Source organism: Bacillus sp. KH172YL63 (assembly GCF_011398925.1).
Lineage (GTDB): Bacteria > Bacillota > Bacilli > Bacillales > Bacillaceae_B > Rossellomorea.
In genome coordinates, this window is sequence record NZ_AP022842.1 from 3,174,772 (window position 1) to 3,232,442 (window position 57,671).

General features: G+C 46.1%; 56 protein-coding genes (1 of these 56 running past the window's edge). 13 read left to right on the forward strand and 43 right to left on the reverse strand.

Annotated features, from left to right (window positions below):
• From polA to KH172YL63_RS16295, 12 genes are all read right to left on the reverse strand, one after another.
• A protein-coding gene (gene polA / locus KH172YL63_RS16240) for a DNA polymerase I (protein ID WP_173107082.1) crosses the window boundary here: on the reverse strand, nt 1-580 show its 5' end (the start). The gene continues 2,051 nt to the left of window position 1, outside the view; only the first 580 of its 2,631 coding nucleotides appear in the window; its start codon is at nt 578-580; its stop codon lies beyond the left edge, outside the window.
• A 601-nt stretch (nt 581-1,181) separates the two neighbouring features.
• Nucleotides 1,182-2,117, reverse strand: coding sequence for a protease modulator HflC (gene hflC, locus KH172YL63_RS16245; protein WP_173107083.1), 936 nt, complete (start codon nt 2,115-2,117; stop codon nt 1,182-1,184).
• The gene (gene hflK, locus KH172YL63_RS16250; protein ID WP_173107084.1) at nt 2,110-3,069 is read right to left on the reverse strand and encodes an FtsH protease activity modulator HflK; all 960 of its coding nucleotides are present in this window, start codon (nt 3,067-3,069) and stop codon (nt 2,110-2,112) included. Before hflK ends, hflC begins: the two co-directional genes overlap by 8 nt.
• A gap of 270 nt (nt 3,070-3,339) precedes the next feature.
• A complete protein-coding gene (gene pnpS, locus KH172YL63_RS16255) occupies nt 3,340-5,139 on the reverse strand; it encodes a two-component system histidine kinase PnpS (protein ID WP_173107085.1) in 1,800 nt (599 codons plus the stop codon).
• Nucleotides 5,136-5,855 (reverse strand): response regulator transcription factor, encoded by a 720-nt coding sequence (locus KH172YL63_RS16260; protein WP_173107086.1) that lies wholly within the window; start codon nt 5,853-5,855, stop codon nt 5,136-5,138. The genes pnpS and KH172YL63_RS16260 overlap by 4 nt, the downstream gene beginning before the upstream one ends.
• Nucleotides 5,856-6,104: 249 nt before the next feature.
• Nucleotides 6,105-6,581 carry a MaoC family dehydratase gene (locus KH172YL63_RS16265; protein WP_173107087.1) on the reverse strand — a complete coding sequence of 159 codons (477 nt, stop codon included), beginning with the start codon at nt 6,579-6,581 and terminating at the stop codon, nt 6,105-6,107.
• 146 nt (nt 6,582-6,727) lie between these two features.
• A complete protein-coding gene (locus KH172YL63_RS16270; protein ID WP_173107088.1) occupies nt 6,728-6,898 on the reverse strand; it encodes a hypothetical protein in 171 nt (56 codons plus the stop codon).
• Between the two features lie 108 nt (nt 6,899-7,006).
• Nucleotides 7,007-7,276: a hypothetical protein gene (locus KH172YL63_RS16275; protein ID WP_173107089.1), complete on the reverse strand. Its 270-nt coding sequence runs from the start codon at nt 7,274-7,276 to the stop codon at nt 7,007-7,009.
• A gap of 110 nt (nt 7,277-7,386) precedes the next feature.
• Nucleotides 7,387-8,325 (reverse strand): malate dehydrogenase, encoded by a 939-nt coding sequence (mdh, locus tag KH172YL63_RS16280; RefSeq protein WP_173107090.1) that lies wholly within the window; start codon nt 8,323-8,325, stop codon nt 7,387-7,389.
• A 78-nt stretch (nt 8,326-8,403) separates the two neighbouring features.
• Nucleotides 8,404-9,678 carry an NADP-dependent isocitrate dehydrogenase gene (gene icd / locus KH172YL63_RS16285; RefSeq protein ID WP_173107091.1) on the reverse strand — a complete coding sequence of 425 codons (1,275 nt, stop codon included), beginning with the start codon at nt 9,676-9,678 and terminating at the stop codon, nt 8,404-8,406.
• 119 nt (nt 9,679-9,797) lie between these two features.
• Nucleotides 9,798-10,916 (reverse strand): citrate synthase, encoded by a 1,119-nt coding sequence (citZ, locus tag KH172YL63_RS16290; protein ID WP_173107092.1) that lies wholly within the window; start codon nt 10,914-10,916, stop codon nt 9,798-9,800.
• Nucleotides 10,917-11,137: 221 nt separating this feature from the next.
• Entirely contained in the window at nt 11,138-11,419 is a 282-nt protein-coding gene (locus KH172YL63_RS16295; RefSeq protein WP_173107093.1) for a hypothetical protein, read from the reverse strand.
• Nucleotides 11,420-11,469: 50 nt separating this feature from the next.
• On the opposite strand from KH172YL63_RS16295, the gene ytvI reads away from it, so the two are divergent.
• Nucleotides 11,470-12,576, forward strand: coding sequence for a sporulation integral membrane protein YtvI (ytvI, locus tag KH172YL63_RS16300; protein WP_173107094.1), 1,107 nt, complete (start codon nt 11,470-11,472; stop codon nt 12,574-12,576).
• Between the two features lie 50 nt (nt 12,577-12,626).
• Here ytvI and KH172YL63_RS16305 read toward each other — a convergent pair whose 3' ends face one another.
• The 8 genes from KH172YL63_RS16305 to dnaE form a co-directional block, all read right to left on the reverse strand.
• Nucleotides 12,627-13,013 (reverse strand): FxsA family protein, encoded by a 387-nt coding sequence (locus tag KH172YL63_RS16305; RefSeq protein ID WP_173107095.1) that lies wholly within the window; start codon nt 13,011-13,013, stop codon nt 12,627-12,629.
• A 976-nt stretch (nt 13,014-13,989) separates the two neighbouring features.
• Nucleotides 13,990-15,750, reverse strand: a complete 1,761-nt coding sequence (gene pyk / locus KH172YL63_RS16310; RefSeq protein ID WP_173107096.1) for a pyruvate kinase — start codon at nt 15,748-15,750, stop codon at nt 13,990-13,992.
• Between the two features lie 31 nt (nt 15,751-15,781).
• Complete coding sequence (pfkA, locus tag KH172YL63_RS16315) at nt 15,782-16,741, reverse strand: 6-phosphofructokinase (RefSeq protein ID WP_173107097.1); 960 nt, start codon at nt 16,739-16,741, stop codon at nt 15,782-15,784.
• 333 nt (nt 16,742-17,074) lie between these two features.
• Complete coding sequence (gene accA / locus KH172YL63_RS16320; protein WP_173107098.1) at nt 17,075-18,058, reverse strand: acetyl-CoA carboxylase carboxyl transferase subunit alpha; 984 nt, start codon at nt 18,056-18,058, stop codon at nt 17,075-17,077.
• Nucleotides 18,052-18,921 (reverse strand): acetyl-CoA carboxylase, carboxyltransferase subunit beta, encoded by an 870-nt coding sequence (gene accD / locus KH172YL63_RS16325; protein WP_173107099.1) that lies wholly within the window; start codon nt 18,919-18,921, stop codon nt 18,052-18,054. The genes accA and accD overlap by 7 nt, the downstream gene beginning before the upstream one ends.
• A 94-nt stretch (nt 18,922-19,015) precedes the next feature.
• Nucleotides 19,016-19,672 carry a FadR/GntR family transcriptional regulator gene (locus KH172YL63_RS21765; RefSeq protein WP_269475165.1) on the reverse strand — a complete coding sequence of 219 codons (657 nt, stop codon included), beginning with the start codon at nt 19,670-19,672 and terminating at the stop codon, nt 19,016-19,018.
• On the reverse strand, nt 19,672-20,910 hold the full coding sequence (locus KH172YL63_RS16335; RefSeq protein ID WP_173107101.1) for an NADP-dependent malic enzyme: 1,239 nt from the start codon (nt 20,908-20,910) through the stop codon (nt 19,672-19,674). Before KH172YL63_RS16335 ends, KH172YL63_RS21765 begins: the two co-directional genes overlap by 1 nt.
• 162 nt (nt 20,911-21,072) lie before the next feature.
• The gene (dnaE, locus tag KH172YL63_RS16340) at nt 21,073-24,429 is read right to left on the reverse strand and encodes a DNA polymerase III subunit alpha (protein WP_173107102.1); all 3,357 of its coding nucleotides are present in this window, start codon (nt 24,427-24,429) and stop codon (nt 21,073-21,075) included.
• Nucleotides 24,430-24,566: 137 nt separating this feature from the next.
• Between dnaE and KH172YL63_RS16345 the strand changes: the two genes are divergently transcribed.
• On the forward strand, nt 24,567-24,902 hold the full coding sequence (locus KH172YL63_RS16345; RefSeq protein WP_034756917.1) for a sporulation membrane protein YtrH: 336 nt from the start codon (nt 24,567-24,569) through the stop codon (nt 24,900-24,902).
• A complete protein-coding gene (ytrI, locus tag KH172YL63_RS16350; protein WP_173107103.1) occupies nt 24,899-25,405 on the forward strand; it encodes a sporulation membrane protein YtrI in 507 nt (168 codons plus the stop codon). The genes KH172YL63_RS16345 and ytrI overlap by 4 nt, the downstream gene beginning before the upstream one ends.
• A gap of 983 nt (nt 25,406-26,388) precedes the next feature.
• Here ytrI and KH172YL63_RS16355 read toward each other — a convergent pair.
• The 4 genes from KH172YL63_RS16355 to KH172YL63_RS16370 are packed head-to-tail and all read right to left on the reverse strand — an operon-like array spanning nt 26,389 to nt 28,854.
• Complete coding sequence (locus KH172YL63_RS16355; RefSeq protein WP_173107104.1) at nt 26,389-26,973, reverse strand: alpha/beta fold hydrolase; 585 nt, start codon at nt 26,971-26,973, stop codon at nt 26,389-26,391.
• Nucleotides 26,970-27,233, reverse strand: a complete 264-nt coding sequence (locus KH172YL63_RS21770) for an alpha/beta fold hydrolase (protein WP_173107105.1) — start codon at nt 27,231-27,233, stop codon at nt 26,970-26,972. Before KH172YL63_RS21770 ends, KH172YL63_RS16355 begins: the two co-directional genes overlap by 4 nt.
• Nucleotides 27,234-27,263: 30 nt before the next feature.
• Entirely contained in the window at nt 27,264-28,079 is an 816-nt protein-coding gene (locus tag KH172YL63_RS16365; RefSeq protein WP_173107106.1) for a lipid II flippase Amj family protein, read from the reverse strand.
• A 55-nt stretch (nt 28,080-28,134) separates the two neighbouring features.
• Nucleotides 28,135-28,854, reverse strand: a complete 720-nt coding sequence (locus tag KH172YL63_RS16370; RefSeq protein WP_173107107.1) for an HAD family hydrolase — start codon at nt 28,852-28,854, stop codon at nt 28,135-28,137.
• A gap of 497 nt (nt 28,855-29,351) precedes the next feature.
• On the opposite strand from KH172YL63_RS16370, the gene KH172YL63_RS16375 reads away from it, so the two are divergent.
• Complete coding sequence (locus KH172YL63_RS16375; RefSeq protein ID WP_173107108.1) at nt 29,352-30,566, forward strand: TolB-like translocation protein; 1,215 nt, start codon at nt 29,352-29,354, stop codon at nt 30,564-30,566.
• A 308-nt stretch (nt 30,567-30,874) separates the two neighbouring features.
• Here the strand turns inward: KH172YL63_RS16375 and KH172YL63_RS16380 are convergent, their stop codons facing one another.
• Together KH172YL63_RS16380 and KH172YL63_RS16385 are read right to left on the reverse strand one after the other, a co-directional pair.
• Complete coding sequence (locus tag KH172YL63_RS16380; RefSeq protein ID WP_173107109.1) at nt 30,875-31,825, reverse strand: hypothetical protein; 951 nt, start codon at nt 31,823-31,825, stop codon at nt 30,875-30,877.
• A complete protein-coding gene (locus tag KH172YL63_RS16385; RefSeq protein WP_232066045.1) occupies nt 31,815-32,357 on the reverse strand; it encodes a sigma-70 family RNA polymerase sigma factor in 543 nt (180 codons plus the stop codon). Before KH172YL63_RS16385 ends, KH172YL63_RS16380 begins: the two co-directional genes overlap by 11 nt.
• A gap of 187 nt (nt 32,358-32,544) precedes the next feature.
• Between KH172YL63_RS16385 and KH172YL63_RS16390 the strand changes: the two genes are divergently transcribed.
• Both KH172YL63_RS16390 and KH172YL63_RS16395 read left to right on the forward strand, forming a co-directional pair.
• Nucleotides 32,545-32,976 (forward strand): cytidine deaminase, encoded by a 432-nt coding sequence (locus KH172YL63_RS16390; RefSeq protein WP_173107110.1) that lies wholly within the window; start codon nt 32,545-32,547, stop codon nt 32,974-32,976.
• A gap of 5 nt (nt 32,977-32,981) precedes the next feature.
• Nucleotides 32,982-33,305, forward strand: a complete 324-nt coding sequence (locus tag KH172YL63_RS16395) for a hypothetical protein (RefSeq protein WP_173108239.1) — start codon at nt 32,982-32,984, stop codon at nt 33,303-33,305.
• Between the two features lie 32 nt (nt 33,306-33,337).
• Here KH172YL63_RS16395 and KH172YL63_RS16400 read toward each other — a convergent pair whose 3' ends face one another.
• Together KH172YL63_RS16400 and KH172YL63_RS16405 are read right to left on the reverse strand one after the other, a co-directional pair.
• A complete protein-coding gene (locus tag KH172YL63_RS16400; protein WP_173107111.1) occupies nt 33,338-33,997 on the reverse strand; it encodes an AraC family transcriptional regulator in 660 nt (219 codons plus the stop codon).
• A gap of 294 nt (nt 33,998-34,291) precedes the next feature.
• A complete protein-coding gene (locus KH172YL63_RS16405; RefSeq protein ID WP_173107112.1) occupies nt 34,292-34,588 on the reverse strand; it encodes a hypothetical protein in 297 nt (98 codons plus the stop codon).
• Nucleotides 34,589-34,846: 258 nt separating this feature from the next.
• Here KH172YL63_RS16405 and KH172YL63_RS16410 point away from each other — a divergent pair, with 258 nt between their 5' ends.
• Nucleotides 34,847-37,879, forward strand: coding sequence for an efflux RND transporter permease subunit (locus KH172YL63_RS16410; protein ID WP_173107113.1), 3,033 nt, complete (start codon nt 34,847-34,849; stop codon nt 37,877-37,879).
• Nucleotides 37,880-37,928: 49 nt separating this feature from the next.
• Here KH172YL63_RS16410 and KH172YL63_RS16415 read toward each other — a convergent pair whose 3' ends face one another.
• The 7 genes from KH172YL63_RS16415 to KH172YL63_RS16445 all read right to left on the reverse strand — a co-directional run bounded on the left by KH172YL63_RS16415 (nt 37,929) and on the right by KH172YL63_RS16445 (nt 41,602).
• Nucleotides 37,929-38,378: a hypothetical protein gene (locus KH172YL63_RS16415; RefSeq protein WP_173107114.1), complete on the reverse strand. Its 450-nt coding sequence runs from the start codon at nt 38,376-38,378 to the stop codon at nt 37,929-37,931.
• Between the two features lie 9 nt (nt 38,379-38,387).
• Nucleotides 38,388-38,783 carry a DUF4181 domain-containing protein gene (locus KH172YL63_RS16420; RefSeq protein ID WP_173107115.1) on the reverse strand — a complete coding sequence of 132 codons (396 nt, stop codon included), beginning with the start codon at nt 38,781-38,783 and terminating at the stop codon, nt 38,388-38,390.
• Nucleotides 38,784-38,866: 83 nt separating this feature from the next.
• The gene (locus tag KH172YL63_RS16425) at nt 38,867-39,262 is read right to left on the reverse strand and encodes a DUF4181 domain-containing protein (protein ID WP_173107116.1); all 396 of its coding nucleotides are present in this window, start codon (nt 39,260-39,262) and stop codon (nt 38,867-38,869) included.
• A gap of 60 nt (nt 39,263-39,322) precedes the next feature.
• The gene (locus KH172YL63_RS16430; RefSeq protein ID WP_173107117.1) at nt 39,323-40,165 is read right to left on the reverse strand and encodes an alpha/beta fold hydrolase; all 843 of its coding nucleotides are present in this window, start codon (nt 40,163-40,165) and stop codon (nt 39,323-39,325) included.
• Nucleotides 40,166-40,417: 252 nt separating this feature from the next.
• Complete coding sequence (locus KH172YL63_RS16435; protein WP_173107118.1) at nt 40,418-40,744, reverse strand: antibiotic biosynthesis monooxygenase family protein; 327 nt, start codon at nt 40,742-40,744, stop codon at nt 40,418-40,420.
• A gap of 34 nt (nt 40,745-40,778) precedes the next feature.
• A complete protein-coding gene (locus tag KH172YL63_RS16440) occupies nt 40,779-41,282 on the reverse strand; it encodes a hypothetical protein (RefSeq protein ID WP_173107119.1) in 504 nt (167 codons plus the stop codon).
• The gene (locus KH172YL63_RS16445; RefSeq protein WP_173107120.1) at nt 41,279-41,602 is read right to left on the reverse strand and encodes a hypothetical protein; all 324 of its coding nucleotides are present in this window, start codon (nt 41,600-41,602) and stop codon (nt 41,279-41,281) included. Before KH172YL63_RS16445 ends, KH172YL63_RS16440 begins: the two co-directional genes overlap by 4 nt.
• A 148-nt stretch (nt 41,603-41,750) precedes the next feature.
• Here KH172YL63_RS16445 and KH172YL63_RS16450 point away from each other — a divergent pair, with 148 nt between their 5' ends.
• Nucleotides 41,751-42,752: a DUF3231 family protein gene (locus KH172YL63_RS16450; protein WP_173107121.1), complete on the forward strand. Its 1,002-nt coding sequence runs from the start codon at nt 41,751-41,753 to the stop codon at nt 42,750-42,752.
• 44 nt (nt 42,753-42,796) lie between these two features.
• Here the strand turns inward: KH172YL63_RS16450 and KH172YL63_RS16455 are convergent, their stop codons facing one another.
• Both KH172YL63_RS16455 and KH172YL63_RS16460 read right to left on the reverse strand, forming a co-directional pair.
• Nucleotides 42,797-43,429 carry a hypothetical protein gene (locus tag KH172YL63_RS16455; RefSeq protein WP_173107122.1) on the reverse strand — a complete coding sequence of 211 codons (633 nt, stop codon included), beginning with the start codon at nt 43,427-43,429 and terminating at the stop codon, nt 42,797-42,799.
• 211 nt (nt 43,430-43,640) lie between these two features.
• Entirely contained in the window at nt 43,641-44,582 is a 942-nt protein-coding gene (locus KH172YL63_RS16460) for a DHH family phosphoesterase (RefSeq protein ID WP_173107123.1), read from the reverse strand.
• Nucleotides 44,583-44,675: 93 nt separating this feature from the next.
• Here KH172YL63_RS16460 and KH172YL63_RS16465 point away from each other — a divergent pair, with 93 nt between their 5' ends.
• On the forward strand, nt 44,676-44,984 hold the full coding sequence (locus tag KH172YL63_RS16465; RefSeq protein WP_173107124.1) for a YtpI family protein: 309 nt from the start codon (nt 44,676-44,678) through the stop codon (nt 44,982-44,984).
• A 268-nt stretch (nt 44,985-45,252) separates the two neighbouring features.
• Here the strand turns inward: KH172YL63_RS16465 and KH172YL63_RS16470 are convergent, their stop codons facing one another.
• Nucleotides 45,253-46,572: a DRTGG domain-containing protein gene (locus KH172YL63_RS16470; protein ID WP_173107125.1), complete on the reverse strand. Its 1,320-nt coding sequence runs from the start codon at nt 46,570-46,572 to the stop codon at nt 45,253-45,255.
• Nucleotides 46,573-47,025: 453 nt separating this feature from the next.
• On the opposite strand from KH172YL63_RS16470, the gene KH172YL63_RS16475 reads away from it, so the two are divergent.
• On the forward strand, nt 47,026-47,787 hold the full coding sequence (locus tag KH172YL63_RS16475) for an SDR family oxidoreductase (protein ID WP_173107126.1): 762 nt from the start codon (nt 47,026-47,028) through the stop codon (nt 47,785-47,787).
• Nucleotides 47,788-48,004: 217 nt separating this feature from the next.
• Here the strand turns inward: KH172YL63_RS16475 and KH172YL63_RS16480 are convergent, their stop codons facing one another.
• Nucleotides 48,005-48,247, reverse strand: coding sequence for a hypothetical protein (locus KH172YL63_RS16480; protein ID WP_173107127.1), 243 nt, complete (start codon nt 48,245-48,247; stop codon nt 48,005-48,007).
• A gap of 324 nt (nt 48,248-48,571) precedes the next feature.
• Here KH172YL63_RS16480 and KH172YL63_RS16485 point away from each other — a divergent pair, with 324 nt between their 5' ends.
• Nucleotides 48,572-49,246: a hypothetical protein gene (locus KH172YL63_RS16485; protein WP_173107128.1), complete on the forward strand. Its 675-nt coding sequence runs from the start codon at nt 48,572-48,574 to the stop codon at nt 49,244-49,246.
• A gap of 62 nt (nt 49,247-49,308) precedes the next feature.
• Nucleotides 49,309-49,992 (forward strand): DUF5694 domain-containing protein, encoded by a 684-nt coding sequence (locus KH172YL63_RS16490; protein WP_173107129.1) that lies wholly within the window; start codon nt 49,309-49,311, stop codon nt 49,990-49,992.
• Between the two features lie 149 nt (nt 49,993-50,141).
• Here KH172YL63_RS16490 and KH172YL63_RS16495 read toward each other — a convergent pair whose 3' ends face one another.
• Together KH172YL63_RS16495 and ald are read right to left on the reverse strand one after the other, a co-directional pair.
• The gene (locus tag KH172YL63_RS16495; protein ID WP_173107130.1) at nt 50,142-50,822 is read right to left on the reverse strand and encodes a metal-dependent hydrolase; all 681 of its coding nucleotides are present in this window, start codon (nt 50,820-50,822) and stop codon (nt 50,142-50,144) included.
• A 360-nt stretch (nt 50,823-51,182) separates the two neighbouring features.
• On the reverse strand, nt 51,183-52,301 hold the full coding sequence (ald, locus tag KH172YL63_RS16500; protein ID WP_173107131.1) for an alanine dehydrogenase: 1,119 nt from the start codon (nt 52,299-52,301) through the stop codon (nt 51,183-51,185).
• Between the two features lie 242 nt (nt 52,302-52,543).
• Here ald and KH172YL63_RS16505 point away from each other — a divergent pair, with 242 nt between their 5' ends.
• On the forward strand, nt 52,544-53,845 hold the full coding sequence (locus tag KH172YL63_RS16505; RefSeq protein WP_173107132.1) for a purine-cytosine permease family protein: 1,302 nt from the start codon (nt 52,544-52,546) through the stop codon (nt 53,843-53,845).
• A 169-nt stretch (nt 53,846-54,014) separates the two neighbouring features.
• Here the strand turns inward: KH172YL63_RS16505 and KH172YL63_RS16510 are convergent, their stop codons facing one another.
• Nucleotides 54,015-55,784, reverse strand: a complete 1,770-nt coding sequence (locus KH172YL63_RS16510) for an ATP-dependent nuclease (protein WP_173107133.1) — start codon at nt 55,782-55,784, stop codon at nt 54,015-54,017.
• Nucleotides 55,785-56,112: 328 nt separating this feature from the next.
• Nucleotides 56,113-56,925 (reverse strand): hypothetical protein, encoded by an 813-nt coding sequence (locus KH172YL63_RS16515; protein ID WP_173107134.1) that lies wholly within the window; start codon nt 56,923-56,925, stop codon nt 56,113-56,115.
• Between the last annotated feature and the right edge of the window lie 746 nt (nt 56,926-57,671).

A 57,671-nucleotide genomic window follows, 5' to 3' on the forward strand; every position in this document is an offset into this window, starting at 1 on the left:
GCACGCCCGGGATATTATCAGAACTGTCTCCCATCAAACCTTTCATATCAATGATCCGGTCAGGGGTGATTTCCCACTTCTCCTTAATATGCTCAGGCGTATACACCTCAATATCGGTGATCCCTTTTCGGGTAATGCACACAGTCGTATGCTCCGAGCTTAACTGAGTCAAATCCTTATCCCCGGAGTAGACCTTCACTTCGAACCCATCCGCTTCCGCTTGCAGGGAAAGGGTCCCGATAATGTCATCCGCTTCATAATTTTCTTTTTCATAACGCTTGATCCCGTATGCATCCAAAAGCTCCCGGATATATGGGAATTGCTCGGATAATTCAGGCGGCGTCTTTTGTCTCCCGCCTTTATATTCCTTAAATGTCTTATGTCTGAAAGTCGTCTTTCCCGCATCAAACGCTACGAGAATATGAGACGGCTTTTCATCTTCCATGATCTTTTGCAGCATCGTCGTGAAGCCGTACACTGCATTTGTATGTACACCCTTATCATTATTCAGCAACGGCAGGGCAAAAAAAGCACGGTACGCAATGCTGTTTCCGTCAATCAATACTAATTTCTTGGACATGCAAGTCCCTCCTATACAGGCTTGAGTTTCTACTCTTTATTCTATCATGTTGGGGGGTGGAAGGGAAAAGAGGTGGGCTTGGGGGTGGGTAAGAGCGGGGTGCGGGGGGCCGCGATTTTTCGACAAAGAGATTATATATGGAGGAAAGCGGATCATATATCAGGATCTCCGCTCATAAATTCAAAATCGAGCTCATATTATCTGAAAGCAGCTCAAAAGTCTTGAAAACCGGCTCATATATCGGGCTGGGGCATGATTTTCTTTCCCGCACAATCTATTTTCAGATGATGTTGTACGTCATTCTTCATTTCTTATAAAAAAATAGACTGGTTTTGAACAAAAGCCCTTTAAAATTTGTAATTTAAAGATCTTTTCGTATAGTTGTTTTCGTAGTGATTAACGTAATTCAAGTAAATTCCCCTTGATGCCTGCTATGGAATTTTTTCATTCTACAGTCTCAAATTACCGAAGTTGCTCACATGAACGTCTAATAATAACACCAATCTATACAAAAAGAGCCTTTCACAAACCCCCCAGCCATATTCCCCAAAATAAAAACCCCCGCAAAACAGGCAACACCCATTTCACGAGAGTCTTCATATTATTCCGTATAGCCCATCAGCAGTCTTGCGTATGGGGAGTCGGATGGTAAGATGATGACCGTTTCGTCATCGACGGTTTTCTTGTAGGTTTCGAGCGTTTTGTACAGGTCATAGAAGCTTGGGTCTTTGGAGAATGATTTGTTGAAGATCTGTGCTGCTTCTGATTCTCCTTCGGCCCGGATGACGTTGGCGTCGGCTCCCGCTTTGGCGAGCAGTTCTTTTACTTCACGGTCGGTTTCGGCGGTGATCCTCTGCTTTTCGGCGTCCCCTTTGGAGAGGTATTCCTGTGCTTTGGATTCACGTTCTGAGATCATCCGTGTGTAGACGGAGTTTTCATTCGCTTCCGGCAGGTCGGTCCGTTTCATGCGGACGTCGACGACGACGATTCCGTAGCCGTCACGCTCTAGAAGTTCGTTCACTTTTTCCGTGACCCGGTCGTTCAGGCTTCCCCGGGAAGATTTTTCGTCATTGATGATTTCGTCATACTCGAGCTGACCGAGCTCTGAGCGGACGACTGAGTAGATGAATTCTTCCATTTTCGTTTCGGCGTTGATGACAAGTCTTGCGTTTTTGATCATTTTCAGTGGATCCTCGATGCGCCATACTGCGTAGTTGTCGATGAGCATCCGTTTTTTGTCTTTCGTGTTGATTTCCGCTTCGGTTACGTCATAGGTCATCTGGTGCTTCGGCAGGGTTGTGACTGATTGGATGAACGGGATTTTATATTTCAGTCCCGGGTCTTTGTCGATCCGGACGACTTCACCAAATTGACGGACAACCTTGTATTCCCCTTCTTTCACAACGAAGAGGCTTGTGAACAGGATGACCAGGGCAGCAATGAGGATGATGAGGAAGATCCCCAGTTTCGTATATCGCTTCCATTCAACCGGTTCTTTCTTTTTGGAGTTGATGTCAAATACGTTTTGATCACTCATTGCTGTCACTTCCTTCCTGTTTCGCCGGCGGCGTTTGTTCCATTTGACGGATAGGGAAATATTTCAGCGTTTCCCCGGAGTCCTTCATAATGTATATTTCTGCATCCGGCAGCACGTTTTCCAGCGTTTCGAGGACAAGACGCTTACGTGTGATTTCCGGATTGGATTTGTATTCATTGTACAGCTTATCGAATACGGCGACGTCACCACGGGCCTGTTCTATACGGGCGATTTTATCCCCTTTTGCACGGGAGATGATTGCGTCCTTCTCCCCTTGTGCTTCATTAGAGCGCTGATTCCGATATTTCTTTGCTTCGTTGATCTTTGTGTTCATCGTTTCACGGGCATCGGTCACCGCTGTGAAAGCAGATCTAACTTCCGCATTCGGCAGTTCAACATCCTGCAGCTTCACGGCAAGGATCGAAATCCCGATGTCATAGTCGTCGATCAGGCTCGTCAGCAAATCCCTTACCTGGGCTTCGATTTCTGCTTTTCCGCTCGTCAATGCGTCATCGATCAATGAGCTTCCGATGATGCTTCGGAGTGAAGAAGATGTGGCATCGTACAAGATTTCCTTCGGGTCATCTGAGTTGAACAGATAACTTTCAGGATCGGTGATTTTCCACTGAACAACCAGATCGGCAAGGACGATGTATTCATCCCCGGTGATCATTTTTGTTTCTTTAGGGAAATCCTTGATCTTCCCGTCTTTTTCTTCATATCCAAACTGAAGACTGAAGGTTTCTTTAGATAGCACTTCCACTGACTGCATCGGCCACGGCATCTTGAAGTGAAGGCCTGGCTCCACGATCGGTTCACCGGCTTCCCCGAATGTCAAAACAAGGGCCTGTTCCGATTCGTCAACGGTGTACCATGAAGTTAGTAATACAAAGATTAATAGAATGGCCGCCAAAATCATTCCTGCCAACATATAAATGCGTTTTAAACTCATGAGTACCCTCCCTTTTCTACTCTATATCTTATTTTTTACCTACTAAGATATACGGGCTGAGTGGAAAAAGGTTTCAGAAATATTAAGGGAAGATGACAAAAAGGGGTTGTGGGGGCGCTTACAAACAAAAAAAGCGGAAAGACGAGAACGGGGTTAGTTCTCGCCTTTCCTTAACACCTTGGATGAAGGGGTTTCATCTAGTATCGTATCACCGGATTATTAACAGGGATTTAATCTATTGTAAAGAAAATGTAAACAATGGGAAATCCGCTAATTTTTTTCCACATCATCAAGGAGAGAATGAGCAGGCGGACGTTTGTGCAAGGTGACCGTGAAGGTGGTCCCTTCATTCAGCTCGCTTTCCACTTCGATGCTCCCTTCATGGGCCTCGATGATATGTTTGACAATGGCAAGTCCAAGGCCTGTTCCGCCTGAGTTTCTGCTTCTTGCCTTGTCGACCCGGTAAAAGCGTTCAAAGATGCGGGGGATTTCTTCCTGGCTGATGCCCATCCCGTTATCTTTGACGCTCACGTATACATTGTCACTGTCTTCCCCGACGGAAATCAGGACATTCCCGCCTTTAGGCGTGTAGACGATAGCATTGCTGACCAAATTGATGAACACCTGCTTTAAGCGGTACGAATCAACAACAGCGCTTCCCCTTGAAGCAAAGGATGCCTGAAGGGAGATGTCCTTTGATTTCGCTTTCTCTTGGAGGATCGGCATGACGTCTTCGATGAGGCCCGCCACATCTTCCTCATGGAGGGACAGCTCGAAGCCGTGCTTCTCGATCTTCGACAGTTCTAACAGGTCCTGGATCAACGACTGCAGCCTGTCACTTTCCATCAGGATGATATCGAGGAAGGATTTTAAGGCATCAGGGTCATTCATCGCCCCGTCCAGTAACGTTTCAGAGAATCCTTTGATGCTTGTGATCGGCGTTTTCAGCTCATGGGAGACGTTCGCCACGAAATCTTTCCGCATCTGCTCAAGCTTCTTCAGCTCGGTGATATCATGGAATACGACGACAATCCCTTTCCATTCGTCGTTATGGCCGATGATCGGCGCACCGTACACTTCATAATGCTTTCGGTCGATTTTATGAGGAAGGAGGATCTGCTTTCGCAGTCTTTCCTCTGTCATGAAAATTTCCTCCACAAGCTTATTCACTTCCTGATAGTGAATCACCTCATGATAGCGGACTTTCTTCAGCTGACTTTCCTTCAGATCGAAGAAATCCCTGAACGTCCGGTTCGTCAACACGACAAATCCCCGGTGGTCGATCAGGAGCAGAGCGCTCCCCATATTCTCGATCAGCGTCGTCAATCGGTCCTGCTGCAGGCCTTGGGTGTTCACCATTTCCTGCAGATTCCTGGCGAGGATGTTGATTGATGAACTCAGCATGCTCGTTTCATCAAGGCGGTCTTCATAAGTCCGTGCCCGGTAGTTCCCCTTGGCAAGTTCGATCGCCACATTCGTTGCCGATTCAATCGGTTTCGTGTACCTCACCGTGATCCGCGAGCCGAGGATGATGATGAGAACGAGGGCGAGCCCCAGTGAAACGGAGAGGACGAACCAGATTTGCTGCGTCCCCTTTTCAAGGGCCTCCACCTCTGCACTCATGACCAATAAGCCCATCTTTTCACCCTGCTGATTTTTCAGCGGGTACCAATAATAACGATATTCTTTTCCGGATGTGACAAGCTTCTTATGCTTTTGTTTTCCATCCCAGTTGGCATGGATTTCTTTGACGATCTTCTTCTGTTGCGGTCCGATGAGTGAATCAGGCGTTTCCGTGTCATGGATCACGCTGCCTCCCTTATCCAGGATCGTGATCCGGACGTCCAATATGTCACTCAAGCCTTGGATCATATCGGGATCAATCTGTTTCGGTGCGCCGTTTTCCTCTATCGAACCGGCGAGGAGCCTCGCTTCCTTTTCAATCCTCGAATTGAACGTATCCAGGTAAAAATTCTTGAAGATCTGCCCTAACAGTAAACCAAGTCCTATCAATACTGAGATGATTAATGTGATCAGTGCGAATAGGAGCTTTGTCCTGAACTTGGTCATCGGTTTTTAGGCTCCTCCAATTTATAGCCAAGCCCCCGGATCGTTTTGATATAGGTAGGCTTTTTCGTATTGATTTCAATCTTTTCCCGCAGATGGCTGATATGGACGTCAACGATCCGTGTATCGCCTGCGAAATCATAATTCCACACTGCACTGAGCAGCTGATCCCTCGTCAACACCCTGCCTTTGTTGTCAGTCAGGTAAAGGAGCAGTTCGAATTCCTTAGGCGTCAATTCCAGCAGTTCTCCTTTGAAATAAGCTTCATACTGTTCAGGATACACCTTCAACTCGCCCACTTCTTTGTAGTCGGTCGGTTCCTCCACGGCTGCTTCCACTGTTTCCTGGATCGCCTGGCTCCGTCTCAGGATCGCCTTAACCCTCGCCACCACTTCACGGGGACTGAACGGCTTCGTCATATAATCATCCGCTCCAAGCTCGAGTCCAAGCACTTTATCAAACTCATCATCCTTCGCCGTCAGCATCAGGATCGGGATATTGATCTTCCGTTGACGCAGCTCCTTGCACACTTCAATGCCGTCCATCGATGGCAGCATCAGATCAAGTATGATCAAATCCGGAGATTCATCCATCGCCTTGTCTCTTCCCTCTGCTCCGTCATGTGCCGTCGTAACCGAATAACCGGATTGCTCCAGGTTATACTTCAAGAGTGTTGCAATAGATTGTTCATCATCGACTACCAAGATTTTTTTGCTCATTTGTTGTGCCTCCAGAAAAAAAATTAACCCCATCATCCAAACATTTATGTAATTGTACCTTCATTATAATATAAATCTCCCCGCTTACCATCATTTAAGCAGATTTAACCGATTTCTATTAATAGGATGCACGTTTAGCGGCGTGACTATCAGAATGTGAGTAGAGAACCGGCCATTGCTACAAAATAAAAAATCCGAACGGCCCCGAATTTCATCACAGAAATTTTGGGGCCGTTCGGATCGATCATGTTAAAAGTTTTCCAACGCATGGCTGTTCATTTTCTCAAGGCGGTGTGGCGGACATACTTTAATCGTTCCGTTCACAACCTTTTCATTCTCTTCATTGGTGGCCGTCACTTGAATCGTCACCATATGGTTGAGCGCATCGACCTCTGTCACTTCAAAGAGGAACTGCACCGTCGCATAGTGGTAGACCGGTTTCGGAAATTCGATCTGCTGCTCGACCACGTGAGAACCAGGTCCCGGCAAATACTTCGAAACGGCGGAAGTGATGATCCCCGTCAGCATGATCGATGGCACGATCGGCTTTTTAAAAGGCGTTTGTGACGCATAATCGTGCTGGATATATAATGGATTGGCATCATTTGTGAGCCCAAGATACAGAAGCAGTTCGTTGTCTTCAATCTTCTCTGTCAGGGTCAACTTTTCGCCGACCGACATCTCTTCGATTTTTCTTCCCAGTTTTCTCTTTTTCCCCAGTAACATAAGAAGCACCTCCACATTGTAAACGATTACATTTTTAAATAGTAGAAATAATGTTTATTGTCTGTCTATTATTATTTTACCATTGTTAGGTTTTCCAGACAAAGAGTTTTTACGCGTGGGGGAGGAATTTTGTTTGAGTGTCTCTATCAAAAAAATGCCGCTTCACTCCAGTAATAATAGCTCAGCAACACGATGCTGACGACCATGAGGACCGTGTAGTGCTTCTTGTTTTGAATCCGTCTGGTGCCTCCGTAATAGAAATATAATGCGCCAGCGACGAAAATGATGTAGGCTGTCAGTTTCATAAGCATATTCATTGGTCACCTCATTCAGGATTTTTGTTCAACCTGCTATGTTGCAATGCGGAAATGTTTTATGTTGAAGGTAGTGTGGAGTTTGGCGGGTCTGCTTTTATATGTCAGCTCTCAGGCTTGATTTTTTCTGAGCGCCCCTATGATGTTCGTCCCTAACATGGCTAAACTGTTGAAAAATAATAGTACTGCTAAATATGCCGAGCCGAATCCTACACCCTGGTCATGAAGGTGGCTGGCATAAGCGATGCCGATCATCAGAAACAGGACCGGGCTTAGCACCATGATGCCGGATAGGATCCAATTCGAATTTCCTTTTTTCTTATTTCTATAAAACGCATACCAGCCACCTATGATGATGAGGAATGCAAATAGAATGAGCAAAGAAATCACCACCCATTTTTTACCTATTATCCTTTATTTCTTTTCGTTCATCAATCTTTTTATGTAAAAAAACCGGTCTCCCGAAGGAAACCGGTTTTGTTTTACGTTGATTACGCCAATGAAGCCATGACATTCTTCACAGCGTCAGCCGAATTGGACAGGGCTGCTTTTTCTTCTTCTGTGAGTTCGAGCTCGATGATTTGCTCGAGGCCGTTGCCGCCGAGGATCGTCGGGACGCCGAGGTAGATGCCTTCGAAGCCGTATTCTCCTTCAAGATAGGCGATGGCCGGGATGACGCGGCGTTGATCTTTCAGGATCGCTTCCACCATCTGGACAAGTGAAGCCGCCGGGGCATAGTAGGCGCTGCCGTTGCCGAGGAGGCCGACGATTTCTCCGCCGCCTTTGCGGGTGCGCTCTACGATGGCGTCGAGACGGTCTTTCGGGATCAGGGTTTCAAGCGGGATCCCTCCTGCATAGGAGTAGCGGATGAGCGGGACCATGTCGTCCCCGTGCCCGCCGAGGACGAAGCCTGTGATGTCCTTCACCGACAGGTTCAACTCCTGCGCGACGAATGTGCGGAAACGGGCTGTGTCCAAGACGCCTGATTGTCCGATGACCCGTTCTTTAGGGAAGCCGGATTCTTTAAAGACTGTGTACGTCATGGCGTCCACGGGATTCGTCAACACGATGATATAGCAGTCTGGTGAATGTTTCACGATTTGCTGGGTGACTGATTTCATGACTTTCTGATTGGTCTGCACGAGGTCGTCACGGCTCATTCCCGGTTTACGGGCGATGCCGGCCGTGATGACGACGATATCCGAATCCTTCGTATCCTCATAGTTGGAAGTTCCGATGATGTTTGCGTCAAATCCCTGCACCGGGCTTGCTTCAAGCATATCGAGTGCCTTTCCTTTTGTCGGATCTTCGTTTTGCGGGATATCAACCAATACAACATCTCCAAGTTCTTTCTGGGCGAGCATCAGTGCCGTCGTCGCCCCGGTGAAACCTCCACCGATTACAGATACTTTTCTACGTTTAATAGCCATCATTCTTCCCCCTATTCGTGTCAATAGACAAAGGAAGGAGTGCCCCTGAAAGAAGCACCCCGTCCTTATGTCAAATGATTATGCTTCCATGTTTTCGATTAAAGCAGAACCGAATTCAGAGCATTTCACTTCTGTAGCGCCATCCATCAGACGGGCAAAGTCATATGTCACGACTTTAGAAGCGATTGTTTTCTCCATGGATTTTGTGATCAGGTTGGCAGCTTCTGTCCAGCCAAGGTGCTCAAGCATAAGCACACCTGAAAGGATAACAGATGATGGATTTACTTTGTCCATACCTGCATATTTAGGAGCCGTTCCGTGAGTCGCCTCAAAGATTGCATGTCCTGATTCGTAGTTGATGTTCGCTCCTGGAGCGATACCGATTCCACCTACTTGTGCAGCAAGTGCATCAGAGATGTAGTCTCCGTTCAGGTTCATTGTAGCCACGACATCGAACTCAGCCGGACGCGTAAGGATCTGTTGTAAGAAGATATCAGCGATTGAATCTTTTACGATGATCTTGCCAGCAGCTTCAGCGTCAGATTGTGCTTTGTTCGCTTCTTCCAATCCGTCGGCATCTTTGATCTTGTCATATTGAGCCCAAGTGAATACTTTATCCCCGAACTCTTTCTCAGCAAGCTCGTAACCCCAGTTTTTGAAAGCTCCTTCAGTGAACTTCATGATGTTCCCTTTGTGAACAAGCGTTACTGACTTACGGCCTTCAGTGATTGCATAGTTGATCGCTGCGCGCACTAGACGGCTTGTACCTTCTTCAGATACAGGCTTGATTCCGATACCTGATGTTTCAGGGAAACGGATTTTGTTCACGCCCATTTCATTTTGAAGGAAGCTGATCAGTTTCTTCACTTCATCAGAACCTTTTGCATACTCGATACCTGCATAGATATCTTCAGTGTTTTCACGGAAGATGACCATGTCAGTGTCTTCAGGACGCTTAACCGGTGAAGGAACACCTTCGAAGTAGCGTACTGGACGCAGGCAAGTGAATAGGTCCAACTCCTGGCGAAGGGCAACGTTCAATGAACGGATTCCGCCGCCTACTGGTGTTGTAAGAGGTCCTTTGATCGCGATGAAGTATTCACGGATCGCTTCAAGTGTTTCGTTAGGAAGCCATTCGCCCGTTTTGTTGAATGCTTTTTCCCCTGCATATACTTCTTTCCAAGAGATCTTGCGCTCGCCTTTGTATGCTTTTTCAACAGAAGCATCTAGGACGCGTTGAGCTGCTGCCCAAATATCTGGACCTGTTCCGTCACCTTCAATGAAAGGGACGATCGGATTGTTTGGCACGTTAAGCTGGCCGTTCTGGTTTGTAATTTTTTCACCTTGTGTCATTATGTAACCTCCATTTTTTCATTATGAAAGGGAGTGACCATATGCGCTTATGCATTTAAAGTCAGTCCCTTTCTCTTATTCATTACACCAATATTTTAACTATTTGTAAATATTGATGATTAACCTCTTTGGTCAACAGGTACGTAAACTTGCTTGCCTGGTCCTACGTAATCGGCACGCGGACGGATCAGACGGTTGTTTGAATATTGTTCTAAAATGTGTGCCAACCAGCCGGATACACGGCTGACAGCGAAGATCGGCGTGAACAGATCATGATCGATGCCGAGGCTGTGGTAAACGGATGCAGAGTAGAAGTCAACATTTGGCGGAAGGCCTTTGTTGGCTGTAAATACTTCTTCAACCTTCACAGACATTTCGTAGTATTTACTTTCTCCTCTTAATTCAGTTAGCTTTTTGGACATTTCTTTCAGATGCTTGGCACGTGGATCCCCTTGACGGTATACGCGATGACCGAAGCCCATGATCTTCTCTTTCTTGTCCAGTTTATCCAGGATATAAGATTCTGCTTTATCGACAGATCCGATTTCAGTCAGCATCTTCATCACCTGCTCGTTAGCCCCTCCGTGAAGCGGCCCCTTCAATGCGCCGATTGCAGCAGTGACGCCTGAATATACATCAGACAGCGTCGCCACACATACACGTGCAGTGAACGTGGAAGCGTTTAACTCATGGTCCGCATGAAGGACAAGCGCTTTATTGAACGCCTCTACTTCGATCGGCTCAGGGTCGTTGCCAGTCAGCATGTATAAGAAGTTTGCCGCGAATCCAAGATCCTTGCGCGGTGCAACCGGTTCCTTGCCGCTGCGGATGCGTGAGAAGCTTGTCACGATCGTCGGGATCTTCGCCTGAAGACGGATCGCCTTCAAGTAGTTTTCTCTCTCATCCATCTCGTCAGCTTTATCATCATACAGTCCAAGTAACGACACGGCAGAACGCAGAGCCGCCATCGGGTGGACTTCCTTGATATTGTACATCTTGAAATGTTCGATTACTTCCTTAGGCAGTTCAGCGTTATCTGCCAACAGCTCTTTAAATTCTTGAAGTTCTGATGATGTAGGCAGTTTAAGATGCCATAATAAGTAGATAACCTCTTCGAAACTAGCATTGTTTGCCAGATCATCTATGTTGTAGCCAACATATGTAAGAGTATCGTCTATGATCGAACTGATAGATGATGTTGTTGCTACAACCCCTTCTAATCCGCGAGTTGCTGTCATAATAATCTCTCCTTTTGGTAAGTATTTCTCTTTTACCCATTTTCATATGAGCATAAAACCCTACGAAACATTCAGTCTGGTAGGCTTGTTTAAAAAGAACAGAAATAAAAGCGTTGAGCGCCTGCTCAATCCCTATACAAAAAATGATTCCCTGCCCTTCTGAAGCATCACTGCCACAGGACGAGAGCTTGGGATGCGCTTACATTTCCTATTATAAACAATTATCTGACTTTTGTGAATGAAAACGCACCAATTTCTATAAAAATTATTTTTCTAGAAAAATAAACCATGGGAAAATGGGCTTGTTGAGGAGGGAATTTTAAAGACCGCTTTCCCTGATTGGGCAAAAATGCTTTGGAAATAATATTGAATGGTATCACGAATGTGGGAAGAAGGGGGATGGCCCGTCCCCACGCCTTTTCCCCTGCCGGCCAATCATTATCGTGCCATATCAACTCTCCCGTTAATCTTTCATTGACGGCACAAATATATCTTCCTTTCATTTCCTGTCTCCTATAAAATAGAAGTAATAGACCCGGCAGGAGGGAAGCCTTTGAATTTAGAATATGTTTATCGAACGATCCGATTTCTCATTGTTCTCGCCGTCATCGTGCTCTCACTGATTTCACTCTATTACATATGGAAACTCGCTTATCCATTCATCATCGCCGTCGCCATCGCCCTGCTGATCAACCCGATGGTCAACTGGCTCGAGCGGTGGCTACCAAGGGTGTGGGCCGTCACATTATCCCTCATCCTGATCGTGGCCATGTTTGCAGGCCTCATCACATTATTGATCGCAGAAATTGTATCAGGTGCCAATTACCTGGCAGAAGTGCTCCCTGACCATGTGGAAACACTCGTCCAATATGCAGAAGATTTCATTGTCGGGCAGGTGATCCCGTTCTACAATCAGCTGGCCGGGATTTTTAAAAATCTCGAAGCAGGACAGCAGGAAACGATTTTGAAAAACGTCCAGACGGCAGGCACGAAGATCGCCACTTCTGCAGGGGATTTCCTGCAAAACTTCTTCACCAAACTGCCCCAGCTCATTTCCTGGATCCCAAATGCAGCATCGGTCCTGATTTTCGCAGCACTGGCGACCTTTTTCATCAGCAAAGACTGGTACAGTTTATCGGCCAAAGCGGAAAAAATCATTCCCGGTAAAGCCATGAGCAGCGGAAGAAAAGTATTCATCGACTTAAAACGGGCACTGTTCGGATTTATCCGCGCCCAGTTCACGCTCATTTCCATCACAGCGATCATCGTGCTCGTCGGCTTGGTGATCCTGCGTGTCGACTACGCCATCACCATCGCGCTCGTCACCGGGCTCGTCGACATCCTGCCGTACCTTGGAACAGGAGCCGTCTTCGTCCCATGGATCGCCTATGAGTTCATCACCGGCAACATCGGACTCGGCATCGGCCTGTCGGTCCTCTATATGGTCGTCGTCGTCCAGCGCCAGATCATGGAGCCGAAAGTCCTGTCTTCAAGCATCGGACTCGACCCGCTCGCAACACTGATCGCCCTCTTCGTCGGCTTCAAGCTCATCGGCTTCCTCGGCCTGATCGTCGGACCGGTCGTACTGGTCATCCTCTCCACACTAAAGAGAGCCGGCGTGTTCGAAGATACATGGAAATTCATCATGGGTGTAAAATAAAGAAAAGCGAAGACCAATTGTCGGTCTTCGCTTTATTTTATACGGGAGTACTATCTGTAAATGATCACATTCCCATTATTGATCCAGCGCTTAAATAATCTGTAGATGAAAGGCTTGAACATGCTGCGCGTCGTCGGCAACAGTAAAAGGAAACCGATCGCATCGGTGATAAAGCCCGGCGTCAACAGCACAACCCCGCCGACCAGGATGCATAACCCATCCATAATCGCATCTCCCGGCAGCTGACCATATTGCGCCTCCCTTTGTGCCCTTCTCAGCGTCTCAATCCCCTGCTTCTTCGCCAAATACGCACCAAGAATCCCCGTCGAAATAATCAACAGAACAGTCGGAATCAATCCAAACGCCTGCCCGGACAAAACGAGAAGCCCGATTTCCAGTGCAGGAACAATAATCAACAATAGTAACATATATCTCATGAAGGATGCCTCCAATCGTTAGAGTGCTTGCTTGGATACATTATAACATATTGGTGGGAGGGGTGTGCTGCTTGTGTTTTTGGGGTGAGGTGGTCAGGTTTTGGTTATTTTTAGCGTGGTTTTGGGCTGGGACAACTGGTTTTAGTCGTAGATCGGACTAGTAATGGGCAGAAATTGATGAAGTGAGTGTTTTTTTTGGTGAATAGATAGTGGCAGAGTGAGGGGGTGGAGGCTAATTGCGTGAGATTGGCTAGGTATTGCGTGAGAATCGGGGTTGATTGCGTGAGAATCAGACTTTATTGCGGGACTTTTGGACTTTATTGCGTAATTGAAGGTGCGGCGTGAATGCAGTCAACATTTGTAACGAAATTTAACTGTCGCGCCTCATTTTTCGTCGTTCATAAGGTTAAAGTTGTGACGTAATTGGGAAAATCGCTGTTTTCAAAGGGTGATCACTATTGTGGACCATGCTCCCAGAAGCTAATTGCGTCACTTTCGCCATTTATTGCGTGAGAATCCGAGTTTATTGCGTGAGAACCAGACTTTATTGCGCGACTTTCGTACTTTATTGCGTAATTGAAGGTTCGGCGTGAATGCAGTCATCTTTCGTACCGGAATTTAACTGTCACGCATCATTTTTCATCATGAATCGAAATAAAGTAATCCCGTTATTGAAAAAACACCTGTTTTTACAGGTCAATCACTACTACAACCCATGCTCCCAGAAGCTAATTGCGTAACTTTCACCACTTATTGCGTGAGAATCCCAGTTAATTGCGTGAAAACCACACTCTATTGCGCGACTTTCCAACTTTATTGCGTAATTGGGGTGTGGCGTGAATGCAGCACTTTCCAACCCTCGCCCACTCCTATCACCTCTCCAACTAACCCACCACTCCCGCACCACCTTCCTCCCCAAAAACAGACAAACAAAAAAACCAGTGCCCCTAAAGACACTGGTTTCATTCTAAAAATATTACAATACGCTAGCGTGACCGTTGTAGATAACACCGCGGGTAGCGTCTACTGTGATTTCCTGGCCGTTTGTGAATAGGTTAGTGGCATTGTCCACGCCTACTACGACTGGGATTCCAAGGTTGATGCCGACTACTGCGGCGTGGCTTGTAAGTCCGCCTTCTTCGACGATGAGTGCAGAGCATTTTTCAAGTGCAGGCATCATGTCTTTGTCTGTACCGATTGTGATCAGGACAGATCCTGGTTGTGTGTTGTTCACTGCTTCTTCAGCGTTCATGGCAACAACGGCTTTACCGTATGCAGATTTGCGGCCGATTCCTTGGCCTTTTGCTACGACGTCGCCGACTACATGGATTTTCATCAGGTTGGTTGTGCCTGATTCGCCGATTGGTACACCAGCAGTGATGACGATGCGGTCGCCGTGCTTGGTCATGCCTGAGTTCACGCTTTCTTCTACTGCCATGTCAAGCATTTCGTCCGTTGTTGTCACTTGGCGTCCTACTGTTGGGTATACGCCCCATACAAGTGCAAGACGGCGTGATACTGAGTCTGTGCCAGTAACAGCGACGATTGGTGCTTTTGGACGGTATTTAGAGATCATGCGTGCAGTGTGGCCACTTTCAGTCGGTGCCACGATGGCATTGACGTCAAGGTTAAGAGCCGTGTATGCAACAGATTGACCGATTGCATCTGTCATGTTGTGCTCGCTGTCTTTGCTGCGCTTAGCAAGGATCGCATTGTAATCAAGGGCAGTTTCTGCTCTTGAAGCGATGTTGTGCATCGTTTGAACAGCTTCAACAGGGTAAGTTCCGGCAGCTGTTTCACCTGATAGCATGATCGCATCTGTTCCGTCGAAGATCGCATTGGCAACGTCACTTGCTTCTGCTCTTGTCGGGCGTGGGTTACGCTGCATGGAATCAAGCATTTGTGTAGCTGTGATAACAGGCTTACCTTGTGAGTTACATTTTTTGATCAGCTGTTTTTGCACCAATGGTACTTCTTCAGCAGGGATTTCTACACCAAGATCTCCACGTGCAACCATCAGACCGTCAGACACTTCAAGGATTTCGTCGATGTTGTCGACACCTTCCTGGTTCTCGATCTTAGGGATGATTTGGATGTGAGATGCATTGTGCTCTTCCAATAATTGACGGATTTCAAGGACATCAGATGCACGACGTACGAATGATGCAGCGATGAAGTCAACACCTTGCTGGATACCGAAGATGATGTCATTTGCATCTTTATCTGTGATTCCTGGAAGGTTGACAGATACGCCTGGCACGTTTACACCTTTTTTGTTCTTAAGAACGCCGCTGTTTTGTACAAGCGTGTGGATTTCGCCGTTCGCCTGGTCGATTTCAGTTACTTCAAGACCGATTAGTCCGTCGTCAAGAAGGATTTTTGAACCAACGTGAACATCTTCGATCAATCCTTCGTATGTAACGGAGAATTTCTCTGTCGTTCCAAGTACTTCTTTCATGGATACGATGATGTTGGATCCTTGCGTCAATTCGATTGCACCGTTTTCCATATTGTTCGTACGGATTTCCGGTCCTTTCGTATCAAGAAGGATTCCTACGTTTTTACCAGCTTTTTCAGCTGCTTCTCTGATGTTTGTAATTCGTTGTCCGTGCTCGTCGTGATCACCGTGTGAAAAGTTCAGGCGGGAAACGTTCATCCCGGCTTCGATTAGTTGTGATAACTTTTCTACGCTTTCACTTGCTGGACCGATCGTACATACAATTTTCGTTTTTCTCATTTTTCTTTACCTCCTGAAATCTTACAACAATTTAGATTGAAAGCTCTTTGGAAAGTCTGTACATGTTCATGTCGATTTGATGCGGCTTTGCCAATGCTTCAATGATATCGTAGTCAACTAGCTGATTCTTCTCGATTCCTACTGCTCTGCCGCCTTTTCCTTGTGACAGAAGTTCAACAGCATGTGCGCCAAGACGGCTGGCAAGCACACGGTCGGATGCAGTTGGTGTCCCGCCGCGCTGGATGTGACCGAGGACAGAGACACGTGTATCCATTCCCGTTGCTTCCGTGAAGCGGTTCGCGAATTCATTCCCTGACATGACACCCTCAGCTACGATGATGACGCTGTGCTTCTTCCCGCGTTCTTGACCTTTTTTCAAACGGTTGACAATGTCATCCATATCGAATGTTTCTTCAGGGATGACGATCGTTTCGGCACCGCCGGCAAGACCTGCCCACAGGGCGATATCGCCTGCGTTGCGCCCCATTACTTCAATGATGAATGTTCTTTCATGAGACGTCGCCGTGTCGCGGATCTTATCGATCGCATCGATGACTGTGTTCAGGGCCGTATCGAAGCCGATTGTATATTCGGTTCCCGGGATATCGTTATCGATCGTACCAGGTACGCCTACACAAGGATAGCCCCATTCCGTCAATGCCTTCGCACCCTGATAAGAACCGTCCCCACCGATGACGACAAGGCCTTCGATACCGTGCTTCTCAAGCTGCTCGATCCCTTTTTTCTGACCTTCTTTTGTCTTGAATTCTTCGCAACGTGCAGTATACAGCATCGTACCGCCGCGGTGGATGATGTCACCAACGGAACCAAGCTCAAGCTTTTGGATGTTTCCGTTAATTAAACCATTATACCCTTGAAAAATCCCGTACACTTCCATATCCATGAAGATGGCTTTACGCACAACTGCACGGACCGCTGCATTCATACCTGGTGAATCTCCACCACTTGTTAATACACCAATCTTCTTCACTGCGATCACCTCATTAAGAATATTCCTTTATATGTAAATGAATGAAACAACTTGTACCTCGTTCAATAAAACATAGAGTAAGCAATTTTACCATATATCCTGTTATATTCATTACATTAGTATGAACCAATAGACTTTGGATTATTTCTAAAATAACACGAAGGTGCAAGGTTCTCAACTAGATACACGAAGTAAACGTAAAAGACGAAATAATCTTTTAAATGAAAGCGTTTCAATTGTTAATATGTTCAAAATATCACCACAAATAGGAGATTTCTCCCCCTTAAATGAAAAAGACTGACAAACGGTCATACCCTTTTGTCAGTCTGTCATTTATTGTATTTCTACCCCGATTAAATCATTTAAAACCGAATAATCGCCCATCGCCTTGAATTTATCATAGCGATGCTGAATCAGCTCGTCCTTATTCATCGGGATCAGCTCTTTCAGGGATTGCTTCAGTACGGCTTCAATGTAGCCCGCCTGCTCTTTGACATCCTTGTGTGCGCCGCCCTTGACTTCGGTGATGATTTCATCGACGATGCCGAGCTCTTTCAAGTCCGGTGCCGTGATTTTCATCGATTCGGCTGCACGTTTCGCCTGGGTTGAATCTTTCCAGAGGATCGCTGCTGCGCCTTCAGGAGAGATGACCGAGTACGTGGAGTTTTCAAGCATGTGAATATGGTTTCCGACACCGAGTGCCAGGGCACCGCCGCTTCCGCCTTCCCCGATGACGATGCAGATGACAGGGACGGTCAGGCCGGCCATTTCAACGAGATTCCTCGCGATGGCTTCACTTTGTCCTCTTTCCTCTGCCGCTTTGCCAGGGTAAGCCCCTTTCGTATCGATGAAGCAGATGATCGGACGGTTGAACTTATCCGCCTGTTTCATCAGACGTAGCGCCTTTCTGTACCCTTCTGGATGAGGCATCCCGAAGTTGCGGCGGATATTTTCCTTCGTGTCCTTCCCTCGCTGGTGGCCGATGATTGTGACTGGTACGCCGTGGAATTTCCCGACGCCCGAAACGATCGCTTCATCGTCACCGTACAGGCGGTCGCCGTGCATTTCAATGAAATCGGTGAAGATCTGGCCGATATAATCAAGCGTCGTCGGACGGTTCGGGTGGCGTGCAACCTGCACCCTTTCCCACGGTCTCATGTTTTCATAAATGTCATTTTGAAGCTTGGCAAGACGCGCTTCGAGCTTCTCGATTTCCTTTGATAAATCCACGTCTGAATTCTGAGTGAACTCTTTCAGCTCAGCGATTTTTTTCTTCAGCTCATATACAGGCTTTTCAAATTCCATCTCATTTACCATGGCAGATCACCGTCCCACTGATGTATATCAAGTATTGTTCCGATTTTCTCTTTCATCTCGAGTCTTGAGATGACGCCGTCAAGCTGGCCGTGCTTCAACAGGAATTCAGCCGTCTGGAAGTCTTCCGGCAGATCTTCCCGGATCGTCTGCTCGATGATCCTTCTGCCTGCGAATCCGATCAGTGCGCCAGGCTCTGCGAAATTATAATCCCCGACAGACGCAAAGCTTGCCGATACCCCGCCGGTCGTAGGATGGGTCATGATTGAAATGAAGAGGCCGCCATTTTCACTGAGGCGCTTCAAGGCGACACTCGTCTTCGCCATCTGCATCAGGGACAGCACGCCTTCCTGCATCCGGGCCCCGCCAGATGCGGTGAAGATGATGAATGGGACTTTCCGTTTGTCGGCTTCTTCGATCGCCCTTGTGATCTTCTCACCAACGACTGATCCCATGCTTCCCATACGGAAACGGGAATCCATGATCGCCGTCACGACCTCGATGCCATTCACTTTTCCGGTCCCGGTCAGGACTGCTTCATTCATCCCTGTTTTCTTCCGGTCCTTTTCAACCTTGCTCTCATAATCGGGAAAGCCGAGTGGATTTCCTGATACGAGGTCACGATCAAGCTCCTGGAACGTTCCTTCGTCTATAAAACTATTGACTCTCTCCGGTGAACTCATCCCATGATGGAACCCGCAGTGAATGCATACTTTTAAATTCTTTTGAAGTTCTTTCGTGTACATGATTTTTTTGCAATCAGGACACTTGGTCATGATCCCTTCCGGAACGTCCTGTTTCGACGCTTCAGATGGAATTGTCGCATACTTTTTCTTTTTCGATTTATTAAAAAGTTCCTTAAGCAAGGTGAAACCTCCTTACCGAATGACAGTAGCCCATTCGCTTCTAGTAGTTAATGCATGATATAAAACTGCTTGACTATCAGTTTAATGGAAAGGTTTAGAAAAAGATGTTGGAAATTGTCACATCTTTATCGACAATTTTCCTCACCCTTTTGTATGTCTCTTGCACAGTCTCTTTCTCTTGTTTCTCGATTCCTTCGAGCATCGTTTTAAGCTCTTCCCTCATGACGCCGGTGAGTGCTTTTCCCCCGCAGATCAGGGTTTCGAAGTCATTCAAAATATTCCAGATCCGGTGGGAGAGGTGGTTCGGGTGCATCATGACAATTTCCCTGAACACTTCGTCCAGGGTCCCGCTTTCAGCCACCTTCCCCATCAGGGAATCTACGTTCTTTTTCTCAAGGAAAAGGACTTTCAATGCTTCCTTCTCGATCATCATCTTCGTATCGAGGATATCTCCCTGCGCCTTGTCGTCCTGAAGAATGAACATTCCCAGAAGGTCGATCAGATGATGATCCCGGAAGTCCCTTAAAAAGGTCCCTTCTCCCCGTCTTGTTTCAATCAGGCCCAGCAGCTCCAATGCCCGGAGCGCTTCCCGCACCGAAGAACGGCCTACGTTCAGCCGGTCGGTCAGCTCCCTTTCAGACGGGATTTTATCACCGGGCTGCAGGCCGTCCTTTGTGATCATGTCTCGTAACTGGTGAACAATTCCAATATAGACCTTCGCGTGAGAATGGAGAGAGTTCACTTCTTTCATCATTCACTCTTCCCGATTACCGCTAGATCTTCCGTTTTCTGACGGATTTCTTCAGGGTCCACCTTCAAGCGGGCAACACCCGTCTCCATCGCCGTCTTCGCAACCGCCGCAGCCACGGCAGGAGCAACGCGTTTATCGAACGGAGCCGGGATGACGTAGTCTGCATGGAGCTCGTCCTCTGTGATGAGAGCTGCGATTGCTTCAACTGCCGCCTGCTTCATCTTTTCATTGATGTGCGTCGCACGGACATCGAGGGCACCGCGGAAGATACCAGGGAAAGCAAGGACATTGTTCACCTGATTAGGAAAATCAGAACGTCCGGTGCCGACTACTTTCGCGCCAGCCGCTTTCGCAAGCTCAGGCATGATCTCAGGGACAGGGTTTGCCATCGCGAAGATGATCGGATCTTCCTTCATCGAAGACACCATTTCTTCCGTCAGCGCGCCTGCAACAGACACACCGATGAATACGTCGGCATCCTTCAATACTTCTGCAAGTCCGCCTTTGATGTGGTCACGGTTCGTAAACTTCGCCACTTCGTCTTTCGTACTGTTCATTCCTTCAGGACGGCCTTCGTAGATCGCGCCTTTGGAATCACACATGATGATATCCCTTACACCGTAACGGTAAAGAAGCTTGATGATCGCCATACCGGCTGCACCGGCACCGTTTGCCACCACTTTGATTTCGGACATTTTCTTGCCGACAATCTTCAGGGCGTTCACAAGACCTGCAACAGTAACAATCGCCGTGCCGTGCTGATCATCGTGGAAGACAGGGATATTCGTTTCTTTCTTTAGTCGTTCTTCGATTTCGAAACAGTTCGGAGCTGCGATATCTTCCAGATTCACGCCGCCAAACGTCGGCTCAAGGAGCTTGACCGTCTCGACGATCTTGTCCACATCCGTCGTGTTCAGACAGATCGGGAATGCATCGACGCCTGCGAAACTCTTGAACAAAACCGCTTTTCCTTCCATAACAGGAAGAGCCGCTTCCGGTCCGATATTCCCAAGGCCCAATACTGCTGTCCCGTCTGATACAACGGCAACCATATTCCCTTTCATCGTGTAATCATAGACCGTTTCCGGCTTGTCATAGATGACTTTACAAGGCTCTGCCACTCCTGGTGAGTATGCAAGGCTCAGGTCGTCAGCGTTGCGGACCTCCACCTTGGATTTAGATTCTAATTTTCCTTTATTTACTCGATGCATATGCAGCGCTTCTTCACGTAATGACAATATGTCCCACTCCTTCTGTTTCTGTCGGTTCTATCGATTCCCAAAGACTGCGGGAATCTACTGAGATTTATATTTTCGAAAGGAAAATGATAAAGGTCACAGGTGGTCAGACCACCTTTTTCTATTAAACAATAATATAAATATTGGTTTTAGTAAAGTATGTTATTTTAAGATGACATTTGCCTGGCCAAGAATGTGATGAAATTCATTCAGCGCCTCTTCAGACGGGTTCACCCGCAGATGCCCCGGCAGCCGGACGCTTTTTTTGTCCCGTTCATGGTAGACGATCACACCCGTCTCTCCCTTGAACCGTTTGATTGCCTGCGTGATCTTCTTCATGGCTTCTTCCCCGTCTATGCTGTTTTCGATTTTCACATACAGGATCTGATTCCGTTCCTTCACCCTTGCCTGCACGCTTTCCATCGTTTCGACGGTGTTCACGATCACCTGCTGCTTATCATTGCGGTTCTCCACATTCCCGCCGAAAAGAAGGATGTTCCCTTCCTTCAGCTGGATCATGTTGTTTTTATACACATTCGGGAATACGACCGCTTCGATTTCACCGGTTTCATCACCGATTTCAAGAAAAGCCATCACTTCCCCTTTTTTCGTCCGGATCGTTTTCACTGCCGTAATATAGCCCCCGAATGAAATCTTCGAGCCCTGCTGCAAATCGGCAATCTGCGGCAAACCGAGCTCCACGAACAGGGGACGGTGGGAAGCGAGGGGATGATCTGACAGATAAAGTCCGAGCACCTGCTTCTCATACTGAAGCTTATGATCGATCGTCATGTCGTCGACCTCTACATATTTCGGCTTCAGGACGAAAGCTTCTTCTTCATCAAACAGATCCGGTTCCCCGTCAGGATTGACGAGCTCTGCGTGCTGAGAGGCCACATCAAGGCTCGCAAGCAGCGTGGCCCGGTCTATCTGACATTCATCAAACGCACCTGCCAACACCAGGTTCTCAAGGATCTTCCGGTTGATCGTCTTCGTCGACACCCTCATACAGAAATCAAACAGATCCTGAAACGGCTTCTCCTGTCTTGCCCGGATGATCTCCTTCAGGGCCGCCGCCCCGATTCCCTTGATCGCACCGAGGCTGTAGCGGATCCGGTTCTTACCATCCACGGTAAAAACAAACTGACTGCCGTTGATCGACGGGGGCAGGATCTCAATGTCGTAGAGCTTCGCCTCCCGGATATACTGGGCGACCTTCGTCTCATTCCCCACGACCGAGGTCAGGAGGGATGACAGGAAAAAAGCCGGATAATGTGCTTTTAAATACGCAAGCTGATAGGCGATCTTACTGTAGGCAACCGCATGGGAACGGTTGAAGCCGTAGTCTGCGAACCTGACGATCAAGTCGTACGTCGAATTGGCGACCTCTTCACTGTAGCCTTTCTGGGTCGCACCTGTCACAAAGTGGGCCCGCTCCTGATCGAGGACGTCCTTCTTCTTCTTCGACACGGCCCTTCTCAATAAATCTGCCTCGCCAAGTGAAAAGCCCGCCATTTTCGAAGCAATCTGCATGATCTGCTCCTGATACACAATTACCCCGTAGGTCATCTCAAGGATCGGCTTCAGATCCGGCAGCGGATACTCGACCCGCTCTCCGCCGTGCTTCCGTTTGATGTACGTCGGGATGTTCTCCATCGGACCGGGACGATACAGGGCGTTCACCGCCACGATGTCTTCAAAGGCATTCGGCTTCAGCCGCTTCAGCACATTCCGCATCCCCTCTGACTCCAGCTGGAAAATCCCATTCGTCTGCCCGCTGCTCAACAGCTCAAACGTCTTGCTGTCATCTATCGGAATTCTGTCGAGGGAAAAAGATTTATCCGCCCCCATCTGAACGTTCTTCACGATCCGCTCAAGTATGCTGAGATTTCGGAGCCCGAGGAAATCCATCTTCAATAAGCCGATTTCTTCAAGAATGTCCATGGAGAATTGGGTCAGATGGATGCCTGACGAGCTCCCCTGGATCGGCACCCACTGGACGAGGGGCGCTTCACTGATCACAACACCGGCCGCATGGGTGGACGTATGCCGCGGCAGTCCCTCAAGCGTACATGCGGTCTGGAATAATTTTTTATAATGATCAGAACTCCCTACAAATTCACGGAGTCCCTTCGACTGGTCATACGCTTCGTTCAGCGTGATGCCGAGCTGATTCGGAATCAGCTTCGACAGCTGCTCCTGCTCTTTCATATTCAGCCCGAACACACGGGCCGTGTCACGTAGCGCCGCTTTCGCAGCGAATGTCCCGAACGTGATGATCTGGGCAACATGGAGACTCCCGTATTTCCGCTCGACATATTCGATCACTTCATCCCGCCTGTGGTCCGGGAAGTCGATATCAATATCCGGCATCGTCACCCGTTCAGGGTTCAGGAACCGCTCAAACAGCAGCTGATGCTCGATCGGATCCACATCGGTGATATTAAGGGCGTAGGACACCAAGGACCCTGCCGCCGATCCCCTTCCAGGACCAGTCAGGATTCTTTGTTCCTTCGCATACTTCATGAAGTCCCAGACGATCAGGAAGTAATCGCTGAACCCCATCTTCCCGATGATCTCAAGCTCGTAATCCAGTCGCTCGATGTATTCATCGGTAATCGTGCCGACCTTCTCGCTCAGTCCCTTTTCACTGAGATGGGTCAGCATCTCGAGGGCCGTCTCCCCTTCAGCAAGCGGATACTTCGGCAGCAGCTGCTGATGGAACCGGATGTCGAGATGACACCGGTCGGCGATCACCATCGTATTCTCAAGCTCGGTCACGTGATCCGCGAACAGCTCGACCATCTCTTCCTTCGATTTGAAGTAATACTCCTCACACTCAAGGACGTCACGGTCATCATCCGACAGCTTCACACCATCCCGGATCGCCCCCATGCATTCATGGGCAAAAGAATCATCCTGTTCGAGATACTGCACATCATTCGTCGCAACCAGCCCGGCACCGGTTTCAGCGGACACTGATTTCAGGAGGGGAATCAGCTCTTCTTCCTCGGGAAGCCCGTGCTTTTGCACACTCAAATAAAAGGAACCCTTGCCGAACATCTTCTGGAAAGTTTCGATGCCCGCCTTCGCCTGCTCGGTTTTCCCCTTCAGCAAAAGCTTCTCGATCTCGCCCCTGATCCCCGGGGTGATGGCGATCAGCCCTTCACTGTAGGAAGCAAGCCACTTCAACGGAAGCCCGTCCTTCGCCTTCGCCCCGATCGCACTCGAGATTTTTAATAGATTCTGATACCCCGTCTGATTTTCCACCAGAAGGACGAGAGGGTGTGACTCTCCCTCGGTGTCTGATGCTATATCTGCGGTCAACCCGATAATCGGCTTGATACCTTCCTTTAAACATGCCTTATAAAAAGGTATGGCGGCATACATCATATTTTTATCGGTTAAAGCAAGTGCTTTATACCCTGATTTCTTCGCTTTATGTACAAGTCCATTTATCGGAATCGTGCTGGACAAGAGACTGTAGGCACTCGCAACTTGTAAATGAACAAATGACATGTTATGCACAACCTTTTTCTCAATATACTTTTATTATAGGAAAGAAACCGCAAAAAAGAAAATATGTTCTCCCTCATATCTTGTCCCCGATCCCCATATAGTTATCGTAAAGACACGTAATAGATGGAGATGATGAAATGGCAGAAGCTTTCTTTCCGGAACTCTTCAAAAGCTTCTTTATCGCTATGGGCGTTCTGCTCGGGGGCTCGCTCCTCGGCGGGCTTGCGTCTTTCGCCATGGGGCAGCCCCTGTTCATTGAAATGAGACGACTATCCGACTTCCTCCGCATCTGGGCCATCATCGCGGCGATCGGCGGCACATTCGACACCGTCTACAGCTTCGAAAAAGGCTTCCTGAACGGAGAAACAAAAGAACTGTTCAAACAGTTCCTCTGGATCCTGTCCGCACTCGGCGGCGCCAACACCGCCGCCATGATCATCACCTGGCTCACCCAGGAGCATATGCCGTCATGAGGATCCCGCCCTTCTACCGGCTCCCCTCCTGGCAGCGCTTCTTCGCAGGCATGGTCATCGGCGGCATCGTCAGCTGGATGATCTTCCTCTTCATGTTCGGCACCATGCACGAAAAACAGGCCCAAAAAATCGCCGAACAAAAAAACGACATCAGCAAACTGAAAAACACCCTCTCCTACCTCCAGGAAGAATACAAACAACTCAACAGCGAAAACGAAAATGAACTCACCATCCAGGAAGTCAAAGTCAAAATCATCAACACCACCAAAACCAAAGTCGAACTCCTCAGCATTCACGAAACCGAAGACCGGCTCAGCGAAGATCTCCGCAGCCTCCTCACCAAAGACCTGGAATCGGTTTACGGGAATAAGGAGCTGATTAAGAAGATCATTGAGAATAAAACCGTCAAGCTGAATGATAAGAACTTCCGGCTGAAGGTCAGGGAGATGTACTTTTATACGACGACGGAGATTACACTGGAGTTGAAGTATGGGGAGGATTAGGTGGGACCTGCTGGGAGGTGGGTCTTTTTTTGGTTGGGGATGGGTGGGTGAGGGGATGTGGCTGGTTGGGGGCGTGGTGCTGGTGCTGGTGGGGTGGCGCTGGGGGCGTGGGCGTAGCGATTTTTCGACAAAGAGATCATATATCTGGAGAAGAGGATCATATTTTAAAAATCCAGCTCATATAAAAAAATTCGAGCTCATATATTTGGAAAGCTGCTCATAAGTTCGGGAAAGTGGCTCATATATGGATGGGGGGGTGGGAAGATTCGTGGTTTACGGGTTCAGATGAGCTTGTAGCGGTTGTGGGTTTGATGGTTTTTATTAAAACAGGGGTAATTTTGGGTTGGTTTTTGGTTGAAATGGGGGTTTGGAGTTGATTTAAAGAGAAGAGCTGGTTGGGGATCGGTGTGTGGAGCGTGGCGCTGGGGCGTAGCGATTTTTCGACAAAGAGATCATATATCTGGAGAAGAGGATCATATTTTAAAAATCCAGCTCATATAAAAAAATTCGAGATCATATATTTGGAAAGCTGCTCATAAGTTCGGGAAACCGGCTCATATATGGCTTGGGGCTGGGAAGATTCGTGGTTTACGGGTTCAGCTGAGCTGGTAGCGGTTGTGGGTTTGATGGTTTTTATTAAAACAGGGGTAATTTTGGGTTGGTTTTTAATAAAAATAGAGTCTTACAATTGATTTGAGGGAAGAAACTGCTTGGTAGATAGACCGTTGTGAGATACCGGGAGCATTTATTTATAGAAATAGGCAGATTTTGATCGATAAACGTGGCTTGTGAGAGGTTCTTTAACAGTTCAATAGAGAGATTAAATATTACATAAGATCTTGGTTAAAGTGGACCACCGGTATTTTTTATGATTGCGTCGTTTTTCAAGGTAATTGCGTCATTATTTTATTTATTGCGTCGTTTTGGAGGCGAATTGCGTCTCAAGTGGCGGTCATTGCGTCTGTTCGATTAGTTATTGCGTATTATCCCATTATTATCCACTCCCGTATGACCTCTCCCACCTGCTCCGGACAATCCCAATGCACATTATGTTGCGTGTTCTCAATCCCGACTATTTTCACACCCTTCACTTCCTCCTGCAGTTTCTCAATCCCTTTCTGACGTGAAGGGTCATCATGCGGAATGGTAGCATGAAAGAGCAAAGCGGGACATTCAATGGATGGGTACGTCGTGGAACATGGTTCAAGGTAAAATGCTTTGATGGTTGCAAGGAGGCTGTCCCTGTCCGCTTTCAATTGATAAAAGCCATCCACCTTTACAAAATTAGATGAAATCATCTTCTCGAGCAGATGATCCCACTGCCGTGTGGTGTACGCTTTGTATGTGTCCACTACTTTTTCCCAGGAACTATATCTGCCTCCATCAAAATACTCTGCCCAATCGGAAAGGGCCTGCTCTTCCGAATACCCCACAACCATTTCAGGGAAAACATACCCTCCGTCTATTAATGTAAGCCCCTTGATTCTGTCAGGGAATGTCGCTCCGATATGCAATGACAGGTCGGCACCCCAGGAGTGGCCCAACACATAGACTGCTTCAGACGTCACCTGCTGATGACTGCCATGATCCGTTTTGCTAATGAGGAAAAATGATAGTCTTCCTCCCTATCAAGTGGAGCGGTTGTTCCATGACCGGGAAGATCCACCAGCAGGATATGAAAATCGTTCCGCAGATACCCGGCAAGTTCTAGGAAGCTGTTGGCTTCGGCGGTCATGCCGTGCAGGCATATGAGTGTCGGGAGTTGTCGGTCACCGGTTTCATAAACAAAGAAGGTATGGTTGTCCATCTTGATTGCGTGTTGTTTCATGTCATTCACCCCTCCCCTGCTATTCATACATCAAGTAAAAAAACGAGACATCCAAGCAATATAATACGCCCCCGGAATAAAAATAACCTGAGCAAGCACTGTCCCGCAAAGCCGCGAAATGACCATCATAATGGAAAGCCCTTTTAACTCTTGATAATTCCCCTTCCCATTGGCCACATCATCTGCCAGGACGGAAATTTTCGGGTCAATAAACAGCGTCAATAAAATCGTTGCGATACCATTGATCAATCCAGAAGCCATGGTGGCACTGGCCTGTCGATCCGGCACGAGAAGAGCAGCATAGAGCGCTGCAAGAACGCCAATCGTATACACCGCTGTAATCACCATATTGATGAAAAACAGCCTCTTTGGAATGCTCCTGAAACTGATTCCTTGCAAATATCTTCGACCGGGCCTGGATATATGGTGGATCCCCCTTTTATACAGGTGATGCTGAAACCCGAACTTGATTAGCCGGGGCACTGAACCTCCCTGCTCCGAGAGATAAATAATCCCCCTCGAAAACAAAGCCACGAAGGTGGGCAGCAGCACGATCCCAAGGATGGTCCCTAAAGTCGAGGCACCGATCAGCACCCTGAACTGCTCCTCGACCACCTCTAATTTATGGCCCTTCGGCGCATTATCCGTGAGGCCGCCGGTAAAAGGCTGCTGCATCATATTCGCCATCCTTGACACAATGACCATCATGTTAAAAAGGGAAAGACCTGACGCGATCAGCTTCACCCTTGCCCCGGATAATCTGACTGCATATGCGAGCGTCTCGATGCTGTGTATGATGAGGATGAAGAGGGCAATCGATAGGACGGGTAGTGATAGATAATCCATGGTGACAACTCCTTGGGTTTCTTGGTAAAAAGTTCGGTACCTCTTTGACTACTCTTTAATCACTTTGGTCACGGAGCAAAACATCCCTGATCTCCCCTATAGAAGACACAATCGCAAGCGGAGTATGATCCGTCGGTTTTTCTATTCCTCTGAAATTGACCCATATGGCATCCATTCCTGCATCCATGGGTCCTATGACATCATGGGTCCACGAATCCCCTATGAAAATCGTTTCTTCCGGTTCTTTATTAAAAGCTTCTAAAGCAATACGATAAATCCTGGAATCCGGCTTTCTCATACCCAATGGTTCTGAATGAAAGATTTTATCCTGGATAAATATCTCCCCTAACCCCATGTTGATTACCTTCTGACGAGGATCATAAAGGCCATTGGTAACAATAGCTACCTCATAACGCTTCGTCAGTTCATCCATTAAATTTAATACATGTTCGTTCATCTTGATGAATGTCATGCTTGTGATATGAAATAGAGATTCGAATTGTTCAATTGCTTCATTGTTCATCTTCACGCCAAAGGAATCAAACGCTTCCTTCCAACGCTCTATCTTAAATTCGTATGTACTGATTTCCCCGTGAACAAGTTTATCAATTAGAAATCGTGGAGGCTGTTTTATTTTCTTCAAAAACTGCTCTCCATCCATCCCCTTTGTATCCGGGTGCTCTGCAAGCGCCTGAATCACGCCATCGTCAAACCATGACGAATTTTCCAGCAGGGTGTCATCGAGATCAAATAAAAGCAGTCTGTACTTATTCATTTATTTATCAATCCCTTCCTTTTTCATTATCCATTAATTTCTAATTCTGAACAATATCAATTTCGTTATATTCAGGATTTTTCGACAAACAGATCATATATCCTGACAACTGGATCATATTTTAAAATTCCAGCTCATAAAAAAAAATTCCGGCTCATAAATTTGAAAAGCCGCTCATAAGTTCGGGAAACCGGCTCATATATGGATGGGGGCAGGGTTATCTCGCCGATTATGGGTTCAACTGAGCTTGTAATGGTTCCCGTTTTGATGGTTTTCATAAAAATAAGGGTAATATGGGTTTGGTTTTCATTAAAATAGAGTATTTTGTCTTTAAAACTTAAAAGCCTGATCCCCTATCAACTCAAGGGTCGGACCAAACGGAGGACTCATTTTAGTTATATACACTCCTCCATATTTAACCGAAAAAACTTTTTCTTTTACATAAAGTAACTCCCCCAAGAAGATAGTAAGAACAAAGACCTAAAGGAGACCCCACCATGAAAAAAGCCATCCTTCTCACCATCATCCTAACCCTACTATTCCCGTCAGCCCCTTCCGCCGCCATCCAAAACCACATCCAGGCAGCATTTATCCGGGAGGGGAATGTGTGGACGTTCATCGATGGGGAGGAGTCCCAAATCACCACTTCCGGCAATGTCCACCAGATGCCGAAATGGTCTGGAGACGGCACGATCTTCGCCTATCAGGTCGGTTCGGATGGGAACTCAGAGCTGTGGACTTATCACCTCTCCACCCGTAAAAAGAAGCGGATTTCTGATAACGGCCGCTCACCTCGGTGGGCGCCCCGGCGAAACCATATCGCCTATACGAACAGGGGGATCCTCGATATTTCAGACTTGAACCGGTTTTACAACATCGCAACCGGAGTGAGCGATTTCACGTGGCTTCCGGACGGCAGCGGGTTCCTGCTTTCTTCGTCGGGCACGCTCAATCCGGATGGCTGGTCGAGCGCTTCGCTTTTCACCAAAAAAGTTGGGGAGAAATATGAAGATATTGTCTTATTTGGAGGGGTGGAGCCTTTCTTCACACTCCCCCGGGAAATCGGTACGACGGAGCAGAATCAGCTGATTGCGGTCTCTGCCGAACAGCTGACGTATTCGCCGAGCGGCAAGTGGATTTCCTTTGTTGTGTCTCCGACCGCTTCCTGGTCGATGGACAGCAATATGGTGTGTGTGATTGATCAGGACGGAGGGAATTTCGAGGTATTGGATGAGATAATTCTGCAGGTGGGAGAGCCGAAGTGGGCGCCATCCACAGATATCCTGGCATACATCGCCGGCGGCGGCAGGATCGTGTATGGTTTTAAAAACAAGGATCTTAAAGTGAAGGAAATGCCTGTTGGAGGTGCCCTCACCCCCGCCCATTTCGCTGACCTCGACTTCGACTGGATGAGCGACAAATCTCTTGTCGTCTCGAGGGTCAGGGGACGGGCGTGGAGCAATGACTTCAGTAAACATCCGCTTCCTGCTTTGTACACCGTGGATATTGAGTCAGTGAAGCAAGAGAAGATCACGAGTCCTCCGAACGGATTCGGCGACTACGCCCCGCAGTTCCTCCCTTCGATTGACAAGCTCGTTTGGTTGAGGGGGACGTCCATCACCGATTCGAAGAGGGATTTGTGGATCGGGAATGTGGATGGCAGTGATGCGGAGGAGTGGATTCGGGATGTTGAGGGGATTGTTTTTTATTGAGGTGATCGTGCTGGTGGCAGCGTTACGTCGGCCGCGATTTTTCGACAAAGAGATCATATATAGAGGATGGCGGCTCATATATCAGGATTCGCGCTCATATTTTGCTGAAACGGCTTATAAATCCGGAAAGGGGATCATAAGTTGGGGAAACCGGCTCATAAGTGCGACCTGGAGAGGTTTTTTCGGTGATTTGAAGTTCTCTTGAGCTTGAAAGAGGTTGGGATTTGCCCGTTCCTTCAAAAAAATGACTAAAAAGGGGCTGATTCAAGACCAATACCTGATTTGTCCAACCCCTTTTTATACAAAAGTCACTTCTCAATCTTCAACACAATCACGTCAAACAATTCTCCGTCTGCATAAATGACGAACGCCCAGTCTCCGGGTTCTGAAATGGTGACGGACGACGGGGCATGCACATCTGCGCCGTTGTTTTCGCCTCCGAGAGGGATCGTCCAGCTTTCACCGTTGTGGAGGATTGGGTGCACGGTCCCGGATTCCCTGTGGTAGGCTGCCACTGTCAGCTCTGAAGCATCGGTATGCCACAGGTGCCACATCCATTTTTGGCCGGACAGGCTTGGCATGTCGGCGCCGATGATGCCTGATTTGTTTTCATTGCCGATTAGGTTTCGTCCGAACTCGGTCGCTTTTCGGTCCCAATTGATTTGGAGGAAATCACTTTCTTTGATATAGGCTGGGATGTCTGCCGGTAAAATTCCATCCTCCACTTTCAGGTCGGCATCCCCGTAGAGTTTGCCGTCGAGGTAGACTTCCATTCTCCATTTCCCGCTGTATGGAATTGCAAAGCTTGTGGTGTAGCGCTGCAAGCTTGAGTACCCGGGGGATGGATCGGTAATTTTTTTTGGAGGCTGCACCTCGATGCGCTGCCCTGATTTTTCATGAACTGCGATAATCGATAGTGCTTTCCCTTTGAAGGTGTCAAAAGGTTCTTCGAAATGAAAAATATATCCAGACGTGGCCCCTGCGTGAAGACCAGGATCCGGAGAGATGCTGAATTCAACTTCATTCTTTTTCAATGCTCCCTGCCGTTCGTTCATGAGCCATTCGGTTGATACAAAGAAGGCTATTAAACAGATGGCGGCGGTCGTCATGATGAAGATGAGGAATGGCCCGGGGCTCTTTAGTGTCACCGGATGATGAGCGGCCTGCCGAATCCTGGATCTTTGGATGTGTGTAAAATGCCTGCCCTTATGCGTCGTGGTGTCCATCGCACGCTTTAATTCACTCAGCTTATCTTCCATCATGCCCCCTCCTTTCCATCCTCTTTTTCAGTCTGCTTCTGCCCCTGTTCAGCCTCGTTTTAATCGTGTTCCGGTTCAATCCTAACAACCCCTCGATTTCTTCAATCGAACATTCTTCATAATAATAAAGGATCATCACTTCACGGTACTTCACCGGTAAATCGAGAACGCTCCTTGAGAGGATCTCTTCCTCGCTTCTCCTCAACAATTCGTTTTCAGGCAGGAGATCTTTTGAAGTAAACAGAGATAACAGGCTCCCATTCCTCACTACTCGCCTAAACGCCGAACTCTTCAAAACATCCTTCGCCCGGTTAATGGCCAGCCGATAAATCCATGCTTTGAAGGACATAATCTCACCGACTTTTTCATAATGTCTGAAGCAGGTGACAAATACATCCTGCACGATGTCTTCAGCAAGGCCCCAGTCCTTCACATAGTTGTATGCAAGCTTCGTCAGCCGTTCGCCGTACTCATTCATGATCCGTTCCAGCCATGCATCACGGTCTTCTGCATGATTCTCCGCTTCCCTCACACGTCCCTCACCTCATTCCTATATATTGCTAAGACGAATCAATGTCGGGGTGGTTTCATTTTTTACGAAAAAAAAATGTTTATGAATGGGGGTTCTATATTTGTTAGGAGGAATCCTTTGATTGTTCTAGAAAATTACATATTAGTAGGAAAGACTTCAATTTATTTAATAAAAGGAGGAAACCCCCTTGTTAAAAATAAAAACCCTTGAAAATAAAGACTATGAATTGATCAAGCAGGCTGAAGAGGTAATAGAAAAGAATTATCGGTATGGAAGGCACCACATCGGATCAGCAGTGAGGTCGACTAGCGGCAAGGTTTATTCAGCTGTTCATGTAGAAGCGAACGTGGGGCGGATCACGGTGTGCGGGGAAGCGATGGCGATCGGGAAGTCGATTTCAGAAGGGGATCACGCATTCGAGACGATCGTGGCCGTCGCCCATCCCCACCCGCATGAAGACATCGACAAGTGCTGGGTAGTCGCTCCCTGCGGCATGTGCCGGGAGTTGATCAGTGATTATGGAAGTCATACAGATGTGATCATTTCTTATGGGGGCAGTTTGGTGAAGTGCAATGTGATGGAATTGCTGCCGGAGAAGTATGGGAGTGAGATGGGGTGAAATTCATGTGGGAGACGCTTCCCAGTTGGTTTTGGGTATTCTATTATTTGTTTTTACTCGTCACATTCGGTACTGCAATTTCAAGGTTGCTACAAAATAAGCAAAAACAAACGGCAATGGTCGTCATCACAATAACCTTCCTGCTGCCGATCATCAGCCTGACAAACAGTATTGGCAGAGCTGACGGAATGAATGAGTTTGAGCATTTATTTTCACAGCTCCAGCTCGGCGCAGCTTGGTCCATCTTCACAGTTGCCGGTTATATTTTTCTATTCTCATGGTGGGCATTCATTGTGGTGACAAAAGTTCATAGACGCAAAGCAGTGTAGGGACCTCGGCATCAGGGTCCCTACATTTCTCTTTATCTACTTTTCACATCATTCACAAGCGTCAAATACTGCCTATCCCCTAACCCGTACTCTGTAAATTTCTCAATCAGACGCGGCACCAGCTCCTCTGCGGGCACATCCTGATGCTCCACGATATACCGCATAAGGTCACTGTCTTTGCCCAGGTAATTCAAGTAGAGTTGGATCCCTTTTTGTAATGGCTTTGGCGTAACGTTCTCAGGCATCGTCTTATGAATCATCACCTGTTTGTATATGGCGGCATACCCTCCAGCGTTCAGCTTGTTTTTCGATACAGGCTGGTGCTGATGATCAACGAGATGAAGGTCGATTGTCCCTCTATAATCTTGTTGGTCCAGCCACGCAAGCACGGTCAGCACATTGATCTGACAGAACATGTCTTCATCGAACCATAACGCGATGTGGCTGAAGTCTCCTTCAAAAAGCGGCTGCAAGGGCTGGAGCGTGATGTCATCATATTGAGCCTGAGTCACACCATGAACCTTTGCCCTCGTCTCGTTAAATTCATCAGAAAATATGTGTTCGCAGGTTTCTCCGTGACACATGGCCTCGTTGAATGGGACCATCGTGGCTTGGGGAAGAAACTTTTTCTCTTTGAAGTTGTGATACATTTCGGTCCCATTTAAGATATGTAGGGTTGATGTTTGAGTCATTGTGATTCCTTCCTTTCATAGGGGACGGACCTCGTTTTCAAGGGTTCATCCCTTTCATTGCAGGAAAACGTGAGGTCCGTCCCTCTGCATGTCTCCTCTTGATGCTGCGCAAAAGCACCGTTCGCCGATAAAATTCGAATAACGCCGTTATATTTTAAATTTCGCCGTTAAAATAATATTTTCGCCGTTATATCCAGGATTTCGCCGTTAAATTAAATATTTCGCCGATAACCCCTATCCCGCCTCTAAAAACCACAGCCACACAACCCCTCCCAACCCCCATATACCATTCTTTCATCCCCTAAACTCTTTTTCTTTCAAATCGAACTTATACTTTTTGTTTATCTTCGTAGCGATTCCCTCTAAAAAAGCCTGTACGGTCATTTTTTCGATTTTATTTGTGTACCATGCTAATCTTGCTCCTTTATGGACACCATCGTGGTACACTTCCATCGGCATATAACTTTCATTCACATAAGTGTAGTCAAACTTGATGAGCAGGATGCTGCCGTCCGGGCATTCGACCTTCACTTTGTACACAGGATTTTTATATTCAGCTAGTAATTTAACGCCTTTGATCTTCCCTAACATATGAATAAACCTCCAACATCTTCAATATATAAAAATGATATCAGAAGGCGTCATTTATTTCTATATTTTTCCTCCTAGGGACGGACCTCGTTTTTCAAGGTACATCCCTTTCATTACGGGAAAAAGCGAGGTCCGTCCCCCAAACCTAAGTCTCTAGACCTAGGCACATATTAGCCTGGAGGACGCTGTGCGCCTGCGGGTTATGGAGTATGTTTATTAGGAAGGTTTGTTTAGTTATTTTGTATTGGAGGGAAAGGTATGCAAGCTTTGACAAATTGGGTTTTTCGCAATAAGGCGGCCATGGGGTTGTTTATCATCATGACGTTGTTTATCGGCATTATTAGTTATTTCCGGTTGCCTATGGAGTTTTTGCCTGAGGCGGATAATCCGCAGGTGACGGTGGTGACGCTTGGGCAGGGGTATGATGCCGGTTCGATGACGTCTGAAATCACGGAGCCTGTGGAGCAGGCGGTGGCGTCGATTTCGGGGAAGACGTCGATTCTTTCGACGACCGGGGAGGGATTTTCCCAGGTTTCGATCAACTTTGATTCGAAGACGGATATGAAGGAAGCGAAGTTGAAGGTTGAGGATGCGATCAAGGGGATCCAGCTTCCTGAGGGAGTCGGGGAGCCGTTGATTTCACAGTTGAATACGTCGATGATTCCGATCGGTCAGGTGTCGGTGACATTTGAGGACGGATTGACGAAGAAGAATCTGGATGTTGTGAATGAGGAGTTCAAGCCACTTTTTGAGAATCAGTCGGGGTTGTCTCAGGCAAGCATCGCCGGGGAAAACAGTGCCCGGGTGCAGATTAATCTGGATCATGAGAAATTGGAAGCTCTACATATACCGGTCAATGCGGTGATGGGGGTGCTGCAGGGTCAGCATGTGTCGGCTTCTGCGGGTAGTACGACGATTGATGGGCAGAAGAGTACGATCAACGTGAGTGATAATTTGACGTCGATCGAGGCGTTGGAGAATTTGCCTGTTCCGCTGCAGGTGCCTGACGCACCAACCGTCAAGCTGAAGGACATTGCGACCGTTGAGAAGGTGAAGGCGGAAGACACGATCACCCGTGTCAACGGAAAGGAAGCGCTCGCCATCATCCTGTTCAAGGAAAATGATGCAAGTGCCGTGACTGCAGGGGAAGAAGTGCAGGATACGGTAGATAAAATCAATAAGGACTATGAAGGCGTTGAAGCGACGACGCTGTTTACGACGGGGGAAATGGTGAAGAACTCGGTGGACAGCATGGTCCGAGAAGTCGGATTGGGTGCCCTGTTCGCGACGCTTGTCATTCTTTTATTCTTAAGAAAATTCAAGCCGACGCTGATTACGGTTGTGTCGATTCCATTGTCACTCTGTATCACGCTATTCCTGCTCTGGTTGTCGGGAGTCACGCTGAACATCCTCACGCTCGGCGGGGTTGCGGTGGCTGTCGGACGGCTGGTGGATGACAGTATCGTCGTTGTAGAGAACATTTTCAGGCGGAGCCAGAATGAGAAGCTGTCGAAGAAGACGGTGCTTGATGCGACCATGGAGGTGTCACGTGCGATCACGTCGTCCACGCTCATCACGGTAGCCGTGTTCCTGCCGATGGGTCTCGTGAACGGATCACTGAAGGCGTTCCTGCTTCCATTCGGACTGACGGTCACTTACTCATTGCTCGCTTCACTGCTCGTGGCGCTGACAGTCGTGCCTTTACTCAGCCGCGGGATGTTGAAAAATACGACACTGCCGGCACACAGCACGCCTCACCGCTATGTGAACGTGCTCCGCTGGTCACTGAATCATAAATGGGTGCCGATCCTGCTTGCGGTCCTTGTGTTCGGGGGATCGATCGCCCTTTACATGACATTGCCGAAAGCGGCGACCAATGCGAATGATGCATCATTTGTCGCTGTCTCGATGAATTTCCCTAGTGATACACCTAAGGAAACGATTCAAGAACGCATGACCAATTTTGAAAATAAACTGGCAGGGTTTGACGGCTATGATCATTTGATCACCCAGTATGGGTCCAGCAGGGAAGCGGCCCAGTACGGGGAAGTCGGGGATCCGGATACGGTGTCCTATACGGTCATCATGAAGGAAGGCGCTGATGCGGAAGCCTTCATCGAAGACGTGAATGAAGTGAAGAAATCGGAAAAAGACGTGATCATCACCGCGTCACCTGCATCGATCTTCGGCGGGTCTTCAAACTCGAGCATCACGTATGACGTAGTTGGAAATGACGCCGACGAACTGCTGGCGACAACCAACACTTTGATGGAAAAAATTGAGGATGTCGACGGCGTGAAGAAGGTGTCCAGTAATCAGGAAAAAACGTCACCTGTCTTCACAGTGAAAGTCGATACCGAGAAAGCGAACGCGGGGCAAACAGCGATGCAGATCCGCTCCTTGCTGAATCCGCAGCCGATCGGAGCCGTCAATCTGGATAATGAATCGATCCCAGTATTCCTTGATGCAGGCGTCACACCAGAGACAGCGTCCGAATTGAAAGGACTGACGATTGCCACAAATGCAGGCATGAAGCCGCTGGCGGAAGTGGCCACGATCGAGGAGGAAGAGAAACCGAGTACGGTCCTCCATAAAGACGGTGACTTATACGTCCGGATCACGGCAGAGGTAGAGCCTGAAGAGCTTTCAATCATTTCTGCAAACATTGATGAAAAAATCAAGGAACTCACCCTTCCGAAAGGGGTATCCATCGATACAGGCGGAGCAGCCGCACAGCAGGCTGACGACTTCAAAGATCTTGGAATGACGATGCTTGCGTCGATTCTGATCGTCTACCTGATCATGGTGCTCACATTCAAGACGTTGAAAGCGCCGCTTGCGATTCTGATCACGCTGCCGCTTGCCTCGATCGGAGCCGTCCTCGGTCTCCTCATCGCGAGGGTTCCGGCAGATGCGACCGCTCTGATTGGTGCATTGATGCTGATCGGGATCGTCGTCACGAACGCGATCGTCCTGATCGACCGGGTCAAGCAGAATGAAGAAACGATGATCATCCGGGATTCCATCCTGGAAGCGTGCGGCACCCGCCTCCGCCCTGTCGTCATGACCGCGATTGCGACCATCTGTGCCATGCTTCCCCTTCTCTTCGGCCACACCGAAGACGGAAGCCTCGTATCCAAATCGCTCGCAGTCGTCGTCATCGGCGGGCTTGCAGGGGCCACCGTGCTGACGCTCGTCGTCGTGCCTGTGTTCTATGAATTGCTTTATTACAGAAAATCAAGAAAACAGCGTGCTGAAAGATTGAGTACGGATGAAAGAGCAGCACAATAACATCATATAAAAAATCCAGGCCGTCAAGTGAAGGCCTGGATTTTTGTATTTATTGGCCCAATGTGTCCAGTGCATCCAGCACTTCATTCTGGGCTTTTTCATTTTCAGTTACATAGAACACCAATACATTTTGTTTGCTATAAGCTCTATAATTCACCAAATCATGATTAGCTGTCATTTCTTCAAATTGTTTCATGCCCTCTTCCCTGTCAGAAGCCGAGGAAAACACATACACCGATACGAGATCCCCGTCCAGTTCATACAACTCTGGCGTCACTCCGTTCAAGTCTTGAATAAAGACATTGTCCTCCTCCACATCCGAAGTTTCCTCAATATGAAGCCCATCTTCTGTCAGGGCGTCTGTCACCTGTTCCACCGTGATCTCGTCAGAATCCGGTGTATCTTTCACTTCCTCAGAGCTGCATGCACTAAGAAAAAAGACCACGAACCCCGTCAACAACAGCCTTCCTATCATCGTTCCGCTTCCTCTCTCTTTCACTGGATTTCCTCACACATACCAATAGTGGTAGCCGATAAAAACAGCCGCCAGCATGACCACCATCTCCATCAACGTCAACAGCGCTTCCTTTGGGTAGTCGCTCTGCTTCCATTCAAAAAATACCCTTACAACGTAGTCCGCTGACAATAAAGTGATAAATCCAGTCCAGTATATAAAAAACATCTCTTTACTATAAATGACAGTAACCGCCAACGTCATAATCGTCATGCCATTCACTCGTCTCAACCACTTGTCAACATTCCTATGTGATTGATTAACATACGAATCTCTAAAGAAGTTCCACTTCTCATTTTTTAATCCTAACCACTTCCTTAATACAGGCTTTACGGCTCTCATCACAGCCAATACCAATAGAAGCGTCATCATATATTTCAACCAATACATCCATCCCTCTCCATCCTTAAAAAATCATAGACACCTCTGAAAAGAAGGATCTTTGCCCATCGGCATCAAATTTCAGCGTTCCCTCACACATACCAATAGGAATAACCGATAAAAACAGCCGCCAGCAGGACTACCATCTCCATCAACGTCAACAGCGCTTCCTTTGGGTAGTCGCTCTGCTTCCATTCGAAAAACGCCCTTACAACGTAGTCCACTGCCAATAATGGGAGAAATACAATCAAAAATAGATGGATCGTATCTCCCTTATCTATCGTAATGAACGTAAAAGTGATGAGCGTGATGCCATTCAGTCGCATCATCCACTTCTCAACTTTATGTTGGGATTCATTTAGGAGAGAATGAGAAACAATATTCTCCTTCTTCTTTTTAATCCCTAAAAATTTCCTTAGCATAATCTTTACGACTGACATAAAAGCCAATACCAATAGAAGCATCACAGTAAATTTCAACCAGGTCATCAATACACCACCATCCCTTAAAAATCAAAGGAACCTCCTTACTAGAGGTTCCTTTTCCCATCACACCATATAAATCGATTCCCTCACCATCCCGCAGAACTTCTCTCTTTCCTCGATGTGCGGTGCATGGCTGCTGTTTTCAAAGATGTACAATGTGGAATTCGGTACGAGGTGGAAGATTTCTTCGGAAAAGACAAATGGGCACTGAGAATCGTATTTGCCGCAGAATATCATGGTCGGTGTTTTGATTCTGGTCAGTTCTCTTCTAATATCATAAGTCGGCAGTTCAGAATATGAATAGTAATCCAATCGCTTCTGTACCACCTTGCCGCTGCTCGGTTTGGAAAAGTATTCATCGAATCTGTCCGGATGATTCAGAGATAGCTCGGTCCATTCCCGGGCAGCCTGCTGTCGTTCTATTTTCGGTGAATGTGGTGAAGATAAGATTGAGAAAATCTCTTTCATTCTTTTGTTAGCCGGATTTTTTTCACTATAAATACTGTTGCAGTCTTCCATATACCCCTTCGTCGCAGAAGCCCCGCCAACAATCAGCCGCTTCAACGAATCCGGATGATTCGCGGCATACACGAGTCCCAGCATCCCGCCTGTAGAGTGGCCGGCATAGTTCCAGTCAGCGAAACCGAGTGCCGTCCGGATTGCTTCAAGGTCATTGCTCGTTTCGCTCATGCTCATTTCATAGGCGTCTTTCACGCCGGTTGACTTTCCCGCTTCTTTTAAGTTGATGAGGTGAACGGTGAAGTCTTCCACAAATCTGTCGGCAAAATAATAACCCCGTTCGTCAAACTCGCTATATAGATGGGTGACGCACAGCGGCTCCCCGCTGCCGGCTGTGAATATTTCAAAGTCTCCCCGTTCAGTGCTGATCAGTTTTTGTTTCCACATGAAATTTCCCCCATTCTCTTTTTCTAAATAATAGATGATATAGTTGGATAAACCGTTAGCATTATATAGACGGATACGGAAGTGTGAAAGTTTCGATTTTTTAATAATTATTTTAAAAAAGAAAAGAACATCAGCTAATCTGATGTCCTTCAAGCATTCACTTACCCTTTTCACCAAGCAATGAAGTCACGACTGCACTCAATATCTCGCCTATGATTGAAAATATTGCTTCCATCGTGATCCTTCCTTCTGTTAGATTTCAAAAAAAGCATCTCTTTCCACTTTACATACTCTCAGTGCAAAGCGTTTATACCATTCTTTCTTCCCTCGCTGCTGTGCGACTTGATGGGCGGCGTGGTCTTTCCATTGCTGGATGGCCTCGGGGGATGTCCAGTAGGAAACGGTGATGCCGACTCCTTCGTCCCGGGCGCTTTCGATTCCGAGGAAGCCGTCCTGCAGGGATGCGAGTTCTACCATTTTGTCGGCCATTTTGCCGTAGTCTGTGTCGTCTTCGGTGCGCTCAGAGACAAAGATGACGGCGTAGTAGGGTGGTTGTGGGGTTTGGGCGATTGGGTTCATGGTTTGGTGCTCCTTTTGTTTGAAGAACAAAGATTTAATCTTTTACAATCGATGCGCCTTTATAACAGGTATATCCTCTAAATTGTTGAAGGAAAACCCTGAGGTTATCAAGTACTTCCTGTTCTTCTCCATAAATATTTTGATGTGCTAAATAATAGCCATCCGATAAAAAATGTATTTCCGACTCGATTTCATCATCATTCGATGGCAGATACTTCAGTAACTGTTCCAGGCTTTTTATCACTCTGCCTGTATTTTCTTTGTCATGTAAATAGTCGTTCATTAATCCCATTATGATTTTAGGAAGCAGTTCAGTATCGTATTCCCCTTTTATCTCGGACAATTTTCTCTCCACTGTACATATGTCGTCTTTTGAAGATAGTGATAACATTATGATTTCATATGGCGGCTTATCCAATTGTTCGATTAAGGTGTCGGCCCAGATGATCACTTCCTGTATCGAAAAGAATCCGATCAACAACCCGAGTCTGTAGACTTCAGCATTTAATTTCATTCGGCTTTCAGTTTGGCTACTCACGGCCCGGTCCCACAGCTAACCTCATACCCTTCATCATCCCCACCATTCGCATAGCATAAGGTCGCCGTGTCTCCGGTCGGGCTGTTGAAGTTGTACCAGTAGACGTTGTAGAGCTGGCCGTATGTTTCGTCTATGTAGTCGCTTTTTTGGATGAAGGCGGTGAAGCTTTGGTAGGGGTGGCCGTTTTTGTAGAGGGCTTCCCTTAGTGCGGACCTGGGTGAGTCGTGGTCGTGGATGACCGGTGCGAGCAGCGGCGGCAGTACGAGCAGGGCTGCTACTGTGATCAGGCTGGTGATGAGGACCTTTTTTCTTCTGGTCATGTGTCTCCTCTTTTCCTTTTGCTCTTTCTTTATACCAATTATTCCAAAAATTGTTTGTTCCGGCAATGTTAATTTTTTATGCCGCATATTTATTGGAAAATAGAAGAGGATAGAGGGTAAGAGTAATCAGGAAAGGCAGGATTGTGCAATGAATAAGAATCCCCTCAGTTCGTCCGAAATTGGGTCGCTTTGGCTGACGTATCAGGAGAAAACACTCATTTTAAGGATGTTGGAGTATTTCATCGAGAAGTCGGATGATCAGGAAGCGCGGAATATCCTCGGTGGGCTCTGGCAGGAGCTCGACAATTATGTGCTGTTGCTGGAGAAGATTTTTGAAAATGAAGGGGTTCCGATCCCTGTGGGCTTCAAGGAGGATGATGTGTTCCTTGATGCGCCTAAGTTGTATGATCATGGGTTTGATATTATGTTTGTCCGGGTGCTGAAAGAAGTGAGCATGGGCATGTACACGATGAGCATCAATATGGCTTACCGGTCAGATGTGATGACGCTGTTTGAAGGGCTCACGTCGGTTACGCAGAAGATCTATAAGTTAGCGACCCTCTATCTGTTGAAAAGGGGGATCCTGACGCTGCCGCCGAACGTGACGAGAGCGAAAGCGAATCAGTTCGTGAAGGAAAAGGATTATTTGAGCGGATTCCATCTTTTCAGTGAAGAAAGGCCGTTGAATGATATCGAGTTAGGGTATTTGCATCACGCGATTGAGGCGAATAATATCGGGTTCCAATTGATCACCGGGTTCGCTCAATGTGCAACCAATAAGGACGTCCAGAAATATTTTGTTAAAGGCCAGGAGCTTGCCAAGAAGCAAATCAAGCTGTTCGAATCGATCCTGCTTGAAAGTGATATTCAGTTTTCCGCTACGTCAGGGAGCACGGTGACGAATTCGCAAGTGCCGCCATTCAGTGACAAGCTCATGATGTATTGCGTGTATCTACTGAACGGGTTCGGGATTGTCGGGAACAGCTTCGGCTCGATTTTCAGCTTACGGAACGATATTTCCATGAAAACGGCGATGGTCACCTCGGATATCTTCACTTACGGCAAGGAAGGGGTCAAGCTGATGGTGAAGAACGGCTGGCTTGAGCAGCCTCCGCAGATGGTGGATAAGAATAAGTTGATTGGAAAATAATGAAAAAAACACCTTCAAATCGAAGGTGTTTTTTTCTCCAATTCCTACGCTTCCCCAGCCCGAACAATCCCGATCCTGTCATTCGTAGTAGCAACCATTGCCGCTGTGTTAGTTAGAATAGGCGATCTGACAACTTGTTTTTCAGACGTACCATCCATCAACACATCATTATCAATCCTGATCGAGAATGCGGCGTCTGCATCTAATGTCTTCATCTCAAATCCTGGAATAATCATTAATTGAGGTCCAGGGATTGACCCCTCCAGGAATCGGGTAGCCCCACCGACGATCGTCCATTTACTGGTGACCCCTAAATCTGCAAAGACGCCCGTTCCACTTAGTGTATAGATCATTCCTCTTTCGGTTGGTTGGACAATGGCGGTGTTAACCTCTCTTACTTCCAACGTGGCCACTCCACTATTTTTTAAAAGGTGAATTTTAAAATCTTCAAATTCAATAGAGGATGCTGATAGACATCCACCTCTTTTTTTACAATCCATTGGATATCCAACAAAGTCATCCATCCCGACACGTACGATCCCCTGTACAGACTTCTTGTCAATCACGGAAAAGTAGTTTTCTTGATCGCTTATATTAAATTGATGATAGCCGGTAAAATCATTATTGTTAAATTCAAAATTAAAGTTAAGTTTAGGGTTGCATTTCTTTTTTCCCATCTCTTGTCTCTCCTTTAGTCATAGAATGAGAAAGGTCCATGAAACAAAACCTTTCAACATATACTATGCAGATTGATAGAATCCGGATACTATCAATTCTGTTGGAGTAAATGAATAGACGCAATAGCGTGCCTTGCCGGAGTCACTGTTAGCGGGATTGGGCACCACTGTTGATGGTATAAAAAAAGCCGGCATCCGCCGGCTCTTTCACTTATTGATGGTTTCTGCACACTTCCCGTAAATCTTTCATCACTTCTTCTTTTTCTTCCCAAGAATAGATCGACGCACCTGCTGCGAGCGGGTGGCCGCCGCCGTTGTATTTCTTGGCGATGGTGTTGATGACCGGGCCTTTCGAGCGGAGGCGGACCCTGATCTGGTCGTCTTCTTCGATGAAGAACACCCACGCCTTCATGCCTTTGACGTCGCCGAGTGTGCTGACGAGGAGGGATGCTTCTGAAGGGACGACGCCGAACTGATCCAGTATGTCCTTCGTCATGACCATCATGCCGCAGCCGTCGCTGTCGATTTCGAAGTTTTGCAGGACGTAGCCGTGAAGCTTCGTGACGGTGGCGTCGACTTCGTACATGCGGTTGAACAGCTCGTTCCGGTCGAAGTCGAAGCGGATCAGTTCGCCTGCGATATCAAAGGTTTTCTGGGTTGTGCTCGGATACAGGAATCTGCCTGTGTCTCCGACGATGCCTGCGAACAGGAGACGTGCCCCGCTGTCCGGAAGCGTCAAGCCTTTATCTTTTCCAAACTGATAGAATTCATAGATCATTTCACTGACGGAGCTTGCCGACGTATCGATCCACAGATGATCGCCGTATGCATCCTCATTCGGGTGGTGGTCGATTTTCACGAGCTTGTCCCCGAGCTTGTAGCGGCTGTCGCAGATACGCTCTTCGTTCGCCGTATCGCAGACGATGATCAGTGCCCCTTCGAATACGTGATCTTCAATGTCATCCAGGCGGTTCAGGTAATGAAGCGTCTCTTCTTCTTTCCCGACGGCGTAAATATTCTTCTCAGGGAAGGAAGCTTTCAGCATTTCAACAAGTCCCCCCTGGGAGCCGTATGCGTCCGGATCCGGGCGGACGTGGCGGTGGACGATGATTGTTTCATATTGTTTGATAAGGTTCAGGATTTGTTCTTTCATAAGAATCTCCTTTGTAATGGATTTATATTTGGCAATTTGGCCTGATATCTGTAAAATAGTAGCGAGAGATGTCAACGATGGAGGACTAATATTATGTATTTTCTCGCATTACTGATTGTCGTCACATTCACTTTTTATGTCTTTTATAAAATCAGACAGGTAAGAACAAGGCGACCGATGGAAAAGAAATGGCTGTCAGCTAAAGCAAGCATCGCCCTTGGATTGTTCGTGGCGCTGTTTGGGATCAACCAGCTGTTCTTATTCCCATCCAACCTGACTTACTTTATCGGCGGACTGTTCATCCTGATCGGACTCGGCAGCTGCTGGGCCGGATTTAAAATGTACAAGCATGTGCTTCCATTCGCCGAACGTGAAGCGAAGGAACTTGACGGCCAAAAATAAGCTTTTTTGAAAGACCGGATGCCGATCCGGTCTTTTTTTATGGATTTTGCTTCTCGGGAAGCACTCTCCGTCCGATATAAGAGCGGGTCTGGTGCCGCTTACCGGATTTATGAGCGGGTCTGGTGATATATGAGCCGGTTTCACGATTTATGAGCTGGATTCGAGATTTATGAGCCCGTATCAGAAATTATGAGCCGGATTTTTAAAATATGAGCCGCTGCCCCCAATATATGATCTTCTTGTCGAATTCAAGCGGCCCCAATCCAGCTTAATGCCTGTCGATCAACTGGCAAATCATCAGGGATTTCCCCATCAGGACGCCTTCGCTGTAAACCTCTACGTCCACTTTACCAAATTTCCGGCCGACGTCGAGCACTTTCGGGTGAATTTCGAGCATGCTTTCCATCTGGACGGGCTTGATGAAGTAGATGGTCATGTTTTCGATGACGAGGTCACCTTTTTTGTACGGCTTGAGGGCCCGGTTGGCGGCTTCGGTCATGAGTGTGGTGAAGACGCCGTATGAGATCGTCCCGATGCCGGTTGTCATCTGCGGCGTGACGGCGAAAAGGTAGACTTCTTTGTCGCCCTTTTTCTCGGCTGACACTTCGACGCCGTTACTGATGAGGTCATCGATCGTCTCGCCGACCTGTGGCTGGCGCTGGATCATTTGCAGCGCCTTCAGGACGTCCTGGCGGCTGATAATCCCCTGCAGACGGTGCTGCTCATTGACGACCGGGAGCAGCTCTATCCCTTCCCAGATCATGATATGGGCGGCTGATGCGACGCTCGTATTCGGGCTGACCGTGATCGGCTGCTTCGTCATGACCTTGTCGATGCCGATTCCCTTGTCCTGCCCCATGATATCCTTCGACGTCACCATGCCGAGCACCTTCAGATTATGATCGACAACCGGGAAACGGCTGTGGAACGTGTACTGATTCTTTTCGTACCATTCCTCAAGGGTGTCATTGATATGAAGATAAGCCGTATCATCGGCTTTCGTTAAAATGTCTTCCACCAATACAATCTCTTTCTTGATCAGCTGATCATAAATCGCACGGTTGATCATCGTCGCAACGGTGAACGTATCGTAAGAAGTCGAAATGATCGGAAGCTCCAGCTCGTCTGCAAGCTTCTTCACGTGATCATCGGCATCGAATCCACCGGTGATCAGGACCGCTGCCCCCGCCCGCAGTGCATGCTCCTGGGCCTGGGTCCGGTTCCCGATGATCAGCAGGTTCCCTGCTTCCGTATACCTCATCATCGCTTCAAGCTTCATGGCCCCAATGACAAACTTATTGAGCATCTTATGTAAGCCCGACCGGCCTCCCAATACTTGTCCGTCGACGATATTGACGACCTCGGCGTAAGTGAGCTTCTCGATGTTCTCTTTCTTCTTCTGTTCGATCCGGATCGTCCCGACGCGCTCGATCGTGCTGACGTACCCTTTCGTTTCGGCGTCCTTGATCGCTCTGTACGCGGTCCCTTCACTCACGGTCAACGCCTTCGCAATTTGACGGACGGAGATCTTCTCACCGACAGGTAACGTATCTATGTACTCCAGTATTTGTTCATGTTTAGTAGCCAAGCTTTTCACCCTTCTTTGTAACGTCCTACTTTATAAGTTCATTATAATGGGAAAAGGCTGGTGATTCAATTTAATCGGGGCTTTCAGTGATGAAAGCCCCGGGGGTTGAGTGCATATTGCTGCTTTTTGAGAAGCGACTGCTGGTTGATTTTCGCTGCAGGGGCTCGCTTTCCGCGGGGTGGGCGGTGAGCCTCCTCAGCTGCGCTTCCGGGGTCTCACCTGTCCCACTATCCCGCAGGAGTCGAGCCCCTTCCGCTTCAATCAACATTGGCGGTTCGTTCCTTAAAAATCTTGCAGAAAGTTTGGTCGTTTCTATCAAAAGGTACAACTCACCATTTTCTGACATGAAGGTGGCCCTTTTTTCGCAATCGACGCCTCATTCTTGATACACTATTAAAAAGATCCTTTTTAAGGAAGATGTGGATCAATTTTTTGGGAGAAGGAGAGATACATATGACGAAGCATTTATTTGATTTAGCGGGAAAGGTAGCCGCCATCAGCGGGGGAACCCGTGGCATCGGACGGTCGATGGCATTGGCTCTGGCAGAAGCAGGAGCGGATATTGCCTTGCTACAACGGAATGTGGAACATACTGAAGTGAAGGATGAGATTGAACAACTCTGCAGAAAGTGCTCCATTATCCAATGCGACCTTGAAAAAGAAGAAGAAGTGAAATCGGCCATCCCCAGTGTGGTTTCGACGTTTGGGAAGGTTGATATTTTAGTAAACAATGCAGGGATTCAACGCCGGTCGCCTTCCGTTGACTTTCCTGAATCGGATTGGGATGATGTGTTGAACATTAATTTAAAAGTGGTCTGGTTGTTGTGTCAGGAAGCTGGCCGTCATATGGTGGCAAGAGGCGGAGGCAAAATCATCAACACCGCTTCCCTCCTTTCTTTCCAAGGAGGAGTGACCGTCCCCGCTTATGCAGCAGCAAAAGGCGGGGTGGCACAGCTCACGAAAGCGCTCTCCAATGAATGGGCAAAAGAAGGCGTTAATGTGAATGCGATCGTCCCAGGGTATATTGCTACAGACATGAATACCGCCCTCATGGATGACCCAATCAGAAATAAACAAATTCTTGATAGAATTCCAGCGGGGCGCTGGGGAGAACCGGATGACTTCAAGGGGACCGTCGTCTATTTAGCTTCAGGCGCTTCCAATTATGTTCATGGTCATTTATTAGCTGTTGATGGGGGATGGCTCGGAAGATAGAATGAAACAAATCCGATAGAAAGGTCACTGAATAAGTGAGCTTTCTATCGGATTCTTTTGTGAATGGGAGATGATATCCCCACTTTAAATTAGAGACTGCTGGTTGATTTTCGCTGCAGGGGCTCGCTTTCCGCGGGGCGTGAGTCGAGCCCCTTCCGCTTCAATCAACAATGGGTTGGGATCCTATCACAAATGAAATCCCACTTCCATAAGTCGTTCATCCAAACGACCTTGATTTCACTTTCCGCACGTGTTTCGATTTCAGCTTTTTGCCTTTGCCTGTTCCCTTCGGTGTGTACAGGAGGGCTGCAAGGTTGCCGGCTATGACGCATGTAGCGAGGATGAGCCAGCTGATGGCGAAGGTGCCTTCTGGGCCAGGTGCAAAGATGGACATGCGGGGAGCTCCGTAGTAAATGAGGGCTCCGGTTATGAGTAAGCATAGAATGTATCGTTGTTTCAAGCGTTCTTCCTCCTCTCTGGGCTTGTATCATGTATATGCGGGTGGTGGGAGGATGTTGTGTAAAGGTGAGAAAAAGGTGGGGGAATTGGAGTTGGGTCGGTCGTTTTTTTGGAGAATCATGTATAGGGCATGTGAAAAGCTTACTTAATAGCTCATTAAATTAAAGTGGTTTGTTGATCAAGGATTCATTACATTATGTGGTAAAATTAGCGTTAGAATGATAATTGTTTAGATGTTCAATTAGCAGGTCAGCTAAATTGAAAAAGGAACTATTGGTTTGTATTCTTCAGGATTATTGAGACACTTTTGTAGAGAGGAATTTTTATGAATAGAAAACCTTATGGAGAACAGTGGAATGGAGAAAAAGGTTACAGAGTTATTGAGGGTAACGATAATTATAATCACTTTTTTGGTACTCTTGAATGTGAAGTTCCGATTTGTAAGTTATGTAGAAAAGAAATGCACCTAATCTTTACTTTTGACTTAAACGATGAGAGACTCTCCGATTTAAAAACTAAAGATATCGACATATTACCTCTAGCTTCGTGCTTAAACTGTTCGATGGTGTGGCAGCCACAGTATTTTAAAATATGTAATAGGGGGAAGACTTTAAAAATCATTAAGCAGGAAAATCTTGAGGAATGGATTTCAGATGATGAAGACAAGCTACCTGTCCCACTTCCCAAAACCAATATTAAACTTCTTTCTATGAAGTTAGAAGATATTCCTACTACTGAAGACAATTATAATCTTGCTTTTGACTCTTTTGGTTCAGAGTATCTATGCAGGATTTTAGGTGCTCCGTTATACGATGATTTCCCTGAAGACTCTTCTTGTCCCTTTTGTAAGAGTAAAATGAAATACATCGCTACAATAACCCAGGACTACGGAGAACAAGAACTCATCTCTGTGGTGGATTTTCAGTTAGGAGAGTTTAATATCCTCTACTATTTATGTAAGAGTTGCCTTATTTTAAAAACTGAAGCGCAAGTATCATAACCCTCTTTATTCAAGTAAAGAACAGGTTTATGGAACAAACAAAGTAACAGGGGGAGAGATAGTTGAAAAAAGAAATAATACTTGTAGGAACTTATCATTTTGTACAGGACGAGGAACTAATAGAAAAAAAAGAAAAGGAAGTAATAGAGTTAGTTGATTATTTAGCTCATTACAAGCCAACCAAAGTCGCTGTGGAATGGGAAAAGTCAAAAGATAAAGAACTAAATATAGAGTACAAAAAATCAAAGGGAGATTATTCAATCGATGAAATTCAACAAATTGGATTTAGGTTAGCCCAAAAGTTAAATCACGAAAAAGTATATGCAGTGAATTGGTCAGGGGGCATAACTGAAGAAGATATGACGGAACTTAATGGCTCAATTCAAAGTTCATATCCTGAATTACTAAATACAATGAAGGTTATTAGTGAAAATGCTCCTAATATTAGTCTTAACACGCCATTGGTTGACTCCTTTAGAAAATTAAATGACAAGGAAGCTACTAAAGAACTGGAGGAAATGTACTTATCTTTTGTTACTGTAACTGATAACAAAGAAAAAATGATTGGTTTTGATTTTTTAAATAAATGGTTGGAAAGAGAATTGATGATTTTTAAAACTGTTATTGATACGAGTAATTCTAATGATAGCATTCTGCTCATAATTGGAAGTGACCATCTTTGGATGCTAAGAAAATTATTTGAAGGAAATGGGTGGAAGGTAATCAATCCTTTTGCAAGTAAATAACTTTTTTTCATATTCAACAAACGGAGGCTTTAAAAGAATAACAACATAAACAAAAAGCTCGGGATTATATCCCAAGCTTTTTGTCATGTTAACAGGTAATAGAAAACGCACACTATCTCAACGATTCAATCTACAACATCATCAAGCTATTAATATTCAATCACATCCCCAGCCTTCATAACCTCTCCTTCAGAATCCTCAAGCATCTCAACAAACTTATGCGGATCCTGCTTGATCGGCGGGAATGTATCATAGTGAATCGGCACGACTTTCTTCGCTTTTAAGAAGCTTGCTGCGGTTGCCGCATCCTCAGGTCCCATCGTGAAGTTATCTCCGATTGGCAGGAAGGCGAGGTCGATTGGATGACGTTCCCCGATCAGCTTCATGTCGGAGAATAATCCCGTATCCCCTGCATGGAAGATCGTCTTCCCTTCGATCATTAACAGGATTCCGGCCGGCATACCCATGTAGATGATTTCGTTGCCGTCTGTAATGAGGCCCGATCCGTGGAATGCCTGGGTGAACTTGACTTTACCGAAGTCGAATTCATAGGCACCGCCGATGTGCATCGGGTGAGTATTGACGAGCTGCCAGCTTAGGTAGGTGGCGAGTTCGTGATTGGCGATGACGAGTGAGTCGTTTTTCTTGGCGAGTTCGATTGTGTCGCCGACGTGGTCGTTATGTCCGTGGGTGAGGATGATGACGTCGGGTTTTTCTTCTTCTACTTTAAGATCTGTCAGTTCGTTCCCGTTGATGAATGGGTCGATCAGGATTGTTTTTCCGTTCGTTTCAATTTTGACTACTGAATGGCCATGGTAAGAAATCTTCATTTTGTATCTCCTCCAAATAAACTTATCTTAGGGTTCTCTACTTTTATGGTATACCCGATTTTCATAAATTTAAGCGAGTTGGGTGACTGCTGGTTGATTTTCGCTGCAGGGGCTCGCTTTCCGCGGGGCTGGCGGTGAGCCTCCTCGGGCTGCGCCCTGTGGGGTCTCACCAGCACAGCTTTTTTCCGTCGGAGTCGAGCCCCTTCCGCTACAATCAACTAAAGGCGTATCCTTCCGTACTTCAGGATCACGACGCTTTTTGTGCAATACAAAAATCAACCAATCCCATCCTATTTCAATGCCTTTTAAACAAACAAAAAGCCAACTGAACATTCCCATCCAGTCGGCTTCTTGTTGTTGTTATTGTTGCTCTAATTGAGTTCTTGTGTCTGAGTAGTCTACAGCGTGAGCTTCGGCTACTGCTTGGTATGTTACGTATCCGTTCAGTGTGTTGATACCTTTTAATAGTGCTTCGTTGTCCAGGCATGCTTTTTTGTAGCCTTTGTTTGCGATTTGCACTGCATAAGGTACTGTCACGTTTGTGAGTGCAATGGTGGACGTACGTGGTACGGCACCAGGCATGTTGGCAACGGCGTAGTGTACGACGCCGTGCTTGACGTATGTTGGGTCGTCATGTGTTGTGATGCGGTCTGTTGTTTCGAAGATTCCACCTTGGTCGATGGCGATATCGACAACAACTGAACCAGGTGTCATCGCTTTGATCATGTCTTCTGTTACTAATTTAGGTGCTTTCGCTCCTGGAATCAGTACAGCTCCGATGACTAGGTCTGCTTCTTTGACAGCTTGTTCGATATTTAGCGGGTTGGACATAAGCGTTGTTACGTCGCTGCCGAAGATATCATCAAGCTGACGAAGGCGATCCGGGTTAAGGTCAAGGATCGTTACGTTGGCACCAAGTCCGACAGCCATTTTCGCGGCATTCGTACCGGCAACTCCTCCACCGATGATCGTTACTTTACTGCGGCGAACACCAGGGACACCTGAAAGCAGGACACCTTTACCACCGTGGATCTTCTCTAGGAACTGGGCACCGATTTGAGTCGCCATACGTCCGGCTACTTCACTCATCGGCGTCAGCAATGGAAGGGCACGATTCAGTTCAACCGTTTCGTACGCGATTCCGATCACTTTGTTGTCGATCAACGCTTTCGTTAATTCAGGCTCTGGAGCAAGATGTAAATATGTAAATAAGATAAGCCCCTCGCGGAAATAAGAGTACTCACTTGGAAGTGGCTCTTTTACCTTCATGACCATGTCCATGGACCATGCTTCCGCTGCAGAATCGACGATGTGTCCGCCTGCTGCTTTGTAATCTTCGTCTGTGAAACCTGAACCCATTCCTGCTCCTGCCTCAATGTAAACCTCATGTCCGAATTGAACAAGATTCACAACACCAGCCGGGGTCATAGCCACACGATTTTCGTTGTTTTTAATTTCCGTTGGTACACCAATACGCATACTAAGCCAACCTCCTAATTGCTCTATTGCTCCTTGGAGCATTTACTTCATAAATATACCATTATTCATATATAATAGCGAAGGGCAAATACTCACCCTGTAAGCACTTACATTCTAACAAATTCATAAGGAAATATCTCTACTTTTCTACAAAAAATAAAATGATTATTTCTTCGCTTTTTTGCAAAAATTCTATAAAATAGAAACCGTGCATCAAAGTAGGAACAAAGGAGAATCATCCCATGAAACAGCCAGCCATCGAACGACTCGGATTAGAGAAAGTCCCGTCACAATTAAAGACCACCACCTGGATCGAATACTTCATCATCCAGCTCGCCTTCTCCGTCAACGCAGGCAACTTCCTCATCCCGGCACTCGCCGTCCTAGAAGGAGGACTATCCTTCCAGGCAGCCTTCACAGCCACCGTACTCGGAGCAAGCATCGCCTTCCTCTTCGTCTCATTCCTCTCACTCCCGGGCTCCCGCTACGGCCTGCCCGCCCAATACGTCCTCAGGACCATCATCGGAACCCGGCTCTCGATGCTCATCGCATCCCCCATCCGGTCGCTGACGTCCCTCTACTGGTTCAGTGTGCAGACCATCGGAGGAACCTTCGTCATCATCTCCATGGTGGAAAAAGTAACACCGTACACCATACCATTCATACCGGTCGCCATCGGACTCGCCATCATCATGACCCTCCTGGCCCTCATCGGCTTCGAAGCCGTCAAAAAAGCGACCAAACTATTCATCCCGATCCTCGTGATCGGCCAGGGAATCATTCTGTACCTGTTCCTGACTGAAGGAGCCGGTGCGCTTGCGACGCTAAACCAAGGGCAGGAACCCTTCTCGATTGGAACGTTCCTATTCTACTCAAGCCTTGTATTCGTCCAATACATCTCCGGCGTGAGCGCTTCATCTGACATCACACGGTACAGTAAGAGTGACCGCCATGGATTCTGGGGGTTATATGCAGGGAACGTTGTCGGATTCATGATGACCGCGCTCCTTGGAGGATTGAGTGCAAGTTTGTTCAAGGATCTGAACCCATTCGTGGCAGCGGGGCAATTGACCGACTCCAGCCTGCTTCTGTTGGTGATCACGGCTTGTGCAATGGTGTCGATGATTTCTATTAATTTGAGTAATGCTTATACAGGGGGATATAGTTTGCTGAATGCATTGCCTTCCCTATCGCGGATTCAGAGTGCCCTGTTGTTTAGTGCTGCCGGGATTGTTTTAAGTTCGTTTCCGCAGCTGGTTTATAATGCGCAGGCGTATGTTTCTTATTTGGGGATCTTGATTATACCGATATCGGCGATTGTGGTGGCGGATTATTTGGTTGTTAGGAGGGGGAGGATTTCTGAGGGTGCGCTTGTGGGGCTGGCTTGTGGGGAGTCGAATTTTAATCGAGAGGCTTTGGTTGTTTTGGTGATTGGGATGGTGGTTTATTTGGGAATTCCTGATTCGGTTTCGCCGGGGTTTAGTTGTTTTATTGTTACTTGTGTTGTTTATGTGTTTAGTAAAACACGAGGGGGAATGGAATGACAAGATTCTGTTAAGATATTTGGATAAAAATAGAGAGTGAACCAGTATAGTAGGTTCGCTCTCTACTAGTAAGAAACGCTTCAATTTGTGCAAAGTTTAACTTAGCAACCTCTATAGAAAAAATTAGAATTTAGAAGTCTCTTTATTATAAAAAAAATCGTTCAATTATTTAAATCACTCTAAAATTTTCTATTGATTTTAGGAGATCAACAAGATCTTTTGGTAGTTCCTCTCTTTTGAATTCATCAATTATTCTAAAATCAGTAAGGCTTACTCTATAAATCTTTTGTACCTCTTCCCTTATTAATTTGAGTAACTCTTTTCCTGGTACAATTTCCATTCTTGAATTAAGATCTGACCACTTATTATTGAAATTATTAATTGTTTCAGTGGTAATTGTTGCAGGGTCTTTATTTGTTTTTTTAGTTAGATATTGATTTCTTTTTGCAATATATTGTGCCTGGGTGGAGCTAGAAAGTTTAGATGACATACGGTCCAATATATGATAAATTGACTCTTGCTCTTCAATAACAATTCCTGTTCTAATTTCCCTATCTTTAATTGCCTTTTTCAATGCCCTATCCAATACTATTGGATTAAGTAAATAGTTTTCAATTTCTTTTCTCTTATGAATATGTGTAAATACTAATGCAGTATCAAGTTCGGATTTTATTTCTGATAGTTCCTCTTGACAATAATAATCTCTATCAAATATTGCACCAACGTTAATATGACTATTTAATGTAGTTTTAAATCCCCAAGAAAATTCTTTTATTTTCTTCCACGATGAGAATCCTTCAGATTCAAGGGGAGTGATATCATTTCCAGAGGCCAATTCAATTAAACCTAACCTTCTTGCAAATCTTCTAATTAATTTAAAATCATGGTTTCCTTCAACAAAAATAATTCTTCCGTTTCTAGCAAGTTGGGTTAAAGTAATATTTTGGATCGAACCAACCTCATTTAATGCATTCTGTACTCCCTCTATATCTTTTAATCTTTCGGCGGATTTTTTTTGTTTATTAATTAATAATATTTCAGCCGGGTCAGCTTCACCCATAATTTCTGTCGAGTGGGTCGCAATTAGGATGTCGGGACCAGCATCTCGAAGTATACTTAAAAGTTGTCTTTGAACATCGGGATGCAAATAAACTTCAGGTTCATCTACTATTAGTAATGTGGATTCTTTACATCTATAGATATGTGATAATAATTGACACCATATCTGGAATCCAAAACCTGCCCAAAATATTTCTCTTGTTATTCTATTCTCCCTACAGAACATTGTAATCTCTTGGGACAACATATCACTTCTTCTTGGTAACTCAATCTCCATCCCCGGCCACGTATCTGCTACTAAATTTGAAAATTCTTCAAAACCATCTGGATTTTTCAACCAGTAATTTCTGAAATGGCGTGAAGCCCTATGAGTGGCAAGACCATGTTTAATAGTTTCCTCAGTTAATATCTTTTCATGTTGTTCTAATGGCCCTAATACAGGGATTATTTCTAATCTGATTGGAAAATGTTTTTTAAATATTGTTGGTGAACCAACTTTTACACCAGCATCGGGAATGAAGTTACACCCACCTTTACTAGGAAAAAATAAGATTAACTTATTTCCATTTGACAATCTAAATGTAATAATTGAATCTACTTCTTCATAATCGGTGTGTACATTATCTATAGATACAGGAATTGATTCAACAGTTAGTGCATGTCCTAGCTGATTGCCGTTTGGCCCTTCTACTAAATAGGCTTTTTTATGTAGAGCTTGTTTAATTCCTATTCCTAAAATCCTAAAGGCACTCAATATAGTAGATTTCCCACAATTATTTGGCCCCACGAGGATGTTCATGTTATTCGTTTTTATTGAATATTCTCTTAATGCTTTATAATTTTTGAATTTTATTGATGTAATAGTTACTTTTTCCTCCATAATTTAGCACTCCCTGTTTATAAAGAGACTTTTGATTACTCAGTCTAAGTATCTGCTCCAAGTTTCAAATGAATTATGTTCATACCTAATACATTTCCCTAATGCATTACCCCTATTGTACCTTTCATACAATTACATTCATCATCCTATTACTTTATCCTTTAAACCCCAAAAATTTTCATGCAAGTTTTCACAAAATATGTATATCAAGGACATTAATTCTGATCTCTCTCACCAAACCGGCACTAGAAACTACAATTTATATATAGAATTATGTAGTAATAGAAAAGTCAACATACTGTACGGACTTTGACCCTATAACGAATAATTACAAAACACCTAATCGTTTTTCTATTAATTCTAGCAACATATTCTCATTAATATCATTAAGATTAATGAACTGATTTAGTTCACTAGAAAATTTTTCTTCCCCAACTGACTTTTCTATTATTTTCGCACCAAAATGATCTACAATATAATAATTTTCATGTTTTTGATTATATATATCCTTGTAGGAAACAAAAAAATAAGTTTTAAATATAGGAGCACTTATACTAAAAGCTCTATTTGAATCGTTTCTCCTTAGTTCAGAGTAAGTTTCTGCTTTTTCTAAAAAGTTATTAATAACTTCAAACCGTCTTTTATTGTTCCCATTCTCAGATGTAAGATTATCATATGTAATTATCTTCTTTTGTAAAGAGCCCGTAGCAAATGCTGAGTCATAATAGTCATTCACTGGGATTTCAATGATTATTTGTTCCTTATTTTTACTATAATCTAATACTTGTATTTCTATAGATGTAATTTCTTCTGAAAAAAAATCTTTTAAAATACCACCCTCATTGTGAATGGTTATTATTTCTCCATATGCAAAACCACTTCGATCCTCCTTGTAAGATCCCTCAAAATTAATAATTGGTAGCTTGTCTGCTTTTTCTACTTCAATTTGTGTTTCCATAATTTTATTTGTAGTAACCATTATTTCATTAGTTGATTTCATAATAAAAATTGTTACTATACTTAATGTCAGTGAAGTGAGTGATACCATTAAATCTTTATTTGACTTAATCCAAATTAATATTAACTTTAATTTTATAAGAATCCATTTAAATATTTTTAAAAGGTGTTTTTGAATACTCATATATTCTCCCCAATAAGCTAAAACTAATAATTAGCATTTCCGTCTCATTTAGAACACTTAATGCCTATATTCCTTCGAATGCCACTTCATCGTTTCTTGTAAATATAGCTTGACTCTCTGAATATTTTAATACAAATTCTATCGTATTTAGACCTTATGTAAGGACATTATTGAAGGCAGTTCCTATTCTCTTCGGCCTTATACGTTCCAAGCCTTTATCCTTCTCCTTAGAAAGGTCAAAAAAGTCTACTATGTACTAAAACCCAGTTTCTTGGTATTCACCTTAACCATTAAATAATCTCCTTACATCAGGAGTATTAAATTTTGTCATTCTAAGACAAAAGTAAAAAAGATCGTTCCTATACGATCCTTTTTACTTATTCATTCTTTTTAACAGACCCCTCAACGATGTCATTACTAAAGATTAGAAAACTCGCACAAAAAGTAATTGCTTGCAAAACGACTTGAAGTCCTCTAAGGCTTGTAAACAGTTGTTTCATAACGACCACCCCTTTATCTTTTATTGTTGAGGGATGCTCAGTTGAGCACAAATCATGTGCCGTCTGTTCAGGCGGCGGAGCCTGTTAAAAAGAATGATTAATATCATTATACCATTTTTTCCTATTTTTATGTAAATCATATTAATTTATCATTCAAATTGATAAAGTTCCAGACCTTTCCCGCGCCACCACACGAAAGAGCACCCATCACAATTAACCTGAAAATTCTCCAATATTATCCTCCAC

Excerpts from the sequence above, each read along its gene's own strand:
- KH172YL63_RS16485 (WP_173107128.1), top strand. The coding sequence starts at position 48,572 with ATGAATAGAAAACCTTATGGAGAACAGTGGAATGGAGAAAAAGGTTAC.
- hflC (WP_173107083.1), bottom strand. The coding sequence starts at position 2,117 with ATGAGTGATCAAAACGTATTTGACATCAACTCCAAAAAGAAAGAACCG.
- KH172YL63_RS16425 (WP_173107116.1), bottom strand. The coding sequence starts at position 39,262 with ATGACCTGGTTGAAATTTACTGTGATGCTTCTATTGGTATTGGCTTTT.
- KH172YL63_RS16410 (WP_173107113.1), top strand. The coding sequence starts at position 34,847 with ATGCAAGCTTTGACAAATTGGGTTTTTCGCAATAAGGCGGCCATGGGG.
- KH172YL63_RS16295 (WP_173107093.1), bottom strand. The coding sequence starts at position 11,419 with ATGAAAGGAAGATATATTTGTGCCGTCAATGAAAGATTAACGGGAGAG.
- KH172YL63_RS16510 (WP_173107133.1), bottom strand. The coding sequence starts at position 55,784 with ATGGAGGAAAAAGTAACTATTACATCAATAAAATTCAAAAATTATAAA.
- KH172YL63_RS16305 (WP_173107095.1), bottom strand. The coding sequence starts at position 13,013 with ATGAGATATATGTTACTATTGTTGATTATTGTTCCTGCACTGGAAATC.
- accA (WP_173107098.1), bottom strand. The coding sequence starts at position 18,058 with ATGGTAAATGAGATGGAATTTGAAAAGCCTGTATATGAGCTGAAGAAA.
- KH172YL63_RS16405 (WP_173107112.1), bottom strand. The coding sequence starts at position 34,588 with ATGTTAGGGAAGATCAAAGGCGTTAAATTACTAGCTGAATATAAAAAT.
- KH172YL63_RS16345 (WP_034756917.1), top strand. The coding sequence starts at position 24,567 with ATGGCAGAAGCTTTCTTTCCGGAACTCTTCAAAAGCTTCTTTATCGCT.
- KH172YL63_RS16455 (WP_173107122.1), bottom strand. The coding sequence starts at position 43,429 with ATGGGAAAAAAGAAATGCAACCCTAAACTTAACTTTAATTTTGAATTT.
- ytrI (WP_173107103.1), top strand. The coding sequence starts at position 24,899 with ATGAGGATCCCGCCCTTCTACCGGCTCCCCTCCTGGCAGCGCTTCTTC.
- KH172YL63_RS16400 (WP_173107111.1), bottom strand. The coding sequence starts at position 33,997 with ATGACTCAAACATCAACCCTACATATCTTAAATGGGACCGAAATGTAT.
- mdh (WP_173107090.1), bottom strand. The coding sequence starts at position 8,325 with ATGGCTATTAAACGTAGAAAAGTATCTGTAATCGGTGGAGGTTTCACC.
- KH172YL63_RS16435 (WP_173107118.1), bottom strand. The coding sequence starts at position 40,744 with ATGAACCCAATCGCCCAAACCCCACAACCACCCTACTACGCCGTCATC.
- hflK (WP_173107084.1), bottom strand. The coding sequence starts at position 3,069 with ATGAGTTTAAAACGCATTTATATGTTGGCAGGAATGATTTTGGCGGCC.
- KH172YL63_RS16475 (WP_173107126.1), top strand. The coding sequence starts at position 47,026 with ATGACGAAGCATTTATTTGATTTAGCGGGAAAGGTAGCCGCCATCAGC.
- KH172YL63_RS16430 (WP_173107117.1), bottom strand. The coding sequence starts at position 40,165 with ATGTGGAAACAAAAACTGATCAGCACTGAACGGGGAGACTTTGAAATA.
- KH172YL63_RS16495 (WP_173107130.1), bottom strand. The coding sequence starts at position 50,822 with ATGAAGATTTCTTACCATGGCCATTCAGTAGTCAAAATTGAAACGAAC.
- KH172YL63_RS16365 (WP_173107106.1), bottom strand. The coding sequence starts at position 28,079 with ATGGATTATCTATCACTACCCGTCCTATCGATTGCCCTCTTCATCCTC.
- KH172YL63_RS21765 (WP_269475165.1), bottom strand. The coding sequence starts at position 19,672 with ATGAAAGAAGTGAACTCTCTCCATTCTCACGCGAAGGTCTATATTGGA.
- KH172YL63_RS16460 (WP_173107123.1), bottom strand. The coding sequence starts at position 44,582 with ATGAAAGAACAAATCCTGAACCTTATCAAACAATATGAAACAATCATC.
- pnpS (WP_173107085.1), bottom strand. The coding sequence starts at position 5,139 with ATGACCAAGTTCAGGACAAAGCTCCTATTCGCACTGATCACATTAATC.
- KH172YL63_RS16270 (WP_173107088.1), bottom strand. The coding sequence starts at position 6,898 with ATGAATATGCTTATGAAACTGACAGCCTACATCATTTTCGTCGCTGGC.
- KH172YL63_RS16450 (WP_173107121.1), top strand. The coding sequence starts at position 41,751 with ATGAATAAGAATCCCCTCAGTTCGTCCGAAATTGGGTCGCTTTGGCTG.
- citZ (WP_173107092.1), bottom strand. The coding sequence starts at position 10,916 with ATGACAGCAACTCGCGGATTAGAAGGGGTTGTAGCAACAACATCATCT.
- KH172YL63_RS16395 (WP_173108239.1), top strand. The coding sequence starts at position 32,982 with ATGTGGGAGACGCTTCCCAGTTGGTTTTGGGTATTCTATTATTTGTTT.
- KH172YL63_RS16380 (WP_173107109.1), bottom strand. The coding sequence starts at position 31,825 with ATGGAAGATAAGCTGAGTGAATTAAAGCGTGCGATGGACACCACGACG.
- KH172YL63_RS16265 (WP_173107087.1), bottom strand. The coding sequence starts at position 6,581 with ATGTTACTGGGGAAAAAGAGAAAACTGGGAAGAAAAATCGAAGAGATG.
- KH172YL63_RS16370 (WP_173107107.1), bottom strand. The coding sequence starts at position 28,854 with ATGAATAAGTACAGACTGCTTTTATTTGATCTCGATGACACCCTGCTG.
- ald (WP_173107131.1), bottom strand. The coding sequence starts at position 52,301 with ATGCGTATTGGTGTACCAACGGAAATTAAAAACAACGAAAATCGTGTG.
- KH172YL63_RS16515 (WP_173107134.1), bottom strand. The coding sequence starts at position 56,925 with ATGAGTATTCAAAAACACCTTTTAAAAATATTTAAATGGATTCTTATA.
- KH172YL63_RS16375 (WP_173107108.1), top strand. The coding sequence starts at position 29,352 with ATGAAAAAAGCCATCCTTCTCACCATCATCCTAACCCTACTATTCCCG.
- KH172YL63_RS16420 (WP_173107115.1), bottom strand. The coding sequence starts at position 38,783 with ATGTATTGGTTGAAATATATGATGACGCTTCTATTGGTATTGGCTGTG.
- pyk (WP_173107096.1), bottom strand. The coding sequence starts at position 15,750 with ATGAGAAAAACGAAAATTGTATGTACGATCGGTCCAGCAAGTGAAAGC.
- KH172YL63_RS16260 (WP_173107086.1), bottom strand. The coding sequence starts at position 5,855 with ATGAGCAAAAAAATCTTGGTAGTCGATGATGAACAATCTATTGCAACA.
- KH172YL63_RS16505 (WP_173107132.1), top strand. The coding sequence starts at position 52,544 with ATGAAACAGCCAGCCATCGAACGACTCGGATTAGAGAAAGTCCCGTCA.
- KH172YL63_RS16465 (WP_173107124.1), top strand. The coding sequence starts at position 44,676 with ATGTATTTTCTCGCATTACTGATTGTCGTCACATTCACTTTTTATGTC.
- icd (WP_173107091.1), bottom strand. The coding sequence starts at position 9,678 with ATGACACAAGGTGAAAAAATTACAAACCAGAACGGCCAGCTTAACGTG.
- KH172YL63_RS16445 (WP_173107120.1), bottom strand. The coding sequence starts at position 41,602 with ATGACCAGAAGAAAAAAGGTCCTCATCACCAGCCTGATCACAGTAGCA.
- KH172YL63_RS21770 (WP_173107105.1), bottom strand. The coding sequence starts at position 27,233 with ATGAAACAACACGCAATCAAGATGGACAACCATACCTTCTTTGTTTAT.
- dnaE (WP_173107102.1), bottom strand. The coding sequence starts at position 24,429 with ATGTCATTTGTTCATTTACAAGTTGCGAGTGCCTACAGTCTCTTGTCC.